The organism is Candidatus Clostridium eludens (assembly GCF_045310515.1).
Taxonomy (GTDB): domain Bacteria; phylum Bacillota; class Clostridia; order Clostridiales; family Clostridiaceae; genus Clostridium_B; species Clostridium_B eludens.
Window position 1 is genome coordinate 57,672 of the sequence record NZ_JBJHZX010000006.1, and the last position, 57,671, is coordinate 115,342.

General features: G+C 34.3%; 57 protein-coding genes and 9 tRNA genes (2 of these 66 cut by a window edge). 36 read left to right on the forward strand and 30 right to left on the reverse strand.

Annotation, left to right across the window (positions count from 1 at the left end; translation table 11 throughout):
• A protein-coding gene (locus ACJDU8_RS05560; RefSeq protein ID WP_406791166.1) for a phasin family protein crosses the window boundary here: on the reverse strand, window positions 1-110 show its beginning. The gene continues 193 nt to the left of window position 1, outside the view; 110 of the gene's 303 nt are visible here — the first part of the coding sequence; it begins with the start codon at window positions 108-110; its stop codon lies off the left edge, out of view.
• A gap of 187 nt (window positions 111-297) precedes the next feature.
• Between ACJDU8_RS05560 and ACJDU8_RS05565 the strand changes: the two genes are divergently transcribed.
• The 3 genes from ACJDU8_RS05565 to ACJDU8_RS05575 all read left to right on the forward strand — a co-directional run bounded on the left by ACJDU8_RS05565 (window position 298) and on the right by ACJDU8_RS05575 (window position 1,124).
• Window positions 298-374, forward strand: a tRNA-Arg gene (locus ACJDU8_RS05565).
• A 181-nt stretch (window positions 375-555) separates the two neighbouring features.
• Window positions 556-993, forward strand: a complete 438-nt coding sequence (locus ACJDU8_RS05570; protein WP_406791167.1) for a nucleoside deaminase — start codon at window positions 556-558, stop codon at window positions 991-993.
• Window positions 994-1,035: 42 nt separating this feature from the next.
• Window positions 1,036-1,124, forward strand: a tRNA-Ser gene (locus ACJDU8_RS05575).
• A 486-nt stretch (window positions 1,125-1,610) separates the two neighbouring features.
• Here ACJDU8_RS05575 and ACJDU8_RS05580 read toward each other — a convergent pair.
• The 3 genes from ACJDU8_RS05580 to ACJDU8_RS05590 form a co-directional block, all read right to left on the reverse strand.
• Entirely contained in the window at window positions 1,611-2,720 is a 1,110-nt protein-coding gene (locus tag ACJDU8_RS05580) for an aldo/keto reductase (RefSeq protein WP_406791168.1), read from the reverse strand.
• Between the two features lie 195 nt (window positions 2,721-2,915).
• Window positions 2,916-3,401: an SDR family NAD(P)-dependent oxidoreductase gene (locus ACJDU8_RS05585; protein WP_406791285.1), complete on the reverse strand. Its 486-nt coding sequence runs from the start codon at window positions 3,399-3,401 to the stop codon at window positions 2,916-2,918.
• A gap of 24 nt (window positions 3,402-3,425) precedes the next feature.
• Window positions 3,426-4,007, reverse strand: coding sequence for a Crp/Fnr family transcriptional regulator (locus tag ACJDU8_RS05590; RefSeq protein WP_406791169.1), 582 nt, complete (start codon window positions 4,005-4,007; stop codon window positions 3,426-3,428).
• 348 nt (window positions 4,008-4,355) lie between these two features.
• Here ACJDU8_RS05590 and ACJDU8_RS05595 point away from each other — a divergent pair, with 348 nt between their 5' ends.
• A complete protein-coding gene (locus ACJDU8_RS05595) occupies window positions 4,356-4,517 on the forward strand; it encodes a PadR family transcriptional regulator (protein WP_406791170.1) in 162 nt (53 codons plus the stop codon).
• A gap of 107 nt (window positions 4,518-4,624) precedes the next feature.
• On the opposite strand, the gene ACJDU8_RS05600 is transcribed toward ACJDU8_RS05595, so the two are convergent.
• A complete protein-coding gene (locus ACJDU8_RS05600) occupies window positions 4,625-5,506 on the reverse strand; it encodes a LysR family transcriptional regulator (protein WP_406791171.1) in 882 nt (293 codons plus the stop codon).
• 174 nt (window positions 5,507-5,680) lie between these two features.
• On the opposite strand from ACJDU8_RS05600, the gene ACJDU8_RS05605 reads away from it, so the two are divergent.
• The gene (locus ACJDU8_RS05605; protein ID WP_406791172.1) at window positions 5,681-7,135 is read left to right on the forward strand and encodes an MFS transporter; all 1,455 of its coding nucleotides are present in this window, start codon (window positions 5,681-5,683) and stop codon (window positions 7,133-7,135) included.
• Between the two features lie 424 nt (window positions 7,136-7,559).
• On the opposite strand, the gene ACJDU8_RS05610 is transcribed toward ACJDU8_RS05605, so the two are convergent.
• Genes ACJDU8_RS05610 through ACJDU8_RS05630 form a run of 5 tightly spaced genes read right to left on the reverse strand, consistent with a single transcriptional unit; the run spans window position 7,560 to window position 12,309 of the window.
• Complete coding sequence (locus ACJDU8_RS05610; RefSeq protein ID WP_406791173.1) at window positions 7,560-8,396, reverse strand: SDR family oxidoreductase; 837 nt, start codon at window positions 8,394-8,396, stop codon at window positions 7,560-7,562.
• Window positions 8,397-8,426: 30 nt separating this feature from the next.
• Window positions 8,427-9,098: a 4'-phosphopantetheinyl transferase family protein gene (locus ACJDU8_RS05615; RefSeq protein ID WP_406791174.1), complete on the reverse strand. Its 672-nt coding sequence runs from the start codon at window positions 9,096-9,098 to the stop codon at window positions 8,427-8,429.
• On the reverse strand, window positions 9,098-9,325 hold the full coding sequence (locus tag ACJDU8_RS05620; protein ID WP_406791175.1) for an acyl carrier protein: 228 nt from the start codon (window positions 9,323-9,325) through the stop codon (window positions 9,098-9,100). Before ACJDU8_RS05620 ends, ACJDU8_RS05615 begins: the two co-directional genes overlap by 1 nt.
• A 3-nt stretch (window positions 9,326-9,328) precedes the next feature.
• A complete protein-coding gene (locus ACJDU8_RS05625; RefSeq protein ID WP_406791176.1) occupies window positions 9,329-11,002 on the reverse strand; it encodes an AMP-dependent synthetase/ligase in 1,674 nt (557 codons plus the stop codon).
• A gap of 11 nt (window positions 11,003-11,013) precedes the next feature.
• Window positions 11,014-12,309: an aminotransferase class I/II-fold pyridoxal phosphate-dependent enzyme gene (locus ACJDU8_RS05630; protein WP_406791177.1), complete on the reverse strand. Its 1,296-nt coding sequence runs from the start codon at window positions 12,307-12,309 to the stop codon at window positions 11,014-11,016.
• 262 nt (window positions 12,310-12,571) lie between these two features.
• Here ACJDU8_RS05630 and ACJDU8_RS05635 point away from each other — a divergent pair, with 262 nt between their 5' ends.
• Together ACJDU8_RS05635 and ACJDU8_RS05640 are read left to right on the forward strand one after the other, a co-directional pair.
• Window positions 12,572-15,121, forward strand: a complete 2,550-nt coding sequence (locus ACJDU8_RS05635) for a winged helix-turn-helix domain-containing protein (protein WP_406791178.1) — start codon at window positions 12,572-12,574, stop codon at window positions 15,119-15,121.
• Between the two features lie 130 nt (window positions 15,122-15,251).
• Window positions 15,252-15,461, forward strand: a complete 210-nt coding sequence (locus tag ACJDU8_RS05640; RefSeq protein ID WP_406791286.1) for a recombinase family protein — start codon at window positions 15,252-15,254, stop codon at window positions 15,459-15,461.
• A 263-nt stretch (window positions 15,462-15,724) separates the two neighbouring features.
• Here ACJDU8_RS05640 and ACJDU8_RS05645 read toward each other — a convergent pair whose 3' ends face one another.
• The 6 genes from ACJDU8_RS05645 to ACJDU8_RS05670 all read right to left on the reverse strand — a co-directional run bounded on the left by ACJDU8_RS05645 (window position 15,725) and on the right by ACJDU8_RS05670 (window position 20,417).
• Window positions 15,725-16,021 (reverse strand): transposase, encoded by a 297-nt coding sequence (locus tag ACJDU8_RS05645; RefSeq protein ID WP_406791179.1) that lies wholly within the window; start codon window positions 16,019-16,021, stop codon window positions 15,725-15,727.
• A gap of 63 nt (window positions 16,022-16,084) precedes the next feature.
• Window positions 16,085-16,357, reverse strand: a complete 273-nt coding sequence (locus ACJDU8_RS05650) for a hypothetical protein (protein ID WP_406791180.1) — start codon at window positions 16,355-16,357, stop codon at window positions 16,085-16,087.
• Between the two features lie 366 nt (window positions 16,358-16,723).
• The gene (locus ACJDU8_RS05655) at window positions 16,724-16,915 is read right to left on the reverse strand and encodes a hypothetical protein (RefSeq protein ID WP_406791181.1); all 192 of its coding nucleotides are present in this window, start codon (window positions 16,913-16,915) and stop codon (window positions 16,724-16,726) included.
• Between the two features lie 325 nt (window positions 16,916-17,240).
• The gene (locus tag ACJDU8_RS05660; RefSeq protein ID WP_406791182.1) at window positions 17,241-18,113 is read right to left on the reverse strand and encodes a class I SAM-dependent methyltransferase; all 873 of its coding nucleotides are present in this window, start codon (window positions 18,111-18,113) and stop codon (window positions 17,241-17,243) included.
• Window positions 18,114-18,185: 72 nt separating this feature from the next.
• On the reverse strand, window positions 18,186-18,884 hold the full coding sequence (locus tag ACJDU8_RS05665) for a TetR/AcrR family transcriptional regulator (RefSeq protein WP_406791183.1): 699 nt from the start codon (window positions 18,882-18,884) through the stop codon (window positions 18,186-18,188).
• Between the two features lie 522 nt (window positions 18,885-19,406).
• Window positions 19,407-20,417: a choloylglycine hydrolase family protein gene (locus tag ACJDU8_RS05670; protein WP_406791184.1), complete on the reverse strand. Its 1,011-nt coding sequence runs from the start codon at window positions 20,415-20,417 to the stop codon at window positions 19,407-19,409.
• A 506-nt stretch (window positions 20,418-20,923) separates the two neighbouring features.
• Between ACJDU8_RS05670 and ACJDU8_RS05675 the strand changes: the two genes are divergently transcribed.
• The gene (locus ACJDU8_RS05675) at window positions 20,924-21,175 is read left to right on the forward strand and encodes an AbrB/MazE/SpoVT family DNA-binding domain-containing protein (protein WP_406791185.1); all 252 of its coding nucleotides are present in this window, start codon (window positions 20,924-20,926) and stop codon (window positions 21,173-21,175) included.
• Between the two features lie 168 nt (window positions 21,176-21,343).
• Here the strand turns inward: ACJDU8_RS05675 and ACJDU8_RS05680 are convergent, their stop codons facing one another.
• Entirely contained in the window at window positions 21,344-21,793 is a 450-nt protein-coding gene (locus ACJDU8_RS05680; RefSeq protein ID WP_406791186.1) for a hypothetical protein, read from the reverse strand.
• A 104-nt stretch (window positions 21,794-21,897) separates the two neighbouring features.
• Window positions 21,898-22,116, reverse strand: a complete 219-nt coding sequence (locus ACJDU8_RS05685) for a TetR family transcriptional regulator C-terminal domain-containing protein (protein ID WP_406791187.1) — start codon at window positions 22,114-22,116, stop codon at window positions 21,898-21,900.
• A 332-nt stretch (window positions 22,117-22,448) separates the two neighbouring features.
• On the opposite strand from ACJDU8_RS05685, the gene ACJDU8_RS05690 reads away from it, so the two are divergent.
• Window positions 22,449-22,847: a DUF5808 domain-containing protein gene (locus ACJDU8_RS05690; RefSeq protein ID WP_406791188.1), complete on the forward strand. Its 399-nt coding sequence runs from the start codon at window positions 22,449-22,451 to the stop codon at window positions 22,845-22,847.
• A 520-nt stretch (window positions 22,848-23,367) separates the two neighbouring features.
• On the opposite strand, the gene ppsA is transcribed toward ACJDU8_RS05690, so the two are convergent.
• The 8 genes from ppsA to ACJDU8_RS05730 form a co-directional block, all read right to left on the reverse strand.
• On the reverse strand, window positions 23,368-25,992 hold the full coding sequence (ppsA, locus tag ACJDU8_RS05695; RefSeq protein ID WP_406791189.1) for a phosphoenolpyruvate synthase: 2,625 nt from the start codon (window positions 25,990-25,992) through the stop codon (window positions 23,368-23,370).
• 313 nt (window positions 25,993-26,305) lie between these two features.
• Complete coding sequence (locus ACJDU8_RS05700; RefSeq protein ID WP_406791190.1) at window positions 26,306-26,923, reverse strand: TetR/AcrR family transcriptional regulator; 618 nt, start codon at window positions 26,921-26,923, stop codon at window positions 26,306-26,308.
• A 291-nt stretch (window positions 26,924-27,214) separates the two neighbouring features.
• Window positions 27,215-27,829 (reverse strand): thiamine phosphate synthase, encoded by a 615-nt coding sequence (locus tag ACJDU8_RS05705; protein ID WP_406791191.1) that lies wholly within the window; start codon window positions 27,827-27,829, stop codon window positions 27,215-27,217.
• Window positions 27,830-27,841: 12 nt separating this feature from the next.
• On the reverse strand, window positions 27,842-28,996 hold the full coding sequence (gene thiH / locus ACJDU8_RS05710) for a 2-iminoacetate synthase ThiH (protein ID WP_406791192.1): 1,155 nt from the start codon (window positions 28,994-28,996) through the stop codon (window positions 27,842-27,844).
• Window positions 28,997-29,032: 36 nt separating this feature from the next.
• Window positions 29,033-29,809 carry a thiazole synthase gene (locus ACJDU8_RS05715; RefSeq protein WP_406791193.1) on the reverse strand — a complete coding sequence of 259 codons (777 nt, stop codon included), beginning with the start codon at window positions 29,807-29,809 and terminating at the stop codon, window positions 29,033-29,035.
• A gap of 19 nt (window positions 29,810-29,828) precedes the next feature.
• The gene (gene thiF, locus ACJDU8_RS05720) at window positions 29,829-30,632 is read right to left on the reverse strand and encodes a sulfur carrier protein ThiS adenylyltransferase ThiF (RefSeq protein WP_406791194.1); all 804 of its coding nucleotides are present in this window, start codon (window positions 30,630-30,632) and stop codon (window positions 29,829-29,831) included.
• Window positions 30,633-30,636: 4 nt separating this feature from the next.
• Window positions 30,637-30,831, reverse strand: coding sequence for a sulfur carrier protein ThiS (gene thiS / locus ACJDU8_RS05725; RefSeq protein WP_406791195.1), 195 nt, complete (start codon window positions 30,829-30,831; stop codon window positions 30,637-30,639).
• A 214-nt stretch (window positions 30,832-31,045) separates the two neighbouring features.
• Window positions 31,046-32,707, reverse strand: coding sequence for a 2-isopropylmalate synthase (locus ACJDU8_RS05730; RefSeq protein ID WP_406791196.1), 1,662 nt, complete (start codon window positions 32,705-32,707; stop codon window positions 31,046-31,048).
• A 344-nt stretch (window positions 32,708-33,051) separates the two neighbouring features.
• On the opposite strand from ACJDU8_RS05730, the gene ACJDU8_RS05735 reads away from it, so the two are divergent.
• The 3 genes from ACJDU8_RS05735 (at window position 33,052) to ACJDU8_RS05745 (ending at window position 36,407) form a co-directional block, all read left to right on the forward strand.
• Entirely contained in the window at window positions 33,052-33,648 is a 597-nt protein-coding gene (locus tag ACJDU8_RS05735; RefSeq protein WP_406791197.1) for a TraR/DksA C4-type zinc finger protein, read from the forward strand.
• Window positions 33,649-33,767: 119 nt separating this feature from the next.
• Complete coding sequence (locus tag ACJDU8_RS05740) at window positions 33,768-34,490, forward strand: EcsC family protein (RefSeq protein WP_406791198.1); 723 nt, start codon at window positions 33,768-33,770, stop codon at window positions 34,488-34,490.
• A 561-nt stretch (window positions 34,491-35,051) separates the two neighbouring features.
• Window positions 35,052-36,407 carry a citrate/2-methylcitrate synthase gene (locus tag ACJDU8_RS05745; protein ID WP_406791199.1) on the forward strand — a complete coding sequence of 452 codons (1,356 nt, stop codon included), beginning with the start codon at window positions 35,052-35,054 and terminating at the stop codon, window positions 36,405-36,407.
• A 158-nt stretch (window positions 36,408-36,565) separates the two neighbouring features.
• Here ACJDU8_RS05745 and ACJDU8_RS05750 read toward each other — a convergent pair whose 3' ends face one another.
• Window positions 36,566-37,870 carry a M18 family aminopeptidase gene (locus ACJDU8_RS05750; protein WP_406791200.1) on the reverse strand — a complete coding sequence of 435 codons (1,305 nt, stop codon included), beginning with the start codon at window positions 37,868-37,870 and terminating at the stop codon, window positions 36,566-36,568.
• A 335-nt stretch (window positions 37,871-38,205) separates the two neighbouring features.
• Between ACJDU8_RS05750 and ACJDU8_RS05755 the strand changes: the two genes are divergently transcribed.
• The 4 genes from ACJDU8_RS05755 (at window position 38,206) to ACJDU8_RS05770 (ending at window position 43,059) form a co-directional block, all read left to right on the forward strand.
• Window positions 38,206-39,042, forward strand: a complete 837-nt coding sequence (locus ACJDU8_RS05755; RefSeq protein ID WP_406791201.1) for a methyl-accepting chemotaxis protein — start codon at window positions 38,206-38,208, stop codon at window positions 39,040-39,042.
• A 355-nt stretch (window positions 39,043-39,397) separates the two neighbouring features.
• The gene (locus ACJDU8_RS05760; protein ID WP_406791202.1) at window positions 39,398-40,801 is read left to right on the forward strand and encodes an NAD(P)/FAD-dependent oxidoreductase; all 1,404 of its coding nucleotides are present in this window, start codon (window positions 39,398-39,400) and stop codon (window positions 40,799-40,801) included.
• A gap of 86 nt (window positions 40,802-40,887) precedes the next feature.
• Window positions 40,888-42,174: an adenylosuccinate synthase gene (locus ACJDU8_RS05765; protein ID WP_406791203.1), complete on the forward strand. Its 1,287-nt coding sequence runs from the start codon at window positions 40,888-40,890 to the stop codon at window positions 42,172-42,174.
• Between the two features lie 135 nt (window positions 42,175-42,309).
• Complete coding sequence (locus tag ACJDU8_RS05770; protein ID WP_406791204.1) at window positions 42,310-43,059, forward strand: acyl-[acyl-carrier-protein] thioesterase; 750 nt, start codon at window positions 42,310-42,312, stop codon at window positions 43,057-43,059.
• A gap of 14 nt (window positions 43,060-43,073) precedes the next feature.
• On the opposite strand, the gene ACJDU8_RS05775 is transcribed toward ACJDU8_RS05770, so the two are convergent.
• Window positions 43,074-44,303, reverse strand: coding sequence for a BaiN/RdsA family NAD(P)/FAD-dependent oxidoreductase (locus ACJDU8_RS05775; RefSeq protein ID WP_406791205.1), 1,230 nt, complete (start codon window positions 44,301-44,303; stop codon window positions 43,074-43,076).
• Between the two features lie 165 nt (window positions 44,304-44,468).
• On the opposite strand from ACJDU8_RS05775, the gene ACJDU8_RS05780 reads away from it, so the two are divergent.
• The 8 genes from ACJDU8_RS05780 to ACJDU8_RS05815 all read left to right on the forward strand — a co-directional run bounded on the left by ACJDU8_RS05780 (window position 44,469) and on the right by ACJDU8_RS05815 (window position 45,729).
• Entirely contained in the window at window positions 44,469-44,840 is a 372-nt protein-coding gene (locus tag ACJDU8_RS05780) for a CoA-binding protein (protein ID WP_406791206.1), read from the forward strand.
• A 216-nt stretch (window positions 44,841-45,056) separates the two neighbouring features.
• Window positions 45,057-45,131 (forward strand) — tRNA-Glu (locus ACJDU8_RS05785).
• Window positions 45,132-45,139: 8 nt separating this feature from the next.
• Window positions 45,140-45,215: transfer RNA gene (locus ACJDU8_RS05790), tRNA-Val, on the forward strand.
• Window positions 45,216-45,220: 5 nt separating this feature from the next.
• Window positions 45,221-45,297: transfer RNA gene (locus ACJDU8_RS05795), tRNA-Asp, on the forward strand.
• A 110-nt stretch (window positions 45,298-45,407) separates the two neighbouring features.
• Window positions 45,408-45,482, forward strand: a tRNA-Glu gene (locus ACJDU8_RS05800).
• 8 nt (window positions 45,483-45,490) lie between these two features.
• Window positions 45,491-45,566, forward strand: a tRNA-Val gene (locus tag ACJDU8_RS05805).
• 5 nt (window positions 45,567-45,571) lie between these two features.
• Window positions 45,572-45,648: transfer RNA gene (locus ACJDU8_RS05810), tRNA-Asp, on the forward strand.
• A 5-nt stretch (window positions 45,649-45,653) separates the two neighbouring features.
• Window positions 45,654-45,729: transfer RNA gene (locus tag ACJDU8_RS05815), tRNA-Thr, on the forward strand.
• A gap of 63 nt (window positions 45,730-45,792) precedes the next feature.
• On the opposite strand, the gene ACJDU8_RS05820 is transcribed toward ACJDU8_RS05815, so the two are convergent.
• On the reverse strand, window positions 45,793-46,779 hold the full coding sequence (locus tag ACJDU8_RS05820; RefSeq protein WP_406791207.1) for an ATP-binding protein: 987 nt from the start codon (window positions 46,777-46,779) through the stop codon (window positions 45,793-45,795).
• A complete protein-coding gene (locus ACJDU8_RS05825; RefSeq protein ID WP_406791208.1) occupies window positions 46,772-47,767 on the reverse strand; it encodes a DnaD domain protein in 996 nt (331 codons plus the stop codon). The genes ACJDU8_RS05820 and ACJDU8_RS05825 overlap by 8 nt, the downstream gene beginning before the upstream one ends.
• Window positions 47,768-47,982: 215 nt before the next feature.
• Between ACJDU8_RS05825 and ACJDU8_RS05830 the strand changes: the two genes are divergently transcribed.
• From ACJDU8_RS05830 to accD, 12 genes are all read left to right on the forward strand, one after another.
• Window positions 47,983-49,044 (forward strand): NAD(P)H-dependent flavin oxidoreductase, encoded by a 1,062-nt coding sequence (locus tag ACJDU8_RS05830; protein WP_406791209.1) that lies wholly within the window; start codon window positions 47,983-47,985, stop codon window positions 49,042-49,044.
• 26 nt (window positions 49,045-49,070) lie between these two features.
• Window positions 49,071-49,547, forward strand: coding sequence for a MarR family winged helix-turn-helix transcriptional regulator (locus ACJDU8_RS05835; RefSeq protein WP_406791210.1), 477 nt, complete (start codon window positions 49,071-49,073; stop codon window positions 49,545-49,547).
• A complete protein-coding gene (locus ACJDU8_RS05840) occupies window positions 49,540-50,517 on the forward strand; it encodes a beta-ketoacyl-ACP synthase III (RefSeq protein ID WP_406791211.1) in 978 nt (325 codons plus the stop codon). The genes ACJDU8_RS05835 and ACJDU8_RS05840 overlap by 8 nt, the downstream gene beginning before the upstream one ends.
• 37 nt (window positions 50,518-50,554) lie before the next feature.
• Window positions 50,555-50,779 (forward strand): acyl carrier protein, encoded by a 225-nt coding sequence (locus ACJDU8_RS05845; RefSeq protein WP_406791212.1) that lies wholly within the window; start codon window positions 50,555-50,557, stop codon window positions 50,777-50,779.
• 23 nt (window positions 50,780-50,802) lie between these two features.
• Window positions 50,803-51,747 (forward strand): enoyl-[acyl-carrier-protein] reductase FabK, encoded by a 945-nt coding sequence (gene fabK / locus ACJDU8_RS05850; RefSeq protein ID WP_406791213.1) that lies wholly within the window; start codon window positions 50,803-50,805, stop codon window positions 51,745-51,747.
• A 15-nt stretch (window positions 51,748-51,762) separates the two neighbouring features.
• Complete coding sequence (gene fabD / locus ACJDU8_RS05855) at window positions 51,763-52,701, forward strand: ACP S-malonyltransferase (protein WP_406791214.1); 939 nt, start codon at window positions 51,763-51,765, stop codon at window positions 52,699-52,701.
• A 10-nt stretch (window positions 52,702-52,711) separates the two neighbouring features.
• Window positions 52,712-53,458, forward strand: a complete 747-nt coding sequence (gene fabG / locus ACJDU8_RS05860; RefSeq protein WP_406791215.1) for a 3-oxoacyl-[acyl-carrier-protein] reductase — start codon at window positions 52,712-52,714, stop codon at window positions 53,456-53,458.
• Window positions 53,459-53,483: 25 nt separating this feature from the next.
• Complete coding sequence (fabF, locus tag ACJDU8_RS05865) at window positions 53,484-54,722, forward strand: beta-ketoacyl-ACP synthase II (protein ID WP_406791216.1); 1,239 nt, start codon at window positions 53,484-53,486, stop codon at window positions 54,720-54,722.
• A gap of 1 nt (window position 54,723) precedes the next feature.
• Entirely contained in the window at window positions 54,724-55,239 is a 516-nt protein-coding gene (accB, locus tag ACJDU8_RS05870; protein WP_406791217.1) for an acetyl-CoA carboxylase biotin carboxyl carrier protein, read from the forward strand.
• Between the two features lie 85 nt (window positions 55,240-55,324).
• Complete coding sequence (gene fabZ, locus ACJDU8_RS05875) at window positions 55,325-55,777, forward strand: 3-hydroxyacyl-ACP dehydratase FabZ (RefSeq protein ID WP_406791218.1); 453 nt, start codon at window positions 55,325-55,327, stop codon at window positions 55,775-55,777.
• A 24-nt stretch (window positions 55,778-55,801) separates the two neighbouring features.
• On the forward strand, window positions 55,802-57,145 hold the full coding sequence (locus ACJDU8_RS05880) for an acetyl-CoA carboxylase biotin carboxylase subunit (RefSeq protein ID WP_406791219.1): 1,344 nt from the start codon (window positions 55,802-55,804) through the stop codon (window positions 57,143-57,145).
• A 109-nt stretch (window positions 57,146-57,254) separates the two neighbouring features.
• A protein-coding gene (gene accD, locus ACJDU8_RS05885; RefSeq protein WP_406791220.1) for an acetyl-CoA carboxylase, carboxyltransferase subunit beta crosses the window boundary here: on the forward strand, window positions 57,255-57,671 show its beginning. Its footprint extends 459 nt past the window's final position; 417 of the gene's 876 nt are visible here — the first part of the coding sequence; its start codon is at window positions 57,255-57,257; its stop codon lies beyond the right edge, outside the window.

Genomic DNA, 57,671 nt, shown 5'->3' on the forward strand with positions numbered 1-57,671 from the left:
GTTATTCTTCCTTTTTGGACCATTTCCTGAATTAGTTTTGCTGCTTTTTCATAAGTGTATGCGGCAGAGCCGACTCCAGCTAAAAATAAATTTCTTAATTCATTAATCATATTGATTCCTCCCTATAATATAATTTTTAATTTTACGGGTAAATATATACATTTTTCTAAGTAATATTTTAAAATAACTTAGAATATAATATATTTATTTTGCTATTATTAGATAAAAGAGTAAAAAGAAATTGACAATTATTATAAACTATAATAAAATGTTAAAGTAGCAATTATACATAAATATGCGCTCGTAGCTCAGTAGGATAGAGCAGCGGTTTCCTAAACCGCGTGCCGGGGGTTCGATTCCTCTCGGGCGCACCATAAGTCTTGTAAATGATAATATTTACAAGATATTTATTTTATAGAAATATCTTTGTTCATTTTAAGTAGTATACCCTTATTTTATATTTTATTTATTGTTGGTAGTTTATATGTGTATTTATTATAAAAGCAGTCTATATTAAATTTAAATTATTAATACAATTTATTTTCTGAGGTAATTATGGATGATTTTATGCTTGAGGCTATAAAGCAAGCTAAAACAGCATTAGAGTTAGGGGAAGTTCCAGTAGGAGCTGTCATAGTGAAAAACAATAGTGTAATATCAAGAGCTCATAATTTAAGAGAAACACTAAAAGATAGTACGGCTCACGCAGAAATACTCGCTATAAGAAATGCCTCAAAAGTAGTTAAAAATTGGAGATTGAAAGATTGTAGTATGTATGTTACATTAGAACCTTGTCCTATGTGTGCAGGAGCCATATTGCAGTGTAGAATAAGTAAGTTATATATAGGAACCTTTGACCCTACCATGGGAGCTTGTGGTTCTGTGGTTAATGTATTACAAAATAAGTTTTTGAATTATTGGACAGATATTCAATGGGTGTATAATGAAGAATGTAGTAGTATGTTAGCAGAATTTTTCAGAAGTAGGAGATAACTACATAAAACTTTTCTATATAAAAACTAAATAATTTTATATGGAAGCGTATCGAAGTGGTCATAACGAGCCGCACTCGAAATGCGGTTGTCCTAACGGGCACGTGGGTTCGAATCCCACCGCTTCCGCCAAAAAGACAAACCTTTTTTAACGTTAGTTATAAATGGGTTTGTCTTTTTTTATAGCATAAGCCTTGATTTCAAGCGAGCTTAGAACCTACCTAACATAATTCCTATAGAAATAGTTGGCAAGGTACAGTTTGAAAAGGAATCCCATTCAAACATACAAGCAAATGACGATGGTTCTACAGAGAGAAAGGCCACCCATGTACGGTTTGCAGAATGTTTAGAGTAATTTATAGCAATTAAGAGTTTCAAATTTTGAATTTTTATCAAAATTTGAAACATTTAAGAGATTAAAAATCGCCTATCAAGGTAGAATATGGTATCTAAAGAACTGGTTGAAAGATGTGTATTGTCTAAATGAAATAAGATATCCAACGCATATTTCCAAATTACGGAATCTACTTTGCAGTACATGAGACGAATGCTCCCATTAGGCCTGTTAAAAAAAGCTTGAGGTAAAGGTTATGCTGCAGAAATGACACGAGCATTATTTTACTCCATTAATTCAATATGAATTTTTTTTAGTAATTGTGGAATTTTAAGGGTCTGTGGGCAATGCTCTGCACAGATTCCACAAGATATACATTGGTCTGCACCACAACCTGCAGGTACAAAATTATTTTTATATACTATTTTGTCTAGGGGATGTGACTTCATAAGCTGTTGACTATTATAAAGCTTAAATATTTCAGGTATTTCTACACCTCGTGGGCATGGCATACAATATTTACAACCAGTGCAGCCAATACTATTTTTGCGCTCATATGCTTCACGAATCATTTTAATTAAATTTAAATCTTCCTCTGACATAACATTTGGAGTTGCATGCTCAAAAATTTTCAAGTTATTTTTTAACTGTTCTAAAGTGCTTGTGCCACTTAAGATAAGAGATACTTCTGGCATGTTGTAAAGCCATCTGAAACACCACTCTACCAAAGAACGTTTTTCTGGGTATTGATTGATTATATAATGTACTTCCTTTGGTATATTATTTGCTAAAAACCCACCTCTGAGCGGTTCCATTATAACTGATGCTAAACCTTTATTTGCAGCATATTTTAAACCTTCAACGCCAACTTGTTGTTTCTCATCCAGTATATTAAGTTGAATTTGAGCCATCTCCCAATCATACGTGTCCACAATTTGTTTAAATGCCTTTAAAGTATTGTGAACAGAAAATGCTTTATGAGCTATTTTACCTTTTTGAACCATCTTATCTAAGAAAGTAAAACCATCAAATTTTTTAACCTTCTCCCAATTTCCATAATTCATATTATGCAAAAGATATACGTCAATATGATCTGTTCCAAGTCGTATCAATTCCTTATCTAGATATTTTTCAAAGTCTTCATGTCTGGTAATATTCCAAATAGGACTTTTGGTAGCTAAATAGGTTTTATTTCTATAACCATTCCTTAAGGCTTTTCCAGTTATAACCTCACTGCCTTTATAAATAAAGGCAGTATCAATATAATTTACCCCATTATCCAGAGCATAACGTACCATTTCAATGGCCTCTTTTTCATCTGAAGGAAACCGCATACAACCGAGCCCAAATCTTGACACCTTTATTCCTGTTTTTCCGTATTCTACATATTCCATATTTCTTCACTCCTTCTATAATATATCTAGGTTAATAAAGGCGAACCTACACTCCTTTCTATAATTTTGTCTTTTAATACAAAGTTTAGAGTAAAATTTAAGTAAAGGTCAGGTCATTTGTAAATTGTAACTTAGCCTTTGCAGATTGCTATAACAAAAAATTACTCAACTTATTCCCGTTTAATTAAGTCAACGTCAGGTAATCCTGGTAACCATGAATAAAATATTGGCTGACTTGGATTGTGCATAAGCTCTCATGGCATTGTATTCCGTTTTTTGAAAATTTATATCATCAGATATAATTCCACCAAGTCTATGTCCACGAGATGCTACTTCAATAACCCTGGAACCATTTGCTTTCTTGAGTGCTGGAAATAATCTGGCTGTCAATTGAAAATGTTCCAGATGATTTGTAGCAAATTGATATTCATACCCTCTTTTATCTCTAGTTAGAGGAGGAGCAATAATTCCGGCATCATTTATTAGTAAATGTATTGGCCTATTTCTTTTCAGAAACTTGTTAGCAAAATCATGGATTGAACTGGGTATTAATAGATTGAGATATTCAATTTCAACATTAGATATTTTTCTCAGATTTCTTTTTGCTCTTTTGACATCCCTTGTAAGAACAATGACTTTTACACCAATGCTGGCTAATGCCTTCGTAGTTTCAAGCCCTATTCTAGGGGTAGCGTACTTCTAGTTTTAATTTTCTTCCCTGATAACACGGCGGATACGGCTCAATGAAACTGGCGTAATTCCCAAATATGAGGCTATATACGCATGACTGACCTTTTTGTCGATGTCAGGATATTTTTTTTTCAAGTCTAGGTATCGCTCTGTGGCTGTTTTGGTGACGAGGTCAATTTCCCTCAGTATCTTCTGCTTTAGGGATTCCTCAAGCATGTTGATGTATGCCATCATTAAACCTTGGTGAGTTCTAATTTGATTTAAGAGAACTGTTCTATTTAGCTCAATGGCTGTACATTCTACCAATGTTTCAAAATTGCATACATGTGGTTTGTCTATAGTTAAAAAATCGGAACCATAAATAGAGCCTTCAAAAATGAACAAATGAGTAACATCATTTCCGTCCATATCCAAATAATACCCGCGTATGATGCCAGATAATAGGAGGTATACTTTATGCTCAGTCGGAATTATGCTACCTTTTTTAATGGTGATGCTCTTATTAAAATCCACAAGCTTATTCAAGGTTTCCTCATTGATATATTTTTTGTAATGTTTTAGTATCTGTTCAATCTTTAGTGTGAATTTATTATTCATTTTGTTGCTCCTTTTTTCTATTTATTGTAATTGTAGCGTTTAATACAAATTCGTGCATTAACATATGTTAATTTCACGATAATTTTTGTTATTGTTAAGAAAAAAGTAGTTATTTCCACCGAAGATGCTATTACTGCAAAGCAAGTTGCATAATTTGGAAATTTATATCAGATATCTTATTGAATTTATACGTTATTGTTATTTCGTGTAATATTTGGTAGGATATCTAATGCAAATCTTTAAATTATAGAATATACTTTGCTTCTATGTCATGAAAAGGAGATATAGAGGTTCTTAATGAAATATTCCTGCCAAAAGAACAAATAGTAACAAATTACGGCCACTCTAATGAATGGCTATGAAATAAAACAATTTATGAACATAAGTACTGCAAAATTTTGTATTGTAAGCTTCGGAAGTATTTATCCTGCATTAAAAAGAATGGAGAATAAAGATATGGTTATCTCTACGGAAATCGTTGATGGAGGAAAATATAAAAAAATAAATTGAACTACTACATAAGAAGGAAAAGGATTGCTGTGCAGCAGTCCTTTTCCCTTTGTTCATCTTTATTTTTTAATGCTATATTCTAGCAAATGACGGAGTGCATCTTAAAGTTAGTTTTTGGAATTGGATAAACCATTGTGCTGAGTCTTTAACACTTCGACGAATTTTGTAAAGGCGCTTGTAACAACGCTGTCCCTGTGCCGGATGAAGAACGTATGAACTACACTGTATTGTTTAGGAATGGAAAAAGAGCGCAGCAATTCTGCCTGCTCATATTGTTTAATCGAAGATTCCGGTACAAAAGATGCCCCAAGGCCACTAATCACGCCATTGATGATGGATTCCAGATTGTTAAACTCAATATAGCGCACGTCATATATGCCGTTCACCTTTAAAAAGCTCATCAGCAGTTCACGATTCGGACAACCGACTGTATTCATCAAAAACGGCTGAATATATACATCCTGCACCTTTTTTATTTTTGGAGAAGTGATGAGTACGAATTTCTCCTCATAAACCAGTTCTTTAACAAAACTCTTTTCCTCAAAAGAGGAAGACTTCACGAAAGCTCCATCGAGCTGGAAATGGAGAAGTTTTGTAATCAGTTCTTCCGACCCCGCAGTTACCAGAGACAACTCAACTTTAGGATATTCTATATGATATTGCGAAAAAGCCTCAGGAAGATTAATGGAGGATACCACGTAGTTCGCCCCGATGGCCAAGCGGCCTGACGGCTCGGTAGTGTCACATAGCACTTCTTTGGCTTCATCAAATAGATGCAGAATCTGTTCTGCATAAGGCAATAGCTTCTCACCGGCCGGAGTTAGGACCATACCCCTCTGGCGGTAGAATAAAGGGGTTCCAAACTCTGACTCAAGATGCTGAACCCTCGCCGTTACATTTGACTGCACATAACCTAGATTTTGTGCCGCTTTGGTGATATTTCCTTCTATTGCGACGGTACGAAATATTTTCAGATCGTTGCTTTCCATCATATTCACCTCACATAAGTATCACTAATAATGATTTATTATATCTGATATAATCATTTTACATCATAATAACTTCTCTGTAAACTATAAATAAATCGATTTGATAGAAAAAACATCTGATTATTGCTGTCAGTGGAAAAACAATATACTAATTACGGAAAGAAGGGTATGATTATGAAACACACAAACAAACACAGATGGGCAATTCTCTCAGTAGTTACACTTGTGTCATTCATTACGAATGTGGATTCCACTATTGTTGTCATCGGACTTCCAAAACTCATGCAGGGCTTACATGCCTCAATTATTATAGGTCTATGGAGTATTACATCGTATATTATTACTAGTACAGTATTTTTGCTTCCTGCAGGCCGTTGGTCTGATATGGTGGGCAAGAAACGAATATTTATCTCGGGATTTACAGTTTTTACAGTTGCTACAGTTCTTTGCGGAGTCGCAGGTTCTGGAGCATCATTAATACTGTTCCGGTTTATCCAAGGAATTGGTGCTGCACTGGCCCTTTCCACAGCTACACCTATTATTATAGAAACATTTCCTCAAAGTGAACTCGGTTTTGCCATTGGAGTAAACTCTACTTCGTGGGTATTAGGTGCGATTATGGGTCCGGTAGTTGGAGGGGCACTAATCAATTTTTGGGGTTGGCGTTCTATCTTTTTTGTCACAGTACCATTTGCTCTCATTGGTATTATCACAGCGACATTTGTTTTGAAAAACGACAGCAGCTTGTTTAAATTTAGAACAGATTGGGCTGGAATTCTTACATTTGGCGCGGGACTTACGCTTTTTCTCATCGTTCTTTCAGAAGGTCAGTCGTGGGGGTGGTTTTCTCCACTTATAATTACACTTACAATCCTAATTGTCGTATGCTGGACAGCCTTCACCTTAATTGAAAAGAAAGTAAAATTCCCACTTTTTGACCTCCAACTTTTTAAAAATGGTCGTTATACTATTGGCCTTATTATGGAAATCAGCTATTGCATTGGATATTTTTCAATTACGTTTCTATTGACTATCTATTTACAGGGAGCGCTACATTTAAATGCTCTCAATGCTAGGATACTATTGATTCCACTATCTGCACCTCAGTTAATTATGGGACCCTTTGGAGGGAAACTGGCAGATCGATTTGGGACAATGCGCCTCCTCATTATCGGTTTTATATTTTTAACCATTGGCATGTTCTTCATGGGAAATCTTGGCGTTGAATTATCACTTACAGCCTTGATCCCACCGTTGATTGTTATTTCGATTGCAAACAGTCTAGCATGGCCCTCGTTTGTAAAAACAGTATTGTCACAAGTACCACAGGAACATACAGGTGCAGCTTCTGGTATGTTCTTTACAGTTTATAATGCTAGTCGTGCCCTAAGTCAAACATTTGTACTGCTAGCAATCGAATTAGGAGTATCATCAACTGTTGTAACTCGTGCTCTTGTCGGATTATCCAAAGAGCAAAGCAGTAGCATCGTTCACATATTAGTTTACTCCACTAACACTGGTTTTCGTATTTTTACCAGCTTCTTTGTCATAGCACTTATATTGGTCCTTTTTTTAGCTTTTACAAATAAGCAAAATCAGATGCGAGAGGATCTCCTAACTGACAACTGAACCCACTAGAAAACTAATTACCAACTCTGATTTTTGACAAAAAATAGGCGCTCATTTCTGAACACCTAAGTCTAAAAAAGGGGCTGCTGCACCCTAACTTTTATTTGTTAGTTGTGCAACAGCCCCTTCTTATTTCAGCAAGTCAAATAAATAGTGCTGGAAAGGAAATGGTTTATCTTCGTTCAAAGCCAGGAAAAAGTCTAGCGGATGTGTATTCCGTAATCAGGAAATTCGCATCAAATATCTTATTGCAATTGGCTAATTATGGAATATGATGTTTTACCCCTGGTTACACGTTTGCTGTTATTAGGCTTAATATTCTCTCTGGCTTTTTTCTTTCCACATACAAATTTATTATTATTCTCAATACAAAATATGTTGGTAAGATAACTTTTATTTTATCTACCAACGTATTAAACATATGCTAAGCATAAAGTTTTGTTACAATATATTCCACTATGCGATTCGGCAGAAGCCATTTCAAAAATACCATAATCTTGTTTATAGAGCCTACTACCTGTCTAACTGGTGGATTGCTGCTATTTAGGATTTTCTGTACCGTTCTTACTATCCCATCAGGTGATGGTCCTGTCTGTTCATCCTTTACCATCCTAGATATAGATCTATTAAAGACGTTTTTATAAATTGAGTTCTCTGAAGCCCTTACAAAAACTCTATTGTTAGTAAATCCGGTTTGGGTATCTCCTGGCTCTATCAACACCACCTTGATTCCAAAGGGCTTAAGTTCCATCCTCAAACCTTCCATTAAGGCTTCCATGGCACATTTACTAGCACTGTAGAAGGATTGGAAAGGTACTGTAATCAATCCTGCCACAGAGCTTATATTTATTATCAGTCCATGTCCCTGTTTCCTCATGATAGGTATCACACTTCTACAGATTCTGTGAGCACCGAAGAAATTCGTATTAAATTGCCTAAAGGCTTCTTCATCGCTGGTATCCTCCACAGCTCCCGCTATACCAAAGCCTGCACAATTAATCAAAATATCCACCTTACCTTCTTTCTGCTTTACATCTAATACAGCTTTATTTATGGATTCCTCTGAACATACATCCAAGCAAAGCATTTTTATAAAACCTCTATCTGAATTAGTCTCCGGTATAGTCTTTAAATCATCCTCATACTTCCGACTGGTACCATAAATTTTATAGCCATCCATAGCTAAAGTTTCTGCAATAGCCTTCCCTATACCTGATGAAGCACCTACCACCAGAACAACCTTTCCATACGTTTTTTTCATTTTAATCCCCCTCATAAAAGGATATTTTATTTATTGGTTAAGACGCTGATTCATATCAATAAAATCCAGCATACTCTCTATTGACACCTTTATAAAGCATTGGCTTTTTCTTTCTGGACTACATACCGTTATAACATAGTTTTCATAAATATTTGAGGTTAATAAAAATCCATCTTTACAGGCATTACCTTTTTTGTCAATGCCAAAGTTAATTTCCCCAAGTGCTTCTGATATGCCTTTTCCCGTAGCCTTTAGGTAGCTCTCCTTCTGGGTCCACAATACTGTAAATTCACTCCCTGGCTTTTTAGAACCTTTAATACTCATAATCTCTTTATTGGAACATACCTTCTTCAACACAAAGGTATTTATTGTAAGAATTTCCTGAATATCCATACCCGCAGTTTCTCTAGATATGGCACAAGCAGCTCCTAATTTACAATGACTTAAATTGAAAAATACTGGTTTAATCCCACCAAAATGCGGTTTCCCAAATTCATTGTACTGGAAGCTTGTATCAGAAAGTATGATGCCTTCTTTTTTTAATCCAAAAAACAATAATACATATGCAACTATTGATAGGTATCTATCTCTTTCTTTTTTAATCCGTTTGGCCTTATTTCTTCTATCCTTTGGCAGAAGTGGCATTACCTTTTTTATAAATTCTTTATCAAGTTTATGAAGCTCAGTAAAATAATAAACCATTACTTAGTATTTTTTTCGAGGTATTGGACCACATCACCAACACTTCTCAACTCTTTTATGGCTTCCTCGGGGATATCTATATCAAGCTCCTCTTCAATATCACATATCATTTCCATCATTGTATAGGAGTTTATTGCCAGATCATTTATTAAAAGACTATCCATATGTATTTCTTCAGCCTCTATACCACTATATTTTGCAATTGTTTCAACAACTTTCTCAAACATATTTCAGTTCCTCCCATCTCTTATAATCTTTTTACTTGAAGTTTTTTTGAATTCCTCTTCTCTTATTTTATATTTGCCTATATTTTTATAGTAGGGCAGTCTTCTGTTGATTTCGTCAATTTTTTCAGAAAGCTCTTTTTCTATATCCTGTGGGTTTTTGTCTTTTATTAGTTCATTATCCACATAGACTTCCGCCACAATGCACATTTGGTTGTTTTTCTCATCCTTTTCGGAGTAAACCAAGACTTCTTTCACAAATGGTATATTCATTATGTGCATTTCTAGTTCTTCCGGATATATGTTTTTGCCATTGTTAAGAATAATAACATTTTTTGACCTTCCTGTTATGTACAAGAACCCCTCTTTATCAAGCCTACCTATATCTCCTGTTTTAAACCAATTATCACAAAATGCTTTTTCAGTCAGCCCTTCATCTTTATAATACCCCTTCATAACAGAGTCTCCTCTCACAAGGATTTCACCTTCTCCGTCTTCATTGGGATTGTCTATCTTCACTTCGCAGCCGTCCAAAACAGTCCCAACACTTCCGTCCTTATAATAATTATTCTTATTCACAGCAACAATAGGTGAACACTCTGTTATTCCATATCCGTTAAGAACATTTACTCCAAAGCTTCTAAAGCCTTTTATATATTTAGGATCTATATGTGCACCGCCGCATACCATAAGCTTTAATTCTCCTCCAAAGCTTTCTAGTACTTCTTTAAAGAAATATTTTCTTAAATCTATACCTACACATAAAAGAGCATCACTTATTCTGCATATGCTTCTCAGTGTTTTTTCCTTATTATTTGATTTTGCTGTTCGCCATATTGTATTATAAAGGGACTCAATATAGAGGGGAACTAAAAAAAGACTTTTCGGCTTATATTTTTTCAAATCTCTTGCTATTCTTTTCATGCTGCTGTTGATGCATATGCAGGTTCCAGTATACAGCATGCCTATTACACCGGCAGTCATACCAAAGGTATGATGAATGGGCAGAATAAGAACAGATGGATTATATGGCTCAATATTTTTAGCTCCACCAATTACATTTGACATTAAATTCTTATGGGTCAGCATTACGCCTTTACTAATCCCTGTAGTTCCTGAAGTATAGTGGATAGCCGCCAGCTGTTCCTTGTTTATTTTAATATTGCTGAATTCAGAATTGCCAAGGGAAATTGCCTCTTTCCCTTCCTTTATCAAGTTGTTGAAGATTATAAACTTAGAGCTACTATCTTCCATAACTATTGACATGAAAGGAGCTTTCATGTTTTTTTCCACCTCTTCTGCTGCTTTCTGATATGCGGCAGAAAAAACAAAAACTTTGCAATCTACTTCCTGCAATAGCCAAAGGATTTCTCTGGGGTTTAGATCCTTATCAAAAGGTACAATGACATTTCCCGTTGCTAATGCTGCAAAGTATGTTACAATCCATTCATAGCTGTTTTCTCCAATTACCGCTATGTGAGAATCCTTGATATTTCTTTTTGTAAATACTGTGCCTAAATATTTAACATCCTCAAAAAACTCAACATAGGTCTTCTCCAGCTCTTTATTCCCTTTCCTATATTTAAAAGCAACCTTATCTCCATATTTTTTCGCACAGTTTTCTACCAATTCTTTTAGATCTTTTATATCTTCTGTTTCATATAGCGGATAATTTTTCATTTATATTCCCCTTAAATAATATTGTACTCACGGCCTACCTGTTCCAGAGCATTCAAGGCCTTGTCCAAATGCTCTTTTGTATGTGCAGACATAATACTCATTCTGATTCTGGACATTTTTTTCGGCACTGCTGGATATACTACAGGATTTACATAGATATTCATCTGATGAAGTCTTTTGCATACTTCCTTCACCTTTAGGTCGTCACCAATAATAATTGGGAAAATAGCAGTTTCTGAACCCCCCAGATTAAACCCCATATCCGTAAGATTTTTCTTAAAATAACGGATATTACTCCACAGCTGCTCTCTTAACTGAGGTTCATCCTCAATAACCTCCATAGCTGCAATCAAAGAGCCTGCTGACTGAGGTGTCATAGCTGTGGAAAACATATAGGTTCTAGAATAGAAATGCAACAGCTCAATCAATTCCTCCTTAGCGGCAATAAAACCTCCTACAGAACCCAGAGCCTTAGAGAAAGTTCCTGCCACAATGTCAACCTTTCCTTCTATATGGAAATGTTGAGGAGTTCCTCGACCTGTTGCACCAATAACACCGCTGGCATGGGCCTCATCCACCATAACATAGGCACCATGGGCTCTTGCAAGCTCAACGATCCTGTCTAGTTTGGCAATATCCCCATCCATGGAATAAACACCATCTACAACAATCAACTTTGTCCTATATTTGTCCTTCACCTTTGACAAGGCATGCTCCAGAGAATTCATATCATTGTGCTTGAAGATTTTTGTATTTGTATTCTTACACCCGTCAAGGATACTTGCATGTACCAATATATCCAGAATGGCAATATCATTTTTTCCCAGCATAGAAAGCAGAGTGCCGCAATTGGAACCAAAGCCCGAGGTATAGATAATCGCTGACTCACAGCCCTTAAATTTTGCCACCTTCTGTTCCAGCTCAATATGAAGATCCAGAGTTCCTCCCAATAAAGGCACGCTCCCTGCACCTGATCCATATTTTTCTAGTGCGGCCCTTCCGGCAGCGATGGTTCTAGGGTGCCTGGTTAAATTAAGGTAATCATTGGAAGCCAAATAAACCATTTCTCTTGTTTCACCAGTATAGGGGTCTCTGACTTTCATCGAAGGACTGGAACCATTCAAAGAAACACGTCTGTACTGTGCATGCCTTTTTTCAAACAAATCCTCAGAAAACTCCTTAAATATCCGTGCCCTGCTCATAATATCCTGGTTCTCAACCTCCATAAAATCTGCCAAGCTATAATTCCTTGAATCTATTTTGTTTTCCTGCATAATGTCCTTATTTATTTCGAATATCTTCTCCAAAATCACGTTCTCCTCTCATTACTCTTACATTCATTATAAAAGCACTTATTATACTTGATTTGATAAATTATAACAACAATTTGGAATACTAAATATTGTACCAAAGTACAATATAGCAAGCTGGATAGAACTCCACAAGCACTGAAAAATATCATTCTTTACATATTTTTATTGTTGTAGCATGTGAAAAATAGTATAATAAAATTATCGAATAATGAGATTTTTACCCGAATCAGGTCAGTTATGGTAGGAGATGATGTTGATGACAAAAGAATATATTTCCAATATTGGATTATTGAAGACAAAATATAGCGTGCCTGGGATAAATAAGCACCTGCTGCCCCGTGTGGTCATCAATCACAGGCTAGAAGACTCCTTGAGCCACAAACTCACTATCATAACGGCTCCTGCCGGCTACGGTAAAACTACCGCTGTGCTTAAATGGCTTGAAGGTATTTCACTACCCTCTGCCTGGTTTTCCATTGACGCCGGCGACAATACCCCCTTTGTATTCTGGAGTTATTTCTGTGCTGCACTGAACAATATTTCAAATGGCATTAGCCAAGCTACGGAATATATTTTCTCATCACAGGAGCTTTTTAAAGCAAATGCCCATCTGAGCATTATCATCGATAACTTATCGATGATACCCTCAGATTTTTTGCTTGTACTTGACGATTTTCATCTAATTACAAATGTCGACATTCTTAATAGTCTATCTTACTTTATAACCTATCTTCCTTCAAACATGCACATTGTAATGATAAGCAGGGCTGAGCCCCCTTTGAAGCTGGCAAAGCTTTGCTTGAAGGAAGAGCTGGTAAGAGTCCGGGCAAGGGAACTCCGTTTTCAAACTAAGGAAATTTCTCAATATTATGAGTCAAGAGGATATTTTCTGCAGGAAGAAGAGATTCATAAGATCGAATGTTATACAGAAGGCTGGGCCGCTGCACTGGTTGCCGTAGCTCTATCCCTTAAAGATGAAAAGAACAGGCATAATGTCATAAGCAGCTTTGGAAGCAGCAATTTATATATAGAAAACTATCTTGCTGAAGATGTCTATAATACGTGGACAAGAGAACATCAAGATTTCATGGAAAAAATATCCATATTAGATAGACTGTGCGGACCTCTTTGTGAAGAAATCACCGATTATGACGGCAGTAGATTACTGAAAGAGCTGTACCTTCAGAACAGCTTTCTTGTAGCCCTAGATCATGAAGGTATATGGTTTAAATACCATCCGCTTTTTTCAGATTCTCTAAGAAAAAAACTATTAAATAGGGATGCTGCCTCAATTCAAACCCTACACCGCAAAGCAGGGGAATGGTTCAAAGCAAAAGACTTTTTCAACGAAGCAATCGATCATTTTTTGAAAGGCTCTCACTATGAAGCTGCTCTGCCTCTTATAGAAAAACATAGTCTAGGGCTAATAAGAAAGGGAGAATATTCAAATATTATTTCATGGATTGAAGGGTTGCCGGATAAATATGTTGATAATTCTCTGATGATTATGCTTATAAAAGCAGCATATCTCACCGGAACAGATGATTTCAAAAACGCCTGGAAGTATATGGAACGAATACAACTGGCCAAAAAGGAAAATACCTTTTCTAAAACCTTCAATACAACCTATTTGATGGTTAAAGCTAATTTCTTTATACGACAGGGTAATATTGAAAACACCTTACAAACGATCATGGAAGTTGCTGCCTGCGGTATACGCAATACCATGAATACAGAATATATGGATTTTAATCTGTTCGATATTTCCATCTTCCGTGCTCCATATCATGTATTCATAAAAATACTAAAAAGAAATTTTGCTGAGTATGATTCGCTTGTGGGTAATTATAGAACTCTCATCACTGCAAATCCCGGATATGCACCGTTGGTTAAAGGAGAATTGTATTATGAAAGTGGAAAGCTGAATGAAGCCCTTCCTGAATTGCTTGCTTCCATTGATGAAGCTGTAAATGCTCGTTGTGCAGGAGCTTTAGTTCCTGCAATGGTTACCATAGCAAAAATAAAACGTGCTCATGGGGATATACAAGGCGCTCTGAAGGTTATTGAAGAATGTGAAAATAAGGTGGCAGAATTCCATAAACCTCACTGGGGCTATATGTTAAAGGCCTTTAAAACAAGGCTTTATATTGATTTGAATGATACAGAATTGATAGATAAGTGGATGAAGGAAAGCAGACTGAGTATTTATCAAGATATTATCAAAGTGCAGGAATATGAGCTCATTGTACTGGGTAGGGTTTTAATTCGTAAACAACGATATAATGATGCAAATATACTGTTGAACCGGCTTCTGAGTTTTGTCATAATACAAAAGAAAAATCATAGTATTGTTGAAATAGAAAACCTCCTTGCCAATGCAGCACTAAAAAATTTAAATGAAGAAATTGCTGAAAATCACCTTAAAAATGCTCTTTCCATAGGACTTAAGGAAGGTTATGTAAGAAGCTTTGTAGATGAATTTGTTCCGATGATTTCTTTACTGGAAATGTATCTTAGGAAAAATAAAAAAAGAAACAAACTGACAGTTTATGCAAAAAATCTCCTCAATCAGACAAAAAAATCTGTTAAACATTTTGTAATTCCTACAAATTCAGATATAATCGAAAATCTCCTAACTGCTACGGAGAATAAGGTTCTACATCTTATAATTAATGCCTATACCAATAAAGAGATTGCAGAAAAACTAGGAATAACTATCAGGACGGTAAAAGCCCATACTGGTAATATATATGCAAAGTTAGGGGTAAAAAATCGTATGCAATGCATAAAAAAAACAAAAGTATAATAAGCCCAAGAATTCAGACAAATTTACTAATGACGAAATATTACATGTAAGCCATCACCTGGGTAAACTTATTGCTTCCTATTATGAACTTAATTTACCAAACAATCTAGAAAATAGCTTAATTTCGTAAATTTTATTTTTATATCAATTATTAAAAAGTGTCGCAGATAAAGGTGATGTAATATATATTAAAAGCTTAGATAGATTAGGTAGGAACAAAAGACAGATTAAAGAAGAGCTTGAGTATTTTAGAAATAAGGGTGTCAGAATTAAAATACTTGATTTACCACATGGCCATCAAGTAAGATACGAGAATAATGAATTAAATCAGTTGGTGTAAGAGATTAAGGCAAAATAAATTCATGTTATTATAGATTCTGGAAAAAAGTATTATTTTAATACGATTTTTTGCATATACAGTTATATATTCTTGTTAAAACTTTGAAATTACTTGAAGGTGTCATAAATCTGAAATACAGCTCTTGAACATATTCATGCACTATTTGTGCTGTCTTAATTTCACTTGTTTCAAACTTCTTCTTTTTTAAGAGTTCAGATCTCATTTTAAATATCACTATGGAGTTTAAAACTAGTAAAATAAGTTTACCATATAATTGGCATTTTACTTGCCGCGTCCTTTAAAAACAATCTCTTATAAACACTTGACTTCCTTGGTTGTCCATTTTTAAGATATTCAACATTTTTATTTTTTACATATACAGCTATATTAGGTTTAAGTCTTGAAACATAGAAAGATTTTTTATTTTCCATATCCTCAAAATCCTTAAAATTAAAGTATCCCAGGTCTCTTAATGAAAGATCTCCTGCCTTAAATGTGTCTTTTATTTTACTCCCAAAGGTATTGTCATTTCCACTCCCGGGATCCACATCTATGTGCATGAAGTTTCCTGATTTTAATTCATATTCAAGCTGTATCTTTATGCCGGAAGGCTGTGAACTCCCTTATGAACCTGGATATACACTCTTATATATTTCCGAGACTTGAAATGCCGTAGAATCAACTATTCTTATTCTATTAAAATGTTCATCCCATATGGTAGGTATATTTGAATTTGTGAGTGTTACACTATTTAAAAGCCTTGTGAATATTTCTTTTAAGAACTTTACTGCCTTTCCATTTAAATGATGGTCTAATGCTTGGCTGCTTACTGTTGCTTTTATCTTTGAGCTTAGATTAGCACTCATTGTTACAAGTGTATCTTTTGATACGTCCAATTGTGAAAATGCACATAAATAAAGGAATTCCCATGCTTTTAATTTACCTTCTCTTTGTACAAATCCAACCTTTCTTGCTATTTTTTAGCCCTTCTTATAAAAAACAGATTTCTATTATTTATTGTACTATTTTTTATAAATGGGGACTATTTTTTCCCTTAGCTTGATGGTCATGTGGTGACACCACTATATAACATTTCTCCTTTTTATATTTGGCTTTGTTAGACTAAATAAGTAATGTTTGTTTATAAAAATGGCTTACGATTTGATGTAAGCCATTTTTAACAATCATTTAATTAGTATTAGATGATTGTTAGGTCGTATTATTATAGTTCTATATCTTCTGATAATAAATAAAAAATATGTCTACTTTATTCCTCTTTTATGAAGGCAATATAAAACATTAATCGTTAATACTATGATTGTAATTACAATCATACTTATTACAAAAGGAACCGGTAATAGCAAAGAATTTTTATTAATCAAATAAAATACAAGCCCGTCAATTATTGAAATAACAAGGATAATTCTAATAATAAGTTCTGTAATTAGCTTCATATACCGTCACCTCCCCTTTTGAAATATAAGGATATATATTCGAATTTGTTAGAAATTTATTTTACATATGGACACATGTTATTTTACGAAGGTGTATATCAAATTATATTATATACTTTCATATAATTATGCAGAAATAGGTTCTCTACCTTTAAAATTTTGGATTTTTGCATCAACAAATAATTGTTTTCGTCGTTCTATTCTGTATGCTAAAAAACATGATATCTGTTCAATTGCTGAAGTTCAGCAAAAGTAGCTAATAACTCTAAATAAATAGAACATACAATCATAGTATATGTTACTATTAGAATGCCCAAAGAATCGATCAGTCTCCAACATAGTTAACCCTTGCCGATACAACTGCAATACCTTCTGCAATTTTATGACCGGCATTTGGACCGGTAAAATAGAGTTGTTTTATATCCTTGAGTTCAGTGTTGAGAATATCATGAAAGCCACGCTGAATCAAAAACTGTTCAATCTGACCTTGATCAACCCCAAACAAATAGCCCTCGCCAGCCATTCGTGCTGTCCGCTGCATCATTTTTACTTCAATACTATGAGTATCATGCAGGGTCTCGTTGTAGAAATAGTCAAAGATCACTGCGCTACCCGGTCCTGAGTGATTGGCAATAAAAGCAAGTGTGCTGTCAACGCCTTCCTTGGTCAGAAAATAGGTCACGCCCTGCCAGATAAACAGTGTCTTACCCTTCTTGTTGTAGCTGCTGCTTTGCAGACGCTCACCGAGTTGCTGGGTATTGAAATCTACTGATGTGAAGGTGACGTATTCTGGCAAGGGGTCGATAACCTTCCTCAACCGTTGCAGCTTGACTTTCTGAGTAGCAGGGTGATCGATTTCGAATACCCGTGTCTTCTCTATTCCCGGGATACGGTAAGCACGAGTATCGAACCCAGCGCCCAGGATGACAACTTGCTCCAACCCTTCATCCAGAACGGATATGAGGAAATCATCAATGTATCTCTCACGGCCTACAACAAACTCCTTCGCCCCAGGTGCCAAGCAGTCGTAAATATTAGAATTAATGATTTTTTTAAAGAAGGAATACAAAATACCATCGGGAACAAACGCATAGGCGTAAGGATCGTAGCAAATTCGCTCATTTTCCGGCTTTTGCGCCTCAAGTGCGCGCATAAGGGCCACTCCTTCAGCGGATCTACTGGATTGATTTTTTTTCATCAGACTGCACCTCCGTTTACTTAAACATTTCCTTTATTTTCGAAGCCATGAGGACTATTTTATTGTTACACTTTATAACTCAAACCAATTCTTAACTGCTTCAGCATCAATGCGATACAAAAAGCTGTCGGATACACCTAACACACGCTCAATTGCGTCTGTATAAACTGCATAGGTAGCAACAATATCGTCAATAAATCCCAACTCATCATGCTTAAGCTTAAACAAAAGTATTAACCTAGCAAGGGCATTCCCCATGCTAAGTGTAAGGGACAGGACAACCTTGCTGACCTGGTCGGGATAATTAGTTGTAAACACCTTTTCCTGAATACCTTGACATATAATGTGGGCAAGCAGAGGAGCACGCCGTTCAATAATTGCTTCGCCTACTTTCAGACGCACAATAGCATTGTCATCTGAGTACCAAACAGGGAGTAGCTCGATAAGAAAAGTTTTGCCTGCAGTTCGCATATTGTCAAGTGTTGAAAAAAATCGCTGCATCTTTTCCAAGGCTGTCAGGTTAGGGTTATGGACGATAGGAGGGAGTACCTGTTCCGCCTGTTGCACCATTCGGTCAATTAGCGCTTCCAGCAACGCTGATTTAGAGTCAAAATAATGGTAGAATGCGCCACTGGAAATCTGTATATCTGCAAGAATGTCCTGAATAGCCATACTCTCATAGCCTTTAGAAAATAAGAATCTTTGTGCTGAATCAAGGATTTCATTGCGTTTTTTATTATATTCCTGCTCTTTTACAATACGTGCCATCATTTATTCCCTCACTTTAATAAACCGAATCTCTCTCTATTAATTAGAGTATAAACTTACAATCTTTTATTGTCAAGAGTCATCCGCATTAAATTAATAAATTCTTGTTTGCTGATTTTTTTCAGGTTATGCTAAAAATTGATAAGACATTCTTTTTACTACAATCTCACAGTTAAGAAGAAAATGAATCTTTTTATTACGAATTAAGGCTTCATGTAAACTGTTACAAATAGGCATTTTGCTACGCACTTTCTTACCTCTACGACTTAACTAAATAATACCATAAACAAACTATTATTTAGGCAGGTAATTATATATTTATATGAAAAATTGGACTTTAGAATTATAATATTTAATTAATCGCACACGCAAAAAATAAAACTAGAGTATTTTTCACTCTAGCTAATAACAAGATAACAAGTTTATGACAGAAAAATATCAAAATGAATTTTAAGGTATTTTTATATCAGGTTTCAAAATTTATGTGTTATAATGTAAAATTATTTTAATGTAACTCTTTTTAAATCAATTTTCCATATGAATTATTGGATTATTTCTAAATGGATAAGATTTAATATTAACAGTATTTAAATCTTCATTAAACAAATTTATAGCTGAAATCTGAGTATTATCATATGTATAGTAATAATATGTACCCGATTCACTACACATTGCGCTGGTATATACCGTACTGTGTTCTTTTCCATCAGATGTTATAACTGCACCTTTAGGTACTTGACAGTTAGAAAGAATATGAAATATGCCATTAATACCTTCAAGCTCATTATCAATTTGTGTTAAATTATTTTTTAAATATGCTGCCCTAGTAAACCTAGAGGGTGAAGTAAAATCTCCAGGTAAACCAAATGCACCTGAACCGTTAGTAAATGGATATAATTCCAGATTACCCCATTCAACTTTATCAAATGGTGTAGATCTTATCCCTATATATTGATATAAATTATTTAAATGCCATTGAAAATTTGGACTATTAGTCATAACTCCAACTGGATTGTCAAAGACTTGCAATCCTTTAGGGGTTCTCTCAACAACAATACTTTTTCCTGATTTATCAGATAAAATGTAATGTACCAAAGGTGTTAAATTTAATAAATGAGGTGGCAAATTTAATAAGTGAGGTGGCATATGAACAATTTCTAGGTTTTGTAATGATTTTTTAGCTTCTTCTAAGTCTTTAAACTGAGATAATGCCCAAAACACAAAATCATGTGGTGCAATATTTTCTTTTCCTTCAACTATTATTTTTGAATATTGTGTAAAAACTGTAAGATCAAGCATTGCACACAGTAATCCTTTTTCATTTAAGCCATCTGCTAAAATAGGATGTCCATCTGAACCCACTGATGTACCTATAAAGGCATATTTTGTTTTTTTCTCCTGTTTTTCTGCAATATTTGTCCATATATAATTTCTTGGAATAATATCAACTGATAGGTTATGTTTTATTGAAACATCCATTGTACGTCCCAATAAATGTTCACAGTTTGTTGTTTCTAGTGTCAAACTTGTACACATATTTAGCACTTCCTTATAATTAATTTATATTTTATAGTTGAGAAAATTTCATTACATATATATTTGCCTGGGAATAAATTAGTTTTTTACCTCTATGAATTAACTATATATAAATATTACCATAAAAAATTATTGTGGAGGCAGATAATTATATATTTATATAAGGAACGATACATTAAAATTATTTTGACCAGTTTTCTATAGGTGCAAACCTTATTTAAGAGCAAAATTAACCTTGAGGGACGATTAGTCTTATTTTTAATATCCTCAAATTCATATCAAAATATAAAATAACAAACTTCGGATTTCTCTAAATTACTTTAAATATCTATGTGGTACTGGTATATGGAAAAATAGAATTTATTTGTATGATCACTTAAAGTGTTTATTAATAAATTCATATATATTTTCCATAATTTGAAGATATTAATCCTTTACTTATCATTTCAATATATTATTATTGAAACTATACTGTAACATTAGAAAACTTGGAGGAATGATAACTAATGAAGTCCACAGGAATTGTAAGAAATGTTGATACACTAGGAAGAATAATAATACCTAAAGAAATAAGAAAGGTGCTTTCTATTAATTCGGGAGATGCTTTAGAATTTTTTACTGAAAATGAAGATATATACATAAGAAAATATTCTCCTGGGTGTGTATTTTGTGGGAGTATGAATGGTATGATCATATTTAAAGACTTATATATCTGCAAGGAATGTAAAGAGGATTTAATATCTTTAAAAGTTGAATAAGAAATTTACTAATATATACATTAACCAGAGCCTGCTCTAAATTGAGCAAATGACGCAGCCTTTAAGGCTGTCAGTTCATTAGATTATGAGCTGACAGCTTATTTTAATTTTATTTGTCACAAATAAACCATTATTTTGTAAGTAATCTGTTTTCACTATTGAGTATACTTATATTGTACTGTTATCAAAATGGATGTGTTCTAAAGTAGCAGAAAGAAGTACAAATCTTAATGGAAGTGCTATTATTATTGCGCCTATAATAAGTAAAAAAGCAAGCATCCATTTTGCAAAAGATTTTCTGCATCTCATTATCAAAACAAATGCTGCAGTAAAATTAAAAATACCCCATACTATATTGGAAATATCAGCTGGAATCCCATGGCCCAATACTTTTGCGAATGGTGCAGGAAATTCACCGTAGCCTAAAATTCCATGGAGAAAATGAAAAAGGCCATTGGAGAGTAGCACACCTGCTGAAAAAGCAGATGTATAGCCGTGTATTTTAGGCATAGGCACAGCATTCGTAATTTTCCTGTCTTTTTCATTTCCATATTTTTGTACATTTGCTACTAAAAAAGCGATTACCGCTGCGAACGCTAGAAATGTTGCAAACATCATACTACCTCCTTAAAATCAATTAGCTGCACCTATGATACTTCCAAAACTTTGATTATATATGATTCCACTTCATTCATACAGATCACTCCAATCATTTAATAATGCTATGATTTGATTATGCGCATAATAATAGATGCATCGGTAAATAGTTGTTTGTATTTTTCGGAATGAAGCAATGCAAATTTTGATAGGCCATCCAAACAAGCGATTAGAGTATAGGTCAACTTTTCGGGATCTTCTTTTACTATTTCACCGCTTTCCTGGCCTTCTATAATGAGATGTAAAAAGGTCTCCAGCAGCAGTTCTTGCTGCTCTAAAAACATTTTACGGATATTATCTGGTTTCTCTGTCCGTTATGAGGTCATTTATGTTTTAGTGGCGGTTTTTTTGGTAGCCCGTCCCTGGCTTTCAAGAAAGAACGTGTTTTTTGGAGTAGTTTTCGGTGATACTGAGATCTGGAATCAGGAAACTGCTCAGAAGATTGTTAAACGTTGTGTATTAGTCTGCTCGGTAATAGCGTTTTTTTTGGCAGGTGCGTTTTTGCTGATTTATAATTACATGTCGCTTAATGAAATCAATTTGATGCACCTCTATTCAGCAACTGTTTTTGCGTTGATTCTGAAGATTTGTTTCAATTATTATTATTGCGGTTACCATGGTGATTGAAACAAAATTCCTGGTGGCTGAGCTTGTTTACCTGGGTGTTGTTCGCAATATGCAGGTGGGGATGTCAGTAATCGCAGTGTTTATTGTTCTTCTTGCAATTGTTTTATTTGCAGTGTTTTTTAGTATGGCAAGGTACAAAAATCCTTCGGGAGCAGTGCTTGACGACGATGATAAATGGGTTCTCGGCAGGAGCTATTTCAATCCTTTTGGCTCCTCGCTGTTTGTTGAAAAAAGGAACGGTATTGGCTGGACTGTCAATTTTGGCCGGCCAGCGGCATGGAGCATTCTTGCTGTGATTATCTTTTTAATTGTTTTTAAGGCGGTTAGCGTCGGTATAATTAGTGTGGTATTTATTACCCGTTCCAGAAAGGTGTTTGATATAGAATGAATCCAAGTATAAAAAAATAGTTGTAAATCTTGTAATACTCGTTGTACCATTTATTATTCTCATTGCCGTATATCCTCTGCTGCCGGATCAAATCTATACGGGACATCATTTGTTTAGAAGCTCCTACATGGGTAAGCAGTATGTTTTTTTATTAGGATTTATCCCATATATAATCTATTGGAAAAGAAATCGGCAGATCTGTTGATTAAAGCACCGTTTTAACCAGTACAAAAGTAGGTGCAATTATACACCAGCAAAAAACAGCGTGGATGCAGCCTGCGTTAAGTTTTGTTTTACGAGACCCCAAGCAGCCCGATTATCATGAGAATGACGGATGCAAACTGAAGTGTGGCGCAAAATCTGTTTCTGGTCTGAAATTTCCAGCGCCACTCTCACAGTCCAGCCGTATGGCTGCTTTCATTGGATAACTTCTGTAATGAAAGCTACCGTATCGGCGCTAGTGGTGTTTAGAACAAGAATAAATATTCAGTAAAGGATCTGGTAATAAATATTTTATTCCTTAGTATAAGATTTCTACATATCCTTTCGTTCCATTTACCCGGATTTTTTGTCCGTCTTTAATGAGTCTGGTAGCGTTTTCCGCACCTACAACTGCAGGCAGGCCGTATTCTCTGGCAACTACAGAGCCGTGTGTCATAATTCCGCCCACTTCCGCCACTAATCCGCTAATGGACACGAAAACCGGCGTCCAGCTTGGGTCTGTGAATCTTGTCACTAAAATGTCGCCTTTTGATAGTTCGGCGTCCTCCAGCCGCAGAATAACACGAGCGCGGCCTTCCACAACCCCCGACGACGCGGGTATTCCAATGAGTGCCCCTTTTGGTGCCTTTCCCGAGTTGTATTCGCCTGGGATTATCTCGCCTTCGGAAGTCATCAGCCTCGGTGGCGTCAGTTTTTCGTAAACTTCGAACTCCTCTTCTCGCTTCAATATTTTGTTATAATCAAATTTCTTCGTTCGGGCGGCCTCACGCAGTTCCTCAAAAGACAGATAATAAATATCCTCTCTCTTGCGGAAAACCCCGCATTGAACCAACTTTTCGGCCTCCCGCAGGAGGGCCTGTTTGACTATCCAATAGTGCCAAACCATGACGTACTTGGGATACTCCCGGTAGCCAATGAAGTTGCGTATGCGGCTGATCATTTTCTCCGCTTTTTTCGCCTTGCTCTTCGAAAGGCGGCTTAGAATTTCCCGCCGCTTTTCCTCGGCTTCTTTTAGTCCTCGTTCAAATATCTCTTTATGTGCGCCTGGCGTGAAGTTTTCGATATTGCCCAGAATCATCGGGGCAAGCGCGGACGGCTCCTCTATCCAGCGCGGCTTTGTGATGTCTATCTCACCAGAGCAGCGCACGCCGTATTTTGCTAAAAATTCCCGCATGGCTTTGTTTACGTCCTCGCCGCCCTCTAATTTGCCAAGATCATTAAAAAACACGTCCGCCCCCTCAGGTTTCACTGTTTTTAGGTATTCCGCCACCGCTGGATACTGTCTCACCACATCTGAAACATCCAGCAGTTCAAGCCCCATCTCACCCGCTACATTGTTCGGCGCGGACTGTGTCAGCGTGTCCGCAGCACCTTTCTCGCCGAGCCATTTCTCCACGTTTTTGTTGACCCAGCTCACCGCGAGGGTCCCGGTCCAGACAGAACCCAAACCCTGAGGGTCGCCGATGGCCTTAATAAGCTGTTTTAATTCCACATCAGCCGCGGCAAAAAGCTCATCGCCGGAAAGCGCGGCGAACTTTTTCTCAAGCTCCTTTATAGCCACCTCATTTTTCTTCATCAAAGCGGGGACTACGCCCACGTCGCCCGACCGGTAGATTTTTATGAACTGCGTGACCAATGCCCACGAAAAATACCCCGACCCCATGCTAAGAAACCGCTTGCCGCGCGAAAGCGATTTTATGAACTCTTTCCGCTTCGTTAAGTTTTTTAGCGCGCTATTGATCAGCGGGTCGACTTTCCCCATTGCCGCCACCGCAAGCGTCCGTCCGAAAGTTGACGCCATATCGTGAGAGAGATCCATGAAAAGTCTGCCTCCCGCTTGGATCATCAACGTTTCGTCGCCCCCGCTGTACTGGAAGCAGGAAAGCCCTAGCGGCTTCATCGCGTCTGTCATCATCTGCTGGTGCCCGAACGACATATACACATGGTTTTTACTATCCTGCACGTCCGGTATGGGGTAAAGGGTGGTGATGGGGCGGCTCTGTACGATAAAGAATTTATTATTGTACAGGCACCATTCGATATCCTGGGGACGGCCCAAATAAGCCTCAATCGTTCTGCCCATGCGTTCAAGCTGTAATATCTGTTCGTCTGTCAGCGTCTGCTTGTTCTGATGTTGTACCTCGATCCTCTTCTCCTCTGTTCCACCTTCTTTTAAGGCATAGATAGCCAGCTTCTTAGTGGATATCTTCTTATCAGCGATTCTACCTTCATGTACCTTATAGATATCTGCGTTTACCAGGCCGGAGACCAGAGCTTCACCCAGCCCAAAGCTTGCATCTATGGATACGACTTTCCTGTTGGAAGTGATGGGGTCGGCAGTGAACATGATCCCCGCAGCTTGAGGGAAGACCATCCGCTGGATGACCACAGACAGATGGACCTTACGGTGATCAAAGCCGTTTTGGATGCGGTAGGTCACGGCACGGCCGGTAAAAAGCGAGGCCCAGCATTTGCTGATATGTCTTAGGATAGCTTCCTTTCCGATGATGTTTAGATACGTATCCTGCTGGCCCGCAAAGGAGGCTGTGGGAAGATCCTCTGCCGTGGCGCTGGAACGTACTGCATAAGCATTTTTTTCACCAAGTTGTGCAATATGAAGGGTAATCTCATTATCGATGCCTTTAGGAATAGCTATTCCTTCCATGACCTTTCGAATTTTGGCGCTGATTTCAGCAATACCTTCCCTGTTGTCTGCTTTTAGAAGTGACAACTTATCCAGCAGTGAATCAAACTCCTGGTTATTCCCAATAATTTCTTTATACGCTTCGGTAGTAACGCAAAAGCCCTCTGGAACTTGTATCCCCTCAATCCTGGATAGTTCCCCCAGGTTGGCTCCTTTGCCCCCCACCATCGGAAGCTTGGTTTTATCGATTTCCTGAAAACCAAGTACATAAGAATTCATACATATTCTCCTTTCTTTGTTATCCGATCGCTACCACTGCTAACCCCCATCGCACTCTGTGAAAGCGATTCACACAAAATTAAAAATTTTGGTTCTCTGCTTTTCTATAAAAGTGGGGGATAAGCATTGCTATGCGCCTGGATAAGTTCTTCCCCTAAAGGATAACGTATTCTAAGTGCTAAAGACACTAAGAATACTGTTAATAAGGTTCAGCTGGAGAAAAGTAGTTCTCATAAGCAAACTCCACCTGAACCTAAGAATCACTTGATACGTATTTTAATTAATAAGGCGTTTTGAGTAAATCAAGTATACGTTATAGGTATTTCTCCTTGTAAAAGTTCCTTTGAAATAGATTTATGTATTCATCAAATTCTTGACATAAGGCGTCAAGATCAATTTCTGTTTTAGGCATTTTACTTATATACCCATCGGTAAGCAAGGTAAGTATTCTCATGACCAGCTTTGGATCAATGTCGTCTTTAAATTTTGAAATGTCAGTGCCTTCAAAAGCAATTTTGTTTCTAAAACTTTCACTTTCACTATTTGTAAGAATAGCTTTTATGTCCGCTTTAACTTCATCATCATTTTCAAAATACACACTGTCTAAAAAGGAAAGGATGGCAGGGTGTTTTTTCATAATCGAAATTTCAATGTTGGCTGCAAGCTTAATTCTGTCAAAAAAATCAGTAACCGCATTATCAAACTTTTCATTAACTTCATTCATGATAATATGAGTGCATAAATGAATTAGGTATAAGTATAAAGCCTTTTTTGTGCCAAAGTAATGAAATACCAATGCCTTTGAAATCCCCGCTGCAGTAGCAATATCGCTTATAGAGGCTTTTTTGTAACCGTTAGTGCCAAAGCATGTAAGGGCAGCGTCAATAACTATATTTTGCCTCTCTACGGATAAATTTAAAAATTTCTCCACAGGACCCACCTCGTAAATACTATTAACCGATTCGGTTAATGATATAATAGCATAATTAACCGAATCGGTCAATGATATTTTAAAAATTTTTATTGTTATTACAGCGTTTATTCCTTTGATATAACGCAGCAAACTGTTATTTGGCGGAAAATAGCACATAAGAAATATTTTAATGACTGAATTTCCCTGATCTAAGGACCGTGATTTGGATAGAGCATGTTCAAATTGATTAATTCATGGGACTAATCATGCCCCACGGGAAACAAAAAACCGCGGTGGGGCAGATATTTTCTATTGCCGCAAGTGAGAGTTAAAATTAAATTTTTCTTTTAACAAGCAGCAGATATATTCAGGATTATCACATGTCATTAATTGGGACATTACACAGCACCCTGCTGCACCTGACTTGAGCACACCAGTAAGCCTATCAGCTGTAATACCTCCGATTGCAAATACAGGTATAGATACTTTGTCGCATATGTTTTTAAGAAATGTAAGTCCACGAGGTACCAGTCCTCTTTTACAATCTGTGGGAAAAATGTGTCCGGCAATCAAATAGTTGGCACCATGTGATTGAGCCTGGACAGATTCTTCAACTGTATGAACGGAAACTCCCACCATCTTAAAATTTGTCAACTGCATAGTATTATCTAAAAATTGATTGAAAGGAAGATGAATTGCAGATATTCCCAGGCGTCTTGCCACGTGAATGTGAGTATGAATAATAAGTGTTGTTCCATAGTACAAGCATATTTCTCTGCATGAGGAAGCCAACTTTTCATATTCCTGTTCAGATAAATCTTTTTCTCTTAAAAGAATTGCACATAACCCCATTTTGGCAATATTCTCAATACGATCTAAAAAGTTATCCTTACATAATAGTCGGTTGGTTACACAAATCACCATTTCAATCACCTCTTATACCCTAATATAGTCAACATAAACTGGCTGCAAACCTTGATGAAGAATCATTTTGTGAATTTCACTGACGCTTCGGGAATCTGATATCTGGAATTGTTCATCTCCTTTGGCATCGTCCTCATGTCCTCCTACGCTAACTCTTACACCGGCAGAAATTTTAGTAGCACACATACCAATTACATTGTTACGAAAAACCGCACGTTCTCGTGTAGAAATTGTGATACCAGCAAATGGCATGAAAAGCCGATAAGCCAGCATAACTTGCAGCAACTGTGTTTCATCAACATCATTTCCACTTTTATGACTATTGTTAATAAATGGGCGCAGGCGGGGTGGAGAAAACGAAATTTCGGCTTGTGGATATTTCCTTTGCACCAGAAAAGCATGAAGACCTGTGGCAAATGCATCCTTCCTGAAATTATCCAGTCCAAGTAAAGCTCCAAAAGCTACTCCTCTCATGCCTCCTCGAAGTGCACGTTCTTGTGAATTAAAGCGGTAGGGATAGATGCGTTTGTGACCACTTAAATGGATTTGTTCATACCTGTCTATGTTATAGGTTTCTTGATATACACATACATAATCAGCACCACAGGTGCGGAGATAAGCATATTCATCCGTATTCAATGGATAAATTTCAATTCCCACAAGCTTAAAATAGCGTGCAGCCATTTTTACGGCTTCACCAATATATTTTACATCTGACATAGAATGAGATTCACCGGTCAACAAGAGAATGTCCTGTAAACCAGTATAAGAAATATTCTTTAACTCTTTTTGGATTTCCTCTATGTTTAGTTTTCCGCGGCGAATTTTATTACCACAGTTAAAACCACAGTATATACAATGATTCTCGCAGTAATTGGATATATAAAGTGGTGTAAACATAGAAACAGAATTGCCAAAATGTTTTTTAGTTTCAATCTGTGCTTTGTATGCCATTTGCTCTAAAAGTGGAAATGCAGCTGGTGATAGCAGTGCTCCAAAATCCTCAATTGACAAATTTGTTTTAGTAAGAGTCCTTGCCACATCTTTAGTGGTATAGACAGAAAAATCGTATTGCTCTACCATATGTAGTACCTTATCCATAATATTAGAGTCAATGGCTTCCATGCCTTGTATATACTTCATATGATTTGTTTTTATCTGACTCATTTCAATATCTCCTTTTCATTGCAATTCATGTTCCATTTAGTTTTGAAGGAAACCAGTCAATGGACTGGAAGCTTCTGAGCCATGATGAAGTGTCCGCCCCAAACCTGCCAGATAAGCAGCTCTACCTGCTTCAATAGCAGATTTGAATGCTTTGGCCATCAAACCAACATTACCGGCTGTAGCAATTGCAGTATTGGCCATTATAGCATCCACTCCCATTTCCATGGCTTCGCATGCCTGGGAAGGTCGGCCAATTCCCGCATCCACAATAATGGGTAGATCAATTTCGTCCACCAAAATCCGTATAAATTCACGGGTGAGAAGTCCTTTATTACTTCCAATTGGGGAACCAAGAGGCATAACAGCTGCCGCTCCTGCATCCAGCAGTGCCCTGGCTATATTTAGATCAGGGTACATGTAAGGCATGACAATAAAACCCTCCTTGGCTAATATTTCCGTGGCTTTCACCGTTTCATAATTATCTGGTAATAAGTACTTTGATTCGTGTATAATCTCTACTTTGATAAAATTTCCACATCCCAGTTCACGTGACAGCCTTGCAATTCTGACAGCTTCCTGGGCATTTCTAGCGCCGGAAGTATTTGGAAGCAGCGTGATTCCTTGGGGTATATGGTCAAGAATATTTTCTTCGCCACCCATATTTGCACGTCTAAGAGCCAGTGTGGCCATTTCTACTCCAGCATTTTCTATAACGGTTTTGGTCATTTTAAGAGAGAATTTACCAGAGCCTAGAATAAATCGGGAATTAAAAGAATGTCCGCCGATGAACAGTTTATCATTATCTTGATTCATTTATTTTCCTCCTTTATATTCATATATCTTCAATTCCTAGTAATAATCGCAAAATCATATTTCCCTGATGGCCTGCACAAATTTGTACTCTGGGGGCCATTAGCCCATTGCCTTGCTGGGCTGCATTTTTCATATCTCCGCAAATGTACAGATTTTTCATTTTTTTTTGAGTTTGAATTAAATTGGAACTGTCATATCCAGCCATACCTGATGCACATACAATTTTTGTTCCCGGAAGTTTAGAAAGAATGACATTTACTAGCATGGCTTTGGCAGAGGCATCATCAAATGCTTCACAGATGATATCATAGCCATGAAATAGTTTAACGGCATTGGATTCATCCACTCGGATATTTTTTGTCTCCAAGGTAAGAAAAGGGTTGATTTCTTTGATTTGTTCCATCAGTGCATCTGTTTTTAACAAACCCAGATGACGTACATAGTAACTCTGACGATTTAGATTACTTGGTTCAACTGTATCAAAATCCACTAATAGTAAATGTCCTACCCCAATACGTGCCAGCATTACTGCCACATTCGAGCCAAGTCCCCCTAATCCAGCAATGGCAACTTTACCCTTATTTACCTTTTCAAAGACCTTGGGCGTGTGGCGTGCCACCATCATACTTTGAAGTTCATCCATTGATGGCATGGTTCCTTTTGGAATGATGTTTACCACATCGTGAGGATGCAATGGACAATCTTCCTTTATTTGAAATCCATTTACAATCAATACATGGCTTTGGTTTCCTACGTTATTTCTAACTTCATAGGCAGTTGTCCAACTACCTGTTCGTTTTTTACCGTTTATTATTATTTCCATAATGTTAGCCTCCTCCAACAAAACAAACTACTTCTACCACATCAGAATCGGTTAATTGTACATCGGCATATGATGTTTTTGGAATAATTTCACCATTAAGTTCCACAGCAATTTTTGATATATGATAATGGTTTTGCAGCAAAAATTCCAATAGATTTTTTTTATATGGAACAGGAATGGTTGTATCATTTATCTTCACTTTTTCACCTCCTTTTTTCTGCAGTATTTGATATAGAACAAAAAAGAACACAAACAAGTTGCGCCCGTGGTGGTGCACCCCATTTGTGTTCTTTTATATTTACAATTTATCACAGACTTTTTTATATGTCAACATAAATAATATCCATTTTGGATTATATGTTATTAAATTAAAAGTATAATTTCATCGGAAAAGGATTGAAAATATTTATTAATTATTTAATTTCTCCTGAACGATTAATTGCAACAATTAAAGCTTGAATAGAGGATTTTATAATATCCGGGTCAATTCCTACGCCCCAATATAGTTTATTATGGCAGGTAATTCCTACATAAGATATAGCTTTAGAAGAAGAACCTTTTTCAAGGGCATGTTCTTCATAACAGGATATTTCATAGTTTGCAGAAAAATACTGTTTTAACGCATTACTAACAGCATCTAATCTTCCATTTCCTTTACCACTTAGTACTTTATGTTGTTTATTGTAATCAATTGTAACTTCTGAAATTATACCATCTTGTTGTTTGAAATGACATTCTTCTATTCTGAAAATATCACTGGTCTCTAGATACTCTGATTTAAATATCTCATAGATCCACTCTGGAGTCAGTTCTTTATGCTGGGCATCGGAAATTGTTTTAGCAGTATATCCCATTTCTTCTTTCATTTTTTCAGGTAATTGAATACCAAAATTTTGTTTAAGAATATAGCTGACCCCTCCCTTTCCTGATTGGCTGTTAAAACGTATTACATCTGAATCATATTTTTTCCCTACATCCTTAGGATCAATAGGTAGATAAGGTACTGTCCAGTATTTGCAATCTTTCTCTTCACGCCAGCTTATTCCTTTTGCAATAGCATCTTGATGGGAACCAGAAAAAGCTGTGAATACCAAGGAACCGGCATATGGTTGTCTTTCATATACACTCATCCTAGTAAGTTTTTCGTATTTTTCACAAATATCTGGGATGTTACTGAAATCTAGGTTAGGGTTAACCCCGTGAGAATAGAGATTCATAGCAACTGTAATAATGTCTACATTACCTGTTCTTTCTCCATTTCCAAATAAAGTTCCTTCAATACGATCTGCACCTGCCAATAATCCAAGTTCTGCATCACAAACTCCGCAACCTCTATCGTTATGAGGATGTAAAGACAAAATAACATTTTCTCTGTATTTTAAATTGTTGTTTATGTATTCCACCTGGCTGGCAAATACGTGAGGCATAGCATTTTCAACAGTTGTAGGTATATTAATAATTGCCTTGTGCTTATAATCAGGCTGCCAAATATCAAGTACGTTGTTACATACATCAAGTGCATAATCTACTTCAGTTCCAGGAAAACTTTCAGGGCTGTATTGGAAAGAAAAGTTGCCATCTGTATTCAAGGATAATTTTTTTAATAATGCAGCTCCTTCTATAGCTAATTTTTTAATCTCTTCTTTTGTTTTTTTAAATACCTGTTCTCTCTGTGCAACTGATGTAGAATTATATAAATGAACAATTGCATTTGGAGCACCTTTTATAGCGTCAAAAGTTTTTCTTATAATATGTTCTCTTGCTTGTGTTAACACCTGTATTGTTACATCTTTTGGAATCATATTTTTTTCGATAATTGTTCTTAAAAATTGATATTCTGTTTCAGATGCTGCAGGAAATCCAACTTCTATTTCTTTAAAGCCTATTTTTAATAACATTTGAAAAAATTCAAGTTTTTCCTGTAAATTCATGGGCTCTATCAATGCCTGATTACCATCTCGTAAATCTACACTACACCATATAGGTGCTTTTTCAATATAGTCTTTATTGACCCAATTTGTGGATGGTGTTGGGGGTAAAAAGTAACTTCTTTGATATTTTTTATAATTTTTCATATTAGTTTTCTCCTTTCACAATAATAAAAAAGTCTTTCGCCTTTCTGCCAATATTGCAGTTAGAGACGAAAGATTGAGTCTTACGCTGTACCACTCTAATTTATATATTCTATCTTGTTCTCATATTATAATATGAAAAATAAAATAAATAGTTTTATTTTTATTGTATGTTTTCTAAAATTGAGTTATTAATAATTATAAGGTATTTATTAAATAACCTTTTGTATCCATTTTACCGTACTTGTTAGTTGTTATCAAGAGAATTTATAATTATAGAATAAATGATGTTCTTTTAGTTAAAATAAATGTATGTTTAAATATAAATGAAAGGTGTTTCTATGATTATGGATGATAAATTATTACAAAGTTTAAAAGATAAATTAAAATTACAAAAGGATGAAGCATGCCATTTATTAAAGCAAATGGAGAAAAATGAGACAATAAAATCAAATACTGAAGTTTCCTCAGAGTTATCTTGCTATGATAATCATCCTGCAGATAATGCTGGTAATATATACGATAAAGAGAGGGGGATGGCTTTTCAGAAAAATGAAGAAATTATTATAAGGAAAATAGATGATGCCTTTAAAAGTATAGAAAATGGAACTTATGGCATATGCAAAAAATGTGGAAGAAATATAAATAAGAACAGATTAGAATCTATTCCTTATGCACAATATTGTATTGACTGCCAGAAAAGCATTGACAATGTAAAACCTGCGGAAAAAAGAAATAGACCTGCAGAAGAAGATGTTCTTAGACATACTCTGGACTGTGGGTATAATAATCAAGTTGAATTTGATGCAGAAGATAGTTATCAATCAGTAGGAAGATTTAATAAAAGAAAAAATATAGTTGAAGAGTACGAAGATGAGGCTGAAGAATATGTTGAGCCTATAGAAAGAATAAGCAATGAACAATATAAAAACCAATTACCTTAGAGAGAATTAAAATTATATGTAGATTAAATATATAAAAATAGTGTAAAATTGATTTTTAGTTGGGGGGATTTTTATTAAAGTCAATATTTTTTATTTAAACTTATAAAACAAGGAGTGATATGAATTTGTATGAAGGTAAGGTTTTAAAAGAACTGTCAGCCTGGCAGGAAGAAATGACCAAAAAGCCGGGTTTTACAAATAATTTTACCAAAGGTATTCAAAAAAGAATAAGTGGCATTATCCCTGAAAAGGCTAATATTATAATCACTAAATCTGTAAAGGGTATGGTAAATGCGGTAATATTTGGCTGTAAATATATTTCCAAAAGTCCGCTGCATAGTTCTAGCTTAAAAAATAGAGAAAATCTGGTGAAAGAAAAAATAGAATTTTACAGGAAAGCTGCAATGTTAAGTGGTGCAGGAACTGGTGCAGGAGGAATTCTTTTAGGATTAGCAGATTTTCCCATACTTTTAAGTTTAAAAATGAAATTCTTATTTGATGTAGCAGGTATTTACGGTTTTGACTTAAATAATTATAAGGAGCGGTTATATATATTGTATATATTTCAAATAGCATTTTGTAGTCAAAAGAGAAGAAATGAAGTTTATAATATTATGTTAGATTGGAATAATCATTCTAATTCCCTTCCAATAAATAAAGATGATTTTGACTGGAGAACTTTTCAGCAGGAGTATAGAGATTATATCGACATTGCAAAGATGCTGCAAATGGTACCAGGAATCGGTGCAGTAGTAGGTGCATATGCCAATTATAAACTTATGAATAAACTTGGTAATACGGCCATGAATGCCTATAGACTTAGAATTTTAAATAATAAGTAGTGAATGTTATTTACAGTATTAATAAAATTTAATTTATTCATTTGTAAGCTGCAAGGTTTATTTATAACAGGATCATAATTTACATGTCTTTTTTTGCTTGATTCTTCAGTAGTGAGAGTATATCAGAGTATCTTAATAACAGTATTTCTTATAAATTATTAAAAATTGATTGAAAAGTGTAACTTTTTTCTGTATAATTTAGTATATTATATGCTTATATAATTTAAGTGATAGATTATTCTTATAGAAACTTAATTTTTTGCTTATATTAGTGCTCTTTAGTTATGTGTTTTTATTTGTTTTTGCAGAGTAATATCAACATAAGTAGCACTTTTTTATTGATGTAAGTAATATCACTTTAATGCTTATTTCTTAGCCTTTCTTGTTAGTTTCTAAGTTTTAGTCAGCATTTTCATAAGGATTTAAAAACTTTATATGTTGGCCATATTAGGAATTTTGATTTTTTGAAATAAATCGAAAAATGCAGCATTTTCGATGTAGAAGTTAAGGACTTACCATTATGAGAAGAACTATAAATAATAATTTGTGAGGTAATATATTATGGATAATATGAATTTAGAAGAATTTGAACGGGGTCTATCCAAGAAGTTAAAGAATTCTATTGATCCGGAATTATATAATAAATACCAGGTTAAACGTGGTCTTAGAGATGCAGACGGAAGAGGAGTACTTGTAGGCTTAACAGAAATTGGAGAGGTACATTCATATATTATAGATGAAAATGAGGTTATTCCAATTCCAGGAACTTTGATGTATAGAGGTATTAATATACAATATATAGTGAATGGTTTTCTTAAAGATGATCGTTTTGGCTTTGAAGAAGTAGGTTATCTATTACTTTTTGGTGAATTGCCTAATAAAAAAGAACTTGATGATTTTACAAAGCTTCTTTCAAAATATAGAAATCTGCCTGAAGATTTTGTACGTGATATGATATTAAAAATGCCCAGTAAAAATATAATGAATTCTATGGCAAGGAGTGTATTAGCTCTTTATAGTATTGATGATAATGCTGATTCTACTTCAATAGATAATGTGTTAAAACAGTGTATTAGACTCATAGCTTATTTCCCTTTAATCGGAGTTTACGGCTATCATGCATTTTCTCATTATCATAAAAATAAAAGTCTTATTATTCACAGTCCTCAGCCGAATTTAAGTACTGCTGAAAATATTTTATACATGCTTAGGAATGATAGTAAGTATACTAAACTTGAAGCCAAACTTTTAGATCTTGCACTTGTACTTCATGCTGAGCATGGTGGAGGTAATAACTCTTCCTTTGTTACTCATGTGGTAACATCGTCAGGATCGGACACTTATTCAGTGACTGCAGCAGCTCTTGGTTCTCTAAAAGGTCCAAGACATGGCGGGGCGAATCTTAAGGTGGTTGAAATGTTTGATAATATGAAGCAGAATTTAAAAGACTGGAATGATGATGAGAAAATTAAAGATTATCTTATGAAGTTACTTAATAAAGAAGCGTTCGATCGGTCAGGACTTATCTACGGAATAGGACATGCTGTATACTCCATTTCTGATCCAAGAGCTGTTATTTTTAAAGAGTATGTTGAGAAGCTTGCTAAGGAAAAAGGCTTAGAAGCCGAATATAATCTTTATGCAAAGGTAGAAAAACTTGCATCTGAATTAATGAAAGCTAAGGTTCATAAAGATGTTAGTGCAAATGTTGATTTTTATTCAGGTTTTGTATATAGAATGCTTGATATACCAATTGAAATGTTTACACCTATTTTTGCTATTTCAAGAATAGTAGGATGGAGTGCACACCGTATTGAAGAAATTATAAATAACGGTAAAATTGTTAGACCTGCATTTAAATGTGTTTCTAAAAGACGCAAGTATATTCCACTGGAGAATAGAACAAGTAATTTTTAGATTCAGGCAGAGTTTTACTATTTAGCTTTTTATTTTAAATAAAAAATTGTAAGCGTAGATTAAATTTAATTTGTTGCTTACAATTTTTATCTATTTTATGTAGCCTTCACTCATAAGCTGAATTGGCATGAAAAATTTTATATACTTAATGTGTTTAATTATAAATTATAAAATACTTTAAAAGAATTTAATGCATATATATAGTCTTTTACTCCTGCCAGTTCTCTTATAGAATGCATTGACAAAATGGGAATCCCCATATCTATACATTCCATATTAATATGACTGGAAGATATAGGACCTATAGTTGATCCACCTCTTTCATCTGAATGATTTACAAATATCTGAACTGGAATTCCAGCTTTGTCACATATACTTTTGTATACAGCACTAGATACACTGTCTGTGGTGTAGCTTTGACTGGCACTTATTTTTATAATAGGTCCCTTGTTGATAATAGGTCTATTTGTGGGATCTGACTTTTCTTCATAATTTGGATGAAGTGCGTGGCCTAAGTCACAGGATATCATAAATGATTTTGATATGGCCCTATAAAATTCATCTCTATTTTTACCTAAATTGAAGGCTATTCTTTCTAATAAAGATAATAGCATAGGGGAATTTGCACCTTGTTTTGTAGTGCTTCCTACTTCTTCATTGTCAAAGCATACCATTACATTTGTATTATTTTTAACTTTTATATCTGAAATTGCTTTTATTCCTGAATATACCATACTTAAGTCATCTAATCTTCCAGAGGATACGAATTCTCTGTTGGCTCCGATTATACTACCTTTTTCGAATTCGTATAAAAATAAATCAAAATCCAGTATATCTTCTTTAGCCACAGATAACTCTTTACATATAATTTCAGTAAGGTAATGTTTATTTTTAGATTTATCGTTTATAAGGGCCAAAAGGGGAAGAAGGTGCTTTTGCTTACTTAGTCTAACCCCTGAATTTACATCTCTATTCATGTGTATGGCTAGATTTGGTATTATCATAAGAGGTCTATTTATATTTATAAACTTTATGTGGGGATAAAATGGATTTTTTCCCTTTAATACAACTCTCCCTGCCATTGAAAGAGGCCTATCCATCCATGTATTTAATATAGGGCCGCCGTATACTTCTGTATTTAATTTTATATAAGCATCTCCTACGTTTATATCAGCATTGGGCTTTATTCTAAAACATGGAGAATCAGTATGAGCGCCTATTATTCTAAAGCCATCTTTTTCTAAAGCTCCATTTCCAACTGTAAATGCAATAAGTGCAGAATCATTTTTAGTTATAAAATATTTTTTGCCTTTTTCTAAATTCCATGAGTTTTCTTCTTTGATTTCATCAAATCCTAATTTTGCAAGAAAATCTGTTGCATTTTTCACTGCATGGAATGCTGTAGGACTTTCGTAAATATAGTTTATAAGTTCTTCCACTTCTTGAATTTCATAAGTTTCCATAATTCCTCCTAAGGACATCTTTTTTAGAATTTTTCTGTTAATTTATATTTATAGTTTATTAAGTAAATTATACATATTCAATATAAATTTTATATAGTAGTTTGAAGTTCTTTACAAAATGTAAAAGAATCAATTAAAAAAAGATGTGAAAAATGAACTGCATACTTTAAATATACAAATTATTCATTTATAATTAGTTTATATAACAATAATTTAATATAATTTTTATTATAATTATTACAATTCATTTAATTTTAACATTATTTGGTTTTGAAATAGTGAAACGTAATATAAAAGTCTAAATATGCCTAAAATAATAGGGGGTATGTAATTTTATGGCACAATCAATTTTTACAAACGAAATACTACAATCATTCTATAATCTACTACCATATTTACCGTTTTTTTTTGATGATGATGTATCCTTTGCAATTGTAGACAAAGATGAATATTTAAAAGTACAAAACAGTGATAGTTTAAAATTTAAAATAAAGAAAGGAGATAAAGTACCAGAAGGAGGCGCTATAGCAGAAGCGTTAGAAACAGGAAATGTAGTTATTAGAGATGTACCTAAAGAAGTGTATGGCATACCATTTAAATCTTATGCAGTGCCTATAAAAGATCATGAAGGACGTGTACAAGGGGCTGTTGTAGTAGGAAAAAGTATAACTACAAGGACGGAAGTAGTGGCTCTTGCACGAAGCGTACATACTTCTCTTGAAGAAATATCTGCATCAATTCAGGAACTTTCTTCTGGGGTAGGTGATGTAGTAGAAATGAACTCGGAAGTTTTATCTAGTGTTCAAGAGGCAAGTGAAAATACAAAACACACTAATGAAATATTGAATTTTGTCCATGGTATTTCATCTCAAACAAATTTACTAGGACTAAATGCTGCAATTGAAGCTTCACGTGCTGGAGAATCTGGAAGAGGATTTAATATTGTTGCTAAAGAAATTAGGAAATTATCCACATCAACTAGTGAATCTATAAAAAGCATTAATTCTGTATTGAAAAATATTGAAGATTCCATCAGAATTATTGATAATGCAATAACTGAATCCACTACTATTTTTAAAGATCAGGCAGATAACTTAGAGAAAATAACATATTCCATTAAAGAATTAAATTCAAAAGCACAGACTTTAGAATCCCTTTCAAAAAAGTTATAAAGTTTATAACATATAATTTAAATATTATTTATAAAATGTTAAAAAAGTAAATAACTATTTCATATATATGACATGATATTGTCACAATAGTTGTGTAAAATAACCATACTAACATAGAACTCATCAAAATTTAAAAAATAATATAGATCTCCCTTATGAAAAATAAGTACCGGCAACTGGCTGGTGCTTATTTTATTGTTTTGAAGAATTGCTTTAAACTGTGAATTTTTTAGATAATAAAGGATAGTTTTCTGCAGAAATTTACGAATTTTGATAGAAAGTTAATAAAAAATATTCGTACTATTTATTGACTGTATCATTCAATTTTGATACCATGTTGTAGGAGGGATGCTACTTGAAGGAAAAATATGATGTCGTAATAATTGGAGCAGGTCCGGCAGGAATATTTGCTGCATTAGAGACTACTAGGCTTAACAAAGATTTAAGTGTATTAATAATTGATAAAGGTAGGAATATAGAAAGCAGAAAATGCCCCGCAAGAATAAATGGAAAGTGTATAAATTGTAGTCCATGTGGTATCACTTCTGGCTGGTCAGGTGCGGGAGCTTTTTCAGATGGAAAACTTTCTTTAAGTCCAGAAGTTGGAGGCAGAATATTAGAATATTTTTCAGAAGATGAATGTGAGAAATTAATAAAATATTGCGATGATATGTATTTAAGTTTTGGTGCCAATAAAACTATATACGGATTGAACAATGAAAAGGTAGATAAAATAAAATATGAAGCAAGTAAATATAATATTCGTCTTGTAGAATGTCCCGTTAGGCATTTGGGAACAGAACTGGCCTATGAAGTGTTAAAAAAGATGTATTATCATCTTTTAAATGATACCAATACAGAGTTTATTGAACTTACGGAAGTAGAAGATATATCAGTTGAAAATGATGTAGCAACTGGAGTTTTAGTTAAAAATAAATATGGTGAAAAAAAGATTTCAGCAAAATATGTTATAGTTGCTCCAGGCAGAGGTGGGGCAGAATGGTTTTCAATTCAAGCTAAAAAATTAAATTTGAGAACTACAAATAATGCTGTAGATATAGGAGTAAGAGTAGAAGTACCTAATTCTATAATGGATCATTTAACTAAGGATTTATATGAGGCAAAGCTTGTTTACTATTCAGATACTTTTGACAATAAAGTTAGGACTTTCTGTATGAATCCAGGTGGTGTTGTATCGGAAGAGCATTATGATGGTACTATAGCAGTTGTAAATGGCCACAGTTATTCAGAAAAGGAGCTTAGGACGGAAAATACAAATTTTGCCATGCTGGTTTCTACTTCTTTTACAGAACCATTTAATCAGCCTATAACTTATGGTAAATATATTGCAAAACTGGGAAATATGCTTACTGGAGATGGCATAATGGTTCAAAGGCTGGGGGATTTATTAAATGGCAGAAGAACTGATTATTCCAGACTTAAAAAATCTACTACCATACCAACTCTCAAATCAGCAGTACCAGGAGATTTGAGTTTTGTCTTGCCCCAGCGTTGTTTAACATCTATCGTTGAAGCATTAAGGGCTTTTAATAATATTGCACCAGGACTTTATAGTAAAAATACGTTACTTTATGGTGTAGAAGTTAAATTCTATTCCAGTAAGTTTGAAACTAATAATAGATTTGAAACATCTATAAAAAATTTATATGCTATAGGAGATGGTGCTGGTATTACAAGAGGACTTATGCAGGCTTCCGTAACAGGGGTAGTAGTCGCAAGAGACATAATCAGTAAGTAATTTGGATAAAAATTTTAAATATTATTTTGCAGTTGAAATTATATTAATTATAAGTTTCAGGCTATAAAAAAGGGGAGGAAATTCTCATGTCAGCATTTATTGTTTTAGGGTCCCAGTGGGGTGACGAAGGAAAAGGTAAGATGACAGATTATCTTGCAAAAGATGTAGATGTAGTTGTTAGATTTCAAGGTGGTAATAATGCAGGCCACACAGTTAAAGTAGGAGATAAGGAATATAAACTTCACATTATACCATCGGGAATACTTTATAGAGATAAGGTTAATGTTATAGGAAATGGGGTAGTACTTGATCCGGAAGCATTATTTCAGGAAATGGATTATTTAGAAAAAATAGGAGTGCATATTTCGCCAGAGAACTTAATGGTAAGTGACAGGGCGCAGCTTATAATGCCTTATCATAAGGTATTAGACGGAATAAAAGAAAGATCTAGGGGCAAAAAAGATATAGGAACCACTGGAAAGGGAATCGGACCTTGTTATACAGACAAAATGGAGAGAAGTGGTATAAGGGTTTGTGATTTTATAGATGAGAGTATATTTAAGGAGATTCTAAAAGAGAATTTAAAAATTAAAAATGATATAATAACAAAAGTTTATGGAGAGAAAGCTTTAGATTTTGACTCAATATATGAAAAGTACACGGAATATGGAAGAAAGCTGGCTCCTTATGTTAAGGACATATCTGTAGAGGTTTATAATAGTATAATTAATAATAAAAAAGTGTTATTTGAGGGTGCACAGGGTACATTATTAGATATAGACTATGGAACTTATCCATATGTTACTTCTTCAAGTACTATTGCAGGAGGAGTGTGTATAGGAGCAGGAATAGGCCCAACGTTGATAACGGGTGCTATAGGGGTTGCAAAGGCGTATACTACAAGAGTGGGTAAGGGACCTTTCCCTACAGAACTTTTTGATGATACAGGGGATTGGATTAGAAAAAATGGACGTGAATATGGAGTTACTACAGGAAGAGCTAGAAGATGTGGATGGTTAGATTTAGTAATACTTAAAACCAGTAGTAGAGTTTCAGGACTTACAAATTTCGCTATTACTAAAATAGATACTTTAGGTGGACTTGAGAAAGTAAAGGTGTGTACAGGATATAAATTTAATGGGAAAATTATAGATTATGTACCTGCAAGTTTACAGGATTTGGCCAAATGTGAACCTATATATGAAGAATTTGATGGCTGGGATGAAAGTATTCAAGATGCTAAAACATATGATGATTTGCCTGAAAATGCTAAAAAATATTTAGATAAAATAGCAGAGTTTACTAATACAAAAATATCTATAGTTTCTGTAGGGCCAGGAAGAGATCAAACAATAAATTTAAATAATATGTAATTTGTCATAATGATTAACAATTGAAATTTGAAATTTCACTTTTAAATAAATCTCTAAGATTAATTAGAATTTGTTTAAAGGTGAAATTTTTATTCTATAAAAAAGATAATAAAGATAATTAGGAGGGAAGGTACAGTGGAAAGGTCAACTTTTAAAAAAGAATATGAAGTTCAATATTATGAAATAGATTTTAAGGGGAGATTACTTATAACAAGCCTTATGAATTATTTTGGAGATATAGCTACAAAGCATTCGGAGGTTATAGGAGGAGGACTAAATTATTTAAAAGAAAAAGAAATAGCCTGGGTTCTTTATAAGTGGAATATACATATAAATAAATACCCCTATTATGGTGAAAAGATTATTATAAAAACTAAAGCTTGTTCTTTTAAAAAATTTTATGCTTATAGAACCTTTGAAGTTTTTAATAAAAATGGTGATATTATAGCTTATGCAGATTCAGTATGGATTTTAATAGATATTAATAAGCGTAAAATACTTAGAATAACTGAAGATATGTATAAGATATATGGTGTAAGTGAAAAAAATAAAAAATGGTTATCTGTTAAAAAAATAAGACTTCCAGAAAAATTTTCAATACAGAAAAGTTTTCAAGTAAGATATAGTGATATAGATACTAATAAACATGCTAACAATGTTAAATATGTAGATTGGATTATAGAAACTATACCTTTGGATATAGTACTTCACTATTCTATAAAAAGTTTAAATATAACATATGAAAAAGAAGCTCTGTATGGTGAAAGTATAACAATATATACTGAATTAAAAAAGCAAGGTGAAGGGTATATATCTGTTCATAAAATTGTGGATAAGGAAGGTAAAAAGTTATCCCTAATAGAAGCTATTTTAGAAAATAAATAAAAAAGGCTGATGAATTATATTTCAGCAGCACTTTTTCCTGCCATAAATCCAGAACTCCAGGCCCATTGTAAATTGAAACCACCACAGTCACCATATATATCTAATATTTCTCCGGCAAAATATAAATTCTTTATTTTTTTAGATTCCAGAGTTTTGGGATTTACCTCGTAGGTATCAATACCTCCAGAGGTAACTTGTGAATTTTTGAAAGAATTAGTATCCCACACTGTAAATCTCCAGGATTTAAGCAAATTATATATGTTATTTTTTTCCTTCCAATCTAACTCATAACAAGGTTTATGTATATTTTCTACCATAGCTTCATTTAAAAGTATGGGTATTATTTTCTTATTTACAATTCCTATCAAGGAATTATAGACACTTCTATAATTAAAAATTCCCCAGTGGTTTTCTAAAAGTTCTATTAGTTCTTCTTCCTTAAAGTCTGGAAGCATATCAATTTTTAATTCAACAGATTTTTTATTAAATAAATTATAGGATGCTATACCGCTGATGTTTAGTATAGGGGGACCTGATATTCCGTAATCGGTAAATAATAGTTCACCCTGTTCTTGTTTTATTATTTCATCATCTGCCAGTATAGTCACACTGCCATTAAATTTTACTCCGGAAAGGGCCTTTAAACGATTATATTTTAGCTTTAACTGTACAAGGGCAGGAAGAGGGGATATTATGTTATGACCCAGTTTTTTGCATATGCTAAAACCTGAACCGTCAGAGCCAGTGTTAGGTGCCGATTGGCCGCCAGTACATAGTATAAGTTTTTTACATTCGTATGTCCCATCCTGGCAAGATATTTTAAAGTATTTTTTAGTGTATATAATATCTTTAACTTTAGAATTGAAATAAACAGGAATATGTCTATCTTCAAGAGCCATCTTTAGTATGTCTAATACAGAAGATGCCTGAAGTGAGAGAGGATACATTTTACCGTTTTCCAAAGTTGTAAGAGGTAATCCCAGAGAATGGAAGAATGTAATTGTATGATCTACTGTAAAGTTATTCAAAACATTTTTACAAAATTGAGGATTTTTACTGTGATAGTTGCAAGAATTTATATTTTTATTAGTTATATTACATCTACCATTTCCAGTTGACAATAATTTTTGTCCGATTCTGTTATTTGATTCTAAAATTGCTATATCTTTTCCCCTATCTTTTACAGTAATTGAGGCCATTATACCAGAAGCACCAGCACCAACTACTATTATTTCATGAAACAAAAGTATACCTCCTTAAGTTAAAATAAATTTATTACATAAATATATTTTAACTTACTTACATTTTTTTTAGTATAGTTTATAATTAAAATATATAATATATTTATTTTAGATTTGTACATAATATAATTAAAGATATAACTAGATATGTGGAAGGAGTGATAGCTTATGAAGTCCCCTGAATTTTTAAATTACAAAAATTGGGTGGTGGCTGGCAGTGTGTCTGATGATAAAAAATATGCTTATAGAATATTGAATTCTCTAAAACACAAAGGATTTAATGCAGTAGGGATGAATCCTAAAAGTTTGGATGGAGGTGTATATAAGTCTTTAGGTGAAGTACCCTTTAATGTAGATGTATTAGATTTATGTATAAATCCTAGGGTGGGAATTGATGTGGTCAAGGAAGCCAGTAACTTAGGAGTAGATAAAATATTAATACAGCCAGGTGCAGAAAGTGATGAAATATTAAGTTTTTGTAATGATAATGGAATAAATTTTGTAGAAGGATGCGCACTTATTGAACTATCAAAGCTATAGGGTATAAGCTAGGATGTGAATTTTCAGTTGATAATGAGTAAAAGGTTTATATGAGTTTTAGATCTAAGAATTAGACTGAAGTGTTGATATATAAGGATTTTAGTAGAAATATAGAAAAACATACTTAAGAATATAAAAAAAAGTGTTGACACTTTGGCAAATATTTTGTATTATAGAGTATGTCAGGCCGCTGGATAGGTCTGATGTGTAAGTTAAGGCCCCTTGGTCAAGCGGTCAAGACACCACCCTTTCACGGTGGTAACAGGAGTTCGATTCTCCTAGGGGTCACCATTTTATGTGGGCGCATAGCTCAGCTGGGAGAGCATCTGCCTTACAAGCAGAGGGTCACAGGTTCGAGCCCTGTTGTGCCCACCACATACGGCTCAGTAGCTCAGATGGTTAGAGTGCCGGCCTGTCACGCCGGAGGTCGAGGGTTCGATCCCCTTCTGAGTCGCCATGCCTAATAATATTTATTAGGTTATAAGTAGTTTTTAGCTTAAATGTGAGAAGTCTACTCTGCGGTGAGAGAGTTACTCAATTTAAGTTAAAATGTTAAGTTTATTTTGAGGCCCCTTGGTCAAGCGGTCAAGACACCACCCTTTCACGGTGGTAACAGGAGTTCGATTCTCCTAGGGGTCACCATATTATATGGGCGCATAGCTCAGCTGGGAGAGCATCTGCCTTACAAGCAGAGGGTCACAGGTTCGAGCCCTGTTGTGCCCACCATATATGGCTCAGTAGCTCAGATGGTTAGAGTGCCGGCCTGTCACGCCGGAGGTCGAGGGTTCGATCCCCTTCTGAGTCGCCATTTTCGCTGGCATAGCTCAGCTGGTAGAGCAACTGACTTGTAATCAGTAGGTCGTGGGTTCGAAGCCTACTGTCAGCACCAAAAATTAAACCCGGTAGATATACTTATGCATCTACCGGGTTTAATTTTTGGTGAATTTTTGTTCTATTTTAAACTTTTACTTTTTATGTTTTTACCTATTCTTATATCTTCTCCAAAAAATTTGCATAGTGTAAATTCACCTAATAGTCTAGAAGAAATCCTTTCGGAATAAGACTTTAAAAGTTCCTCTAAGTCACAATTGGTAGATATAAGCATTTTATTTTGCTTCAATAATTTTCTGTTTATAAGGTTAAATAACTCGGTTTTGGAGAAGTCTGTTATTTGTTCTGAGCCTAAATCATCTATTATTAGCAAATCACAATTTATGATAAGATCTTCTAATTCATTGTTTTCTTTAAATCGTATATCTTTTAAGTCCTGAATCAAAGTTTCAGAGGTTCTATAAACTACTAAAAATCCCCTATCTAATAATTCTTTTGCTATGCAATTGGATAGAAAAGTTTTTCCTGTTCCAGGATTACCATAAAATAATAAGTTCTCTGGAGAAGAAGAAAAATTTTCTATATATTTCCACGATGTAGAGGCTATTTTTTCTATATTCTTTCTAGGGCTGGTAGGTTCACCTTCATTTTTTAAAGGTGAATATAGTCGGAAATTAAAATTGTCAAAATTATTTTTACTGAGTATATTAATTAAATCCGAATTATTATAATATAATTTAATTAATTTTTGTTTATAGCATGTGCATTTTTTATTACCTATAAATCCAGTATCTTTACATTTATTACATTTATAAACCATGTCTAAATAATTTACGGGATAATTATTAGCTGACATAAGTTTAGATTTTTTTATCTTTAAATTTGTAATTTTTTCTTTAAGTTCTTTTAAATATTTATTTTTATATTTTACATCATTTAATATATTTATTGATAATTTCAAACAAAGTCTGCCTATTTCATTTTGAATATCTAATACTTCAGGAACAGTTTTTTTGATTTCTTCTTTTCTTAAGTTCAAAACTTTTTCATTTTCTTGTCTTATTTTTTCATAAATTTTTGTTATATTTGAATGATAACTTTTAATCATTTCTATCCCATCCTAGTAATTTTTTTTCTAAATCTTTAAAATCGTAGTCTCTTTGTTTAAAGTTATTGAAGGAACCTTGGGTAGATTTGTTTTTTGAACTTTTATAGTTGGTAGTAGAGTTAGTTTTTTTCATATCTCTTTTCCTAATGTCTTCAAGAGTTTTAATGCTATCTTTATACCAGCTTGCAAGTATACCGTCAATATATTTAAAATCTGCCTTATTTATTCTTTGAAAGCATATATCACAAGCTTTATATATAATATCAGTAGAAAAATTATAGATTTCTATCCACTTTGAAAGTAATTCTTCTTGGGGCTTCATTATTTCTCCATCTTTTATGCCGAGGTAATTTAAGATTTTTCTTATTTTAATCCATTTATCTTCATGTCTTTTTATGAAGGCCTGGGCATCATTTATATCTTTTATTTTTGCATCAAACCAGGACAGAGCGGTTTTTTCTATGTATCTTATATTAGTTTTACCTTTTAAAGTACAATATTGAACTAATAGAAGTATAATTTCTGGAGAAAAGTTTAAATCATTTAGCCAGCTTATGTACATTGTCATTTCCTCTGGTGATAGCGGTCTTCCTACAGATTTTTCTATATCTTCTAACATATCTTTGACAGAATGCTTATTTAGTTCTTCTAATAAATTTATATTATTCTCTTTTTCAGTCTCTGAATTGGAATTAGATAAGTCTAAAAATTCTATATTGTAATTTCCCATGTTGTCAATTGGAACTATCTTTAGTACATTTTCGTCATTCCAATAGTTCCATGCGTTTAACACATCTGTTTCTAAAAGATGCAGGGTATTTGCCATGATCTGAGAATTAACTCCTAACTCTCCTGACTTACAATACTTTAGTCCAAGAAGATATACCTTTACAAATTCTCCACGTGCTTTAGGCATAAATTTATCTATAAAAATATTGTTTACAGGAGTATAGTTGCTTTCTTTAGTTTTAAACATAAAAGTGCTCATATTATAATTACCTGCCTTTATAAAATACATTTTCAAAAGGTTTATTACTAAATCATTATATCAAACAAAATACAAAAAGTATAATAACCGGATGGTTTTATAAATATGATTGATTATTGGAAAATTTTAAGAGGCTGGACAGTTAAAAGTTTTTAATATATACTTTGATTATCAAAATATTTGATAATCAAAAATTTTTTAAAGGAGAGAGTTAAATGAAATTACCTTCATTGATCATAGGAGATTTAAAGGCTAATATACCTATTATTCAAGGTGGGATGGGTGTAGGAGTTTCCGGATATAATTTGACACAGGCAGTAGCAAATGAAGGTGGCATTGGTGTAATCTCTACAGTTCAAATAGGTTATAGGGAACCAGATTTTGAAACTAATACTAAACAAGCAAATATTAGAGCTCTGAGAAAGGAAATAAGAAAAGCTAGAGAGCTAAGTCCAAAAGGCATAATCGGAGTAAACATTATGGTGGCCATAAGTGATTATGATGAAATGGTAAAAACTTCTGTAGAAGAAAAAGCAGATATAATAATATCAGGAGCAGGCCTTCCACTTAATCTGCCTAAATTAGTTGTGGGAAGTCATATAAAGATAGCTCCTATAGTTTCTTCGGGGAAAGCAGCATCTATTATAATTAGAAATTGGCTTAAAAAATATTCCAGAATGCCAGATGCAGTTGTTGTGGAAGGTCCTGAGGCAGGTGGACATCTTGGATTTCATTTAAAACAACTTGAAGAGGATAAAGAATCGCTAGAAGATATAGTAAAGGAAGTTATTGGTGTTGTAAGAACTTTTGAAAACGGGAAGGATATCCCGGTTATAGCTGCTGGCGGTATATATACAGGACATGACATTGCAAAATTTTTGAAACTAGGAGCAAGTGGGGTTCAAATGGGAACTCGTTTTGTGGCTACTGAAGAATGTGATGCACATATAAATTTTAAAAATGCCTACATAAATGTCAAAAAGGAAGATATAAGAATAATAAAAAGTCCTGTGGGGCTTCCAGGAAGGGCTATAAGAAATAAATTTATACGTCAAGCTGAAAATAGTATGATTACTCCTGATAAATGTTATAGTTGCTTAAAAAAATGTAATCCGGCAAAAACCCCGTATTGTATATCTAAAGCTTTAATTAATTCTGTTAAAGGTAATGTAGAAGAAGGACTCATATTTATAGGTAGTAATGGATATAGGGTAAATAAAATTGTAAAAGTAAAAGAACTTATAAAAGAACTTATAAAAGAAGCAGAAAGTTATTAAAATAGATTATTTAAAGTGGTGATTTAGTGAGCAAAGGTATAAATATTATAAATGAATTATTAGTGGATATTTTTAATGATATTCTGGAAATAGAACAAAAATCTCTTCAATATGTAGCATTTAAGGATTTATCTATTACGGAAATACATACTATAGAAGCTATAGGCATGTATAAACCTAGGAAGATGACGGAAGTCGCCTGTCAACTAGATATAACTCTTGGTACTTTAACTACAGCTATAAATCACCTGGAAAAAAAGGAGTATGCGCTGCGTAGACGCAGTGAGGAGGATAGGAGAATTGTATATGTACAGTTAACTAAAAAGGGTAAGCTTGCATTTAGAGTACATCATAAATTTCATTCTGACATGGTTAAGAGGACTATAGAAGGGTTCACAGAAGATGATGAAAAAATTTTGATCAAATCATTAGAAAAACTTAATAATTTCTTTAAATCAAATTATAACCTTAAAATTAAGTCAAAGGAGAAAAATAATGAATAAAGTAAAAATTGCAGGTGTAGGAAGTTATGTTCCACCTAAAATTTTAGATAATAATGATCTATCTTTAATAGTAAATACCAGTGATGAATGGATAAGAGATAGAACTGGAATAAAACAAAGAAGAATATCCCAAGGAGAGAATACCTCAGATATGGCAACAAAAGCAGCGCTAAATGCAATAAATAGTGCAAATATAAGAGTTGAAGACATCGACCTTATAGTGCTCGCAACAGCTACACCGGATAATTTTATACCTTCTACAGCCTGTATAGTACAGAAGAACATTAAAGCTGTCAATGCTACCTGTTTTGATGTATCTGCGGCCTGTTCAGGTTTCATATATGGATTGGATATTGCAGCGCAGTTTATACGCTCGGGAAGATTTAAAGTGGTGCTTGTAATTGGAGCTGAAACCCTTTCTAAAATACTTGACTGGCAGGATAGGAGTACTTGTATTTTATTTGGAGATGGAGCTGCTGCTGCTATTTTGCAAAGAGGTGATGAGGAGAGTATACTTTCTATATATACAGGTTCAGACGGATTTAAAGGAGATGCTCTCACATGCCCTGCAATACCGGTAAATAACCCTTATGTAGATGTTGTACCAGATTTTCATAAAAGTGTAGTGAAAATGGATGGAAAGGGGATATTTAAATTTGCAGTAAAGATTTTGGTGAAAACTGTAAAAATTTTACTTAAACAGGGGAATTGTACTTTAGAAGAAGTTAAGTACATAATTCCTCATCAGGCAAATTATAGAATAATAGAATGTGCTGCAAAATTATTAAAAATAGATGTAAATAAGTTTTACATTAATTTAGACTTATATGGAAATACGTCTGCAGCTAGTGTAGGAATAGCCTTGGATGAAGTATATAAAAAGGAGCTGGTACAAAAAGGAGATAAAGTTCTTATTATAGGTTTTGGAGGAGGGCTAACTTATGGTGGATTAATGATTGAGGTAATCTGAGGTAATCTAATGACGCATAAGATTCTGGAGGATAAAAATGGTTTTTGAAAAAGTAAGAAAAATTATAGCAGAACAGCTTGGTTTAGATGAAAAGGATATAAGCCTAAGTGCTTCTTTTGAAGATTTAGAAGTAGATTCCCTGGAGTTATTTCAAATAATAATTGAAATAGAAGAAGAGTTTGAAGTTCAAATAGAAGATGCTGAATCAATAAAAACTGTTGAAGATGCGGTAAAAGTTGTGCAGGAAAAATTTGAAAATTAATATAAAAATAGGAGGTCAGGTTTATGATTAATTCTGTGTTTTCCAATATGCTAGGAATAAAATATCCAATTATTCAGGGGGGAATGGCCCGGATTGCAGATAGTTCTTTAGCAGCTGCGGTGTCTAATGCAGGAGGTGTTGGAATAATTACAGGGAACGCACCTCTTCAGTGGGTAAAAAATGAAATACGTAAGACTAAAGAACTCACAGATAAGCCCTTTGGTGTGAACATAATGTTATTGTCAGAAACTGCTGAAGCAGTAGCTAAAATGGTATGTGAAGAGAATGTAAAGGTTGTTACTACAGGCGCGGGAAATCCTGGGAAATATATAGATGTGTGGAAAAAACATAACATAAAAGTTATACCTGTAGTGGCATCGGTAGCATTAGCCAAAAGAATGGAAAGAGCGGGAGTAGATGCTGTTATAGCGGAAGGTTGTGAATCCGGAGGCCATGTAGGTGAACTTACAACTATGGCGTTAGTTCCTCAGGTAGTGGATGCAGTAAATATTCCTGTAATTGCAGCTGGTGGTATAGGAGATGGAAGAGGTGCAGCGGCAGCTTTTATGCTTGGAGCAGATGGAATACAGCTGGGAACCAGATTTTTAGTTGCAAAGGAATGTACAGTGCCCCAGGCTTATAAGAACAGAGTATTACAAGCAAAAGACATAGATACTCAGGTTACAGGGAGACCTACAGGGCATCCTGTCCGTGTTTTAAGAAATAAACTTACTAGAAAGTTTCAATTACTTGAAAAGCAAGGAGCACCTCTTGCAGAATATGAGGAGTTAGGAAAAGGGGCTCTTGCAAAAGCTGTAGTGGAGGGAGATGTAGAAAATGGATCCGTTATGGCAGGACAGATAGCAGGACTTGTACGTAAAGAACAAAGCTGCAGTGAAATAATAGAAGAAATATTTAAAGAATTTCAGCTTAGTATTGAAAAAGCAAGGAGTATGTTTGAAAAATAGTATTTGGAGGTAAACATGGGTAAAATAGCTTTTTTATTTTCGGGACAGGGAGCACAGTATCTAGGTATGGGAAAAGATCTTTTTGAAAACATAGATGTGTGTAAAAAGGTATTTGAAGACGCAGATGGCATACTAGGTTTCCCTATAAGTAATATGTGTTTTGAAGGTCCTGAGGAAGATCTAAATAGGACTGAAAATACACAGCCCGCAATTCTAACTACCAGTATAGCTGCGCTGAAAGCTTTGGAAAGTTTTCATATTAAGGCGGATATTACTGCAGGGTTAAGTTTGGGAGAATACTCAGCACTTGTATGTAGTGGCGTTATGGGTTTTAAAGAAGCTGTGGCTTTGGTGAAAAAAAGAGGCAAGTATATGCAGGAAGCAGTTCCGGAAGGTATTGGCACTATGGCTGCTATTATGGGATTAAATTATACATATATGGAAAAAATATGTAGTGATTGTAAATCTTTTGGAATAGTTGAGCTTTCAAATGTTAATTGTCCAGGTCAATTGGTAATTGGAGGACATATAGAAGCAGTAAAAGCTGCTTGTGCCATGGCTAAGGATAAAGGAGCACGTAAAATAGTAGAACTTTCTGTCAGTGGACCATTTCATACATCTATGTTAAAATCTGCAGCAGAGAAATTAGAAGAAGAATTAAGCAGAATATCTATAAATGAATTTTCCATTCCTGTTGTGACAAATGTTACAGGAGAAATAATAGAAAAAGTTCAGGACATAAAACCTTATTTAAGAAAACAGGTTATGAGTACGGTACTTTTTGAAAAAAGTATAAATACTATGATTGAATCTGGAGTGGACGTTTTTATAGAAATAGGTCCAGGTAGGGTATTAAGCGGATTTGTAAAAAAGATAAATAGAAAGGCGCTTACACTAAATGTTCAGGACATTAAATCATTAAACACTACTGTGGAAAAATTAAAAAATAGATAGGAGATATGCAATGGATAATTTAAATAAAAAAGTAGCTTTAATTACAGGAGGTGCCAAGGGCATTGGAAAGGCTATTACACTTAAATTAGCGGAAGAAGGATTTAATGTAGTGATTAATTACAGGAGCAGCTCAAATCTTATAGAAGGATTAATAGAGGAAATTGAGAAAAGAGGAAGTAAGGCTATTGCTCTTCAGGGAGATGTAAGTATATTTGAGGAGGCAAAAAATATTATAAAAGAGGCAGTTAATGCGTTAGGAAGAATAGATGTATTGGTAAATAATGCGGGAATAACTAGGGATGGATTGATACTTAGAATGAAAGAAGAGGATTTTGACCAGGTTATAAAGGTAAACTTAAAAGGAGCCTTTAATTGCATAAGACATGTGAGCCCTATAATGGTAAGACAGAGGAGCGGAAAAATAATAAATATATCTTCAGTGGTAGGTATAACAGGTAATGCAGGACAGGTAAATTACTCTGCAGCAAAAGCAGGAATAATAGGAATTACTAAATCTACAGCTAGGGAATTAGCTTCAAGGGGAATAAATGTAAATGCAGTAGCACCGGGCTTTATAAAGACGGATATGACAGAAGGATTACCAGAAAAAGTAAAAGAAAACACGTTAAATAGCATACCACTAAAAAGATTTGGAACGGCTGATGATGTGGCAAATGTAGTAGCTTTTCTAGCCTCTCCTAGTGCAGATTATTTGACAGGACAAATAATAAATATAGATGGTGGAATGGTAATGTAAATTTTTAAAGGTTAGGTGAAAATGTATGAAAAAAAGAGTTGTAATTACGGGACTCGGAGCAGTTACGCCGGTAGGGAATGATGTAAATAGTTTTTGGAATAACATAAAAAATGGTGTTTGTGGAATAGATTTTATTAAATCCTTTGATACAGAAAATTTTAAATCAAAATTAGCAGCAGAGGTAAAGGATTTTGATGCTGCAGAAATACTTGACAAGAGAGAAGCTAGAAGGCTTGATAGATTTTCACAATTTGCTATGGTATCTACTGTGGAAGCATTAAAGGATTCAGGGCTTGATCTTGACAACATAGATAAAAACAGATTTGGAGTTTTAGTAGGGTCTGGTATTGGAGGAATAGGGACTATAGAAAAAGAACATAGTACCCTCGTGGAAAAAGGACCTGGTAGAGTCCGTCCCATGTTTATACCTATGATTATAGGAAATATGGCAGCGGGAAATATAGCTATAAAATTTGGTGCAAAAGGAGTATGTACTACAGTTGTTACAGCCTGTGCTACAGGTACAAATGCAATTGGTGAAGCTTATAAAATGATTGAAGCTGATAGAGCTGATATAATGATTGCAGGAGGTACAGAAGCATCTATAACGCCGCTTTCTATAGCAGGTTTTATATCTCTTACGGCACTTAGTAGAAGTGATGATCCTAAAAGGGCTTCCATTCCTTTTGATAAGGAAAGGGGAGGATTTATTATGGGCGAAGGTTCAGGAATTGTCATACTTGAGTCCTTAGAGCATGCTCAAAAAAGAAATGCAGATATATATGCTGAGGTAGTGGGTTATGGTTCAACTTGTGATGCATATCATATAACAGCAGTGGATCCAGAAGGCGAAGGACCTGCAAGGGCCATGGAAATTGCAATAGAAGAGGCGGGCATAGATAAAAGTGAAGTTTCTTATATAAATGCTCACGGCACAGGTACTCCAACTAATGATAAATCTGAAACTAAAGCTATAAAAAGAGCATTTGGCGATGCAGCAAGACACATACCTATAAGTTCAACTAAGTCCATGACAGGACATCTTTTAGGGGCTGCAGGGGCAATAGAAGCTATAATATGTGTTAAATCCCTTCAAGATAATTATGTTCCACCTACTATAGGTTACAGGGAGGCAGATGAGGAATGTGATCTGGATTATGTTCCAAATGAAGGAAGAACGTCGGAAGTTAAATATGCTATGTCTAATTCCTTTGGATTTGGAGGTCATAATGCAGTAATTTTATTAAAAAAGTGGAGTGAGTAATATGGATTTTAAATCAATTGAAAATATTATAAAAATAATGGATAATTCAAAACTGGGATACTTGGAAGTGAACTGGCAGGGTGTATCCATAATAATGAAAAAGCAAGGGGAAGAGGGTAATGTAAAAAATATAAATATTCTTGGAGAAAGTAAAGAAAAGTTAAATATTATTTCAGAAAAACATGAAGATAAAATAGTAAAAACCAATGAGGACAATGTAGATGAATTAGAAATTATAAAAAGTGAAGTAGATTGTGAGGGTAAAAAGAATGATTCTATAAAAGAAATATTATCACCTATAGTAGGTACTTTCTATAGTTCACCTAATCCTGATAAACCTGCTTTTATAAGTGTAGGTTCTAAAGTTAAAAAAGGAGATGTTCTTTGTATAATAGAAGCCATGAAGCTTATGAATGAAATTCAAAGTGAAGTAGATGGAGAAATAACAGAAATTTTAGTTGAAAATGAACAAATGGTAGAGTATGGAGAACCTATTTTCAAAATAAAAACTAACTAAAAATATTTTTTATTCTATAAAGCAGCTTAAAATTTTAGGCTTACTAATTATGCATTTGAAAAAATAGTTTGAAGGAGGAGCACATATGGAAGAACAATTCACGGTGGATTTTGGAGTGCAGGACATAAAACATATTATTCCACACAGGTATCCCTTTTTATTGATAGATAAGGTAAGCTATATGGAGCCAGGAAAAAAAGTCATAGCTTATAAAAATGTTACTTCAAATGAATATTTTTTTCAGGGACATTTTCCAGAAATGCCTGTAATGCCAGGTGTGCTTATAATAGAAGCATTAGCTCAAGCGGGAGCTGTGGCTATTTTAAGTAAAGAAGAATTTAAGGGTAAGATAGCTTTTTTTGGGGGGATAAATAAAGCAAAGTTCAGAAGAAATGTAGTACCTGGAGATACACTGAGATTAGAAATAGAAATTATAAAGATTAAAGGACCTGCAGGAATTGGAAAAGCAATAGCTTATGTAGGAGAAAAAAAGGCAGCAGAAGGAGAATTAATGTTTATGATAGGGGACAAAAATTAAATTGTCAGGAGTTGAGTTTTAAAAGTGTTTAATAAAATTTTGATTGCAAATAGAGGAGAAATAGCAGTTAGAATAATTAGAACTTGCAGAGAAATGGGTATAGAAACTGTAGCAGTCTATTCAGAAGCAGATAGAGATGCTCTTCATACACAAATGGCAGATGAAGCTATTTGCATTGGACCTGCTTCACCTAGAGAAAGTTACTTAAATATACAAAATATAATAAGTGCCACAGTTTTATCTGGGGCAGAAGCTATTCATCCTGGATTTGGTTTTCTATCTGAAAACAGTAAGTTTGCCAGAATATGCAAAGAATGTAATATCACTTTTATAGGACCTACTGCAGAGTGTATTGAAAACATGGGCAATAAATCTAATGCCAGAAATATAATGAGAAAAGCAGAAGTTTCCATCATACCAGGTTCAAAAGAGGCCATAAATTCAGGTGAAGAACTTTTAAAAGTTGCCAGAGAAATAGGATACCCTGTTATGATAAAAGCTTCTGCTGGTGGTGGGGGACGAGGCATAAGAATTGTGCATAAAGAAAGTGAACTTATAAAAAACTATGAAAATGCTAAAGCTGAAGCAAAAATAGCTTTTGGAGATGACACCATATATCTGGAAAAGTTCATAGAATCACCAAAGCACATTGAAATTCAAATATTGGGAGATAATTTTGGAAATATAGTTTATTTAGGAGAAAGAGACTGCTCCATGCAAAGGAGAAATCAAAAATTATTGGAAGAAGCTCCAGGAAAGGTTATAACAGAAGAACTTAGAATGTCTATGGGTGAAATGGCTATACGAGCAGCTAAAGCTGTAAATTACAATAATGCAGGAACTATTGAATTTCTTTTAGACAAAAGCGGTGAATATTATTTTATGGAAATGAATACTCGTATTCAAGTGGAGCACCCCATAACGGAAATGATAACTGGTATAGATATCATAAAAGAACAGATAAAGATTGCCGCAGGAGAAAAATTGAGTTTTTCTCAAGAAGATATAAAAATAAATGGACATTCCATAGAATGTAGAATAAATGCAGAAAATGTGAAAAAAGGTTTTATACCTTCTCCGGGAAGAATAGAAGAGTTATATGTGCCGGGAGGTCCTAATGTCAGGGTGGATAGTGCAGTGTATTCAGGATATAATATTCCGCCTTATTATGATTCTATGATAGCGAAGCTTATTGTATATGGTAAAGACAGAGAAGAAGCTATATGCAGGATGAGAAGAGCTTTAGGGGAATTCGTTATAGAAGGAATAAATACAAATATAGATTTTCAATTTGAATTAATAAATAGTAGTGAATTTATAAAGGGAACCTATGATACAAAATTTATAGAAAAGAATTTTAAATATTAATGAAAAAAAACTAGATATGGTCAAATGGTGCTAAAAGGGAGTTTCTTTTTACAATGTTTTACTATATAATAAATTAACTGGTGAATTTATAAAAGAGGTGATAGAGAGCTTGTTAAATAAATTCTTTAAAAAAACTAAATATATTACAGTTAGTCAACGAGCTTTAAGAGATATTCATGATGATTTTAGTAAAAGGCCCAGTATACCAAATGGCATGTGGGTAAAATGTGATAGCTGTGGCAAGGTATTATATAAGAATGATTTGGAGAAAAATGATAAGGTCTGTTATTACTGTAAATACCATTTTAGGATGAGTGCTGTAGAAAGAGTAGCCTTCATAACAGATGAAGAAAGTTTTTATGAATTTGACAAGGATATGATTGCTGCCAATCCCATAGAGTTTAAAGGATATGAAGATAAAATTAAAGGTATGCAAAATAAAACAGGTATAAAAGAAGCTGTAATAACAGGTAAAGGAACCATAGGAAAAGAAAAAGTGGTAATATGTATCATGGACAGCAATTTC

What these genes read in the sequence shown, in the direction of transcription:
- ACJDU8_RS05615 (WP_406791174.1), bottom strand. Translation starts at nt 9,098, where the DNA reads ATGGTTTATTATTTTACTGAGCTTCATAAACTTGATAAAGAATTTATA.
- ACJDU8_RS05825 (WP_406791208.1), bottom strand. Translation starts at nt 47,767, where the DNA reads ATGAGCACTTTTATGTTTAAAACTAAAGAAAGCAACTATACTCCTGTA.
- ACJDU8_RS05605 (WP_406791172.1), top strand. Translation starts at nt 5,681, where the DNA reads ATGAAACACACAAACAAACACAGATGGGCAATTCTCTCAGTAGTTACA.
- ACJDU8_RS05660 (WP_406791182.1), bottom strand. Translation starts at nt 18,113, where the DNA reads ATGAAAAAAAATCAATCCAGTAGATCCGCTGAAGGAGTGGCCCTTATG.
- ACJDU8_RS05735 (WP_406791197.1), top strand. Translation starts at nt 33,052, where the DNA reads ATGGATGATAAATTATTACAAAGTTTAAAAGATAAATTAAAATTACAA.
- ACJDU8_RS05675 (WP_406791185.1), top strand. Translation starts at nt 20,924, where the DNA reads ATGAAGTCCACAGGAATTGTAAGAAATGTTGATACACTAGGAAGAATA.
- ACJDU8_RS05750 (WP_406791200.1), bottom strand. Translation starts at nt 37,870, where the DNA reads ATGGAAACTTATGAAATTCAAGAAGTGGAAGAACTTATAAACTATATT.
- ACJDU8_RS05845 (WP_406791212.1), top strand. Translation starts at nt 50,555, where the DNA reads ATGGTTTTTGAAAAAGTAAGAAAAATTATAGCAGAACAGCTTGGTTTA.
- ACJDU8_RS05730 (WP_406791196.1), bottom strand. Translation starts at nt 32,707, where the DNA reads ATGAAAAATTATAAAAAATATCAAAGAAGTTACTTTTTACCCCCAACA.
- ACJDU8_RS05705 (WP_406791191.1), bottom strand. Translation starts at nt 27,829, where the DNA reads ATGGTGATTTGTGTAACCAACCGACTATTATGTAAGGATAACTTTTTA.
- ACJDU8_RS05820 (WP_406791207.1), bottom strand. Translation starts at nt 46,779, where the DNA reads ATGATTAAAAGTTATCATTCAAATATAACAAAAATTTATGAAAAAATA.
- ACJDU8_RS05745 (WP_406791199.1), top strand. Translation starts at nt 35,052, where the DNA reads ATGGATAATATGAATTTAGAAGAATTTGAACGGGGTCTATCCAAGAAG.
- ACJDU8_RS05635 (WP_406791178.1), top strand. Translation starts at nt 12,572, where the DNA reads ATGACAAAAGAATATATTTCCAATATTGGATTATTGAAGACAAAATAT.
- ACJDU8_RS05665 (WP_406791183.1), bottom strand. Translation starts at nt 18,884, where the DNA reads ATGATGGCACGTATTGTAAAAGAGCAGGAATATAATAAAAAACGCAAT.
- ACJDU8_RS05715 (WP_406791193.1), bottom strand. Translation starts at nt 29,809, where the DNA reads ATGAATCAAGATAATGATAAACTGTTCATCGGCGGACATTCTTTTAAT.
- accB (WP_406791217.1), top strand. Translation starts at nt 54,724, where the DNA reads ATGGATTTTAAATCAATTGAAAATATTATAAAAATAATGGATAATTCA.
- thiH (WP_406791192.1), bottom strand. Translation starts at nt 28,996, where the DNA reads ATGAGTCAGATAAAAACAAATCATATGAAGTATATACAAGGCATGGAA.
- ACJDU8_RS05755 (WP_406791201.1), top strand. Translation starts at nt 38,206, where the DNA reads ATGGCACAATCAATTTTTACAAACGAAATACTACAATCATTCTATAAT.
- ACJDU8_RS05740 (WP_406791198.1), top strand. Translation starts at nt 33,768, where the DNA reads ATGAATTTGTATGAAGGTAAGGTTTTAAAAGAACTGTCAGCCTGGCAG.
- fabF (WP_406791216.1), top strand. Translation starts at nt 53,484, where the DNA reads ATGAAAAAAAGAGTTGTAATTACGGGACTCGGAGCAGTTACGCCGGTA.
- fabK (WP_406791213.1), top strand. Translation starts at nt 50,803, where the DNA reads ATGATTAATTCTGTGTTTTCCAATATGCTAGGAATAAAATATCCAATT.
- fabZ (WP_406791218.1), top strand. Translation starts at nt 55,325, where the DNA reads ATGGAAGAACAATTCACGGTGGATTTTGGAGTGCAGGACATAAAACAT.
- ACJDU8_RS05600 (WP_406791171.1), bottom strand. Translation starts at nt 5,506, where the DNA reads ATGGAAAGCAACGATCTGAAAATATTTCGTACCGTCGCAATAGAAGGA.
- ACJDU8_RS05610 (WP_406791173.1), bottom strand. Translation starts at nt 8,396, where the DNA reads ATGAAAAAAACGTATGGAAAGGTTGTTCTGGTGGTAGGTGCTTCATCA.
- fabD (WP_406791214.1), top strand. Translation starts at nt 51,763, where the DNA reads ATGGGTAAAATAGCTTTTTTATTTTCGGGACAGGGAGCACAGTATCTA.
- ACJDU8_RS05645 (WP_406791179.1), bottom strand. Translation starts at nt 16,021, where the DNA reads ATGCACATAGATGTGGATCCCGGGAGTGGAAATGACAATACCTTTGGG.
- ACJDU8_RS05685 (WP_406791187.1), bottom strand. Translation starts at nt 22,116, where the DNA reads ATGTTTTTAGAGCAGCAAGAACTGCTGCTGGAGACCTTTTTACATCTC.
- ACJDU8_RS05840 (WP_406791211.1), top strand. Translation starts at nt 49,540, where the DNA reads ATGAATAAAGTAAAAATTGCAGGTGTAGGAAGTTATGTTCCACCTAAA.
- ACJDU8_RS05620 (WP_406791175.1), bottom strand. Translation starts at nt 9,325, where the DNA reads ATGTTTGAGAAAGTTGTTGAAACAATTGCAAAATATAGTGGTATAGAG.
- fabG (WP_406791215.1), top strand. Translation starts at nt 52,712, where the DNA reads ATGGATAATTTAAATAAAAAAGTAGCTTTAATTACAGGAGGTGCCAAG.
- ACJDU8_RS05680 (WP_406791186.1), bottom strand. Translation starts at nt 21,793, where the DNA reads ATGATGTTTGCAACATTTCTAGCGTTCGCAGCGGTAATCGCTTTTTTA.
- ACJDU8_RS05690 (WP_406791188.1), top strand. Translation starts at nt 22,449, where the DNA reads ATGGTGATTGAAACAAAATTCCTGGTGGCTGAGCTTGTTTACCTGGGT.
- thiF (WP_406791194.1), bottom strand. Translation starts at nt 30,632, where the DNA reads ATGGAAATAATAATAAACGGTAAAAAACGAACAGGTAGTTGGACAACT.
- ACJDU8_RS05830 (WP_406791209.1), top strand. Translation starts at nt 47,983, where the DNA reads ATGAAATTACCTTCATTGATCATAGGAGATTTAAAGGCTAATATACCT.
- ACJDU8_RS05580 (WP_406791168.1), bottom strand. Translation starts at nt 2,720, where the DNA reads ATGGAATATGTAGAATACGGAAAAACAGGAATAAAGGTGTCAAGATTT.
- ACJDU8_RS05780 (WP_406791206.1), top strand. Translation starts at nt 44,469, where the DNA reads ATGAAGTCCCCTGAATTTTTAAATTACAAAAATTGGGTGGTGGCTGGC.
- ppsA (WP_406791189.1), bottom strand. Translation starts at nt 25,992, where the DNA reads ATGAATTCTTATGTACTTGGTTTTCAGGAAATCGATAAAACCAAGCTT.
- ACJDU8_RS05590 (WP_406791169.1), bottom strand. Translation starts at nt 4,007, where the DNA reads ATGAATAATAAATTCACACTAAAGATTGAACAGATACTAAAACATTAC.
- ACJDU8_RS05570 (WP_406791167.1), top strand. Translation starts at nt 556, where the DNA reads ATGGATGATTTTATGCTTGAGGCTATAAAGCAAGCTAAAACAGCATTA.
- ACJDU8_RS05595 (WP_406791170.1), top strand. Translation starts at nt 4,356, where the DNA reads ATGAATGGCTATGAAATAAAACAATTTATGAACATAAGTACTGCAAAA.
- ACJDU8_RS05625 (WP_406791176.1), bottom strand. Translation starts at nt 11,002, where the DNA reads ATGAAAAATTATCCGCTATATGAAACAGAAGATATAAAAGATCTAAAA.
- ACJDU8_RS05765 (WP_406791203.1), top strand. Translation starts at nt 40,888, where the DNA reads ATGTCAGCATTTATTGTTTTAGGGTCCCAGTGGGGTGACGAAGGAAAA.
- ACJDU8_RS05670 (WP_406791184.1), bottom strand. Translation starts at nt 20,417, where the DNA reads ATGTGTACAAGTTTGACACTAGAAACAACAAACTGTGAACATTTATTG.
- ACJDU8_RS05655 (WP_406791181.1), bottom strand. Translation starts at nt 16,915, where the DNA reads ATGAAGCTAATTACAGAACTTATTATTAGAATTATCCTTGTTATTTCA.